The following is a 57,671-nucleotide window of genomic DNA, read 5'->3' as shown; positions in this document are numbered from 1 at the left end:
AGGGTCACGTTTACGATCAGATTGCTGATAAAATCCGTGACGGTCTTGCCCGCCCAGCCCTTTCGCGCAACGAAATAGCCGATGGCAATGATGACCACCACCATAAGTACCGCCTGCACCGCTTCAAAAATCAATGAAATCCTACCTTATCCGCCCTGTCGTCGGAACGCGGCCTCGTCACTCCGTTTCCCGCTTCGTCCTATTTTGCCCCCTGCGTAAATTCCGCATAGCAGCAGTAGGCCGTTTCCGTTCAAACTTCGCTATGCTCGTTTTCACGGACGTCCCTTGCCCGGGTGCTGTTCGCCGAACCATAGGTTCGGACAGCACTCCGTCTGCCCCAAACGACTCGCATACGCTCAAGTCGTTCGGGGACCCCGGTTTATCATGAGCAAAGTCGGCTCTGTTCCGTTTCCTGCGTCGTCCTATTCTGCCTCTTGCGTATTTTCCGCACGGCAGTAGGCCGCGTCGTCGCACGCCCTTTTGCTTCGCGCTTACGCCTCGCGTCAGGGCATGTCCTTTTACTCGTTTTCGTCCTGCGTCCGAAAGCCTCGCTCACGGACCGCCCTTTCTCTACCCCACGCAACCCGCGCTGCTGGGCTTGCGCGGGGACCCCTTTTGTCTCACGCTTCGCTTGCGCTCTTGGGCATCCCTTGCCCGGGCGCTCCCGTCACTCCCCGCCCTTTTGTTCGTTTCCTGATTCCTTATTCTCTATTCTTTATCCCCTGTCATTTCAAAGCGCCGCAGCCGGAGCATCGGCAGCCTGTTACCACGGTTTCGTCCCATGCGTCCTTGACCAGTACCTTTTCATCGTATGCCTCTTGAACAGTAATATCTTTAACTGTATATCCAGCATTTCTGCAAGTTTCATTATTATTCAGCATAGCTTCTTTTTTATGAGCACTAAAGTCTGCAACTGCCTGATGACATCCGGTGCAAATAGTTTGCTCCTTTGTCACCGCGTCATGATGCACCGTCTCATATTCCGCCTCATGGTGCACGGTCTTGGTCTGCTCCACCCAGTTGTGGGTATGAACCTCCGGCTCTCCGCTGCTTCCGCTATTGCCTGTTCCGCCGTTCTCAGGCGTTTTCGGATTCGAAGCCGTCTTTTCGGTTCCGCTGGCCGGGCTTCTGGAGCCGGAACCGCCCGCTCCCGTTCTGCCCGCTTTCTCCCCTGCTTCTGCCGCCGCTCCGCTCCGTTACACCAGCGCGTTATAGATGGCTTTTACCGCCTTTTCAAAATCGTCGTTTTCCACACCCACGATGATGTTGATCTCGCTCGAGCCTTGATCGATCATGCGCACGTTGACATGGCTGTCCGCAAGCGCGGCGAACAGCTTCGCCGAAACGCCCACCTGACGGATCATGCCGCGGCCCACCGTCGCGATGATCGCCATGTTGGAGGAGACCTCCACGCTGTCCGGCTGGCACACCGCGTGTATTTCGTCGATGAGTTCCTCGATGCAGTGGCGGATACGCACGTCGGCCACCACAATGGAGATCGTATCGATCGATGTGGGCATGTGCTCAAACGAAAGCCCGAATTTTTCAAGGCAGGTGAGCACCTTGCGTCCAAAGCCGATCTCCGTATTCATACCATCCTTTTCGATCGTGATGACGGTAAAATTCTTTTTCCCTGCGATGCCCGTGATGCCGTCCGCCTCGCCCCGGCCCTCCACCGCCGGAATGATCATGGTGCCGCTGTTCTCCGGGTCGTTGGTGTTTTTCACATTGATGGGTATCGCCGCCTCGAGCACGGGGAAAATGCTGTCCTCGTGCAGAACGGTCGCGCCCATATACGCAAGCTCGCGCAGCTCGCGGTAGGTGACGACGTCTATCTTCTTCGGGTCTTCCACGATGCGCGGGTCCGCCATCATGAAGCCGGAAACGTCCGTCCAGTTCTCATACAGGTCCGCATTCGCCGCGCGTGCCACAATAGAGCCCGTGATGTCGCTGCCCCCGCGCGAAAACGTCCTGATCTTCCCGTTCGGCAAGCTTCCGTAAAAGCCGGGCACCACGGCCCGCTCGTGCAGCTTTAAAGCCCCCGGCAGAATGGAAAGCGTTTTCTTCGCGTCGTAGCCCCCGTTTTCGTCAAAAAAGATCACGTCCGCCGCGTCGATGAAATCATAGCCCAAAAGGTCCGCGATGAGCAGGCCGTTCAGATATTCGCCCCGTGACGCCGCATAGTCCTCGTTCGCGCCCGTTTTGATATCCTCATATACCTTTTCCAGATAGTCCTCAATTTTGATGGAGAGCCCCAGCTCGTCGCGGATATCCGTATAGCGGCGCACGATCTGGCGGTAGATCTCCTCCGTCTCCTCAAAATGGGAGGCCGCGTCATGCAGGGAATACAGCAGGTCCGTGACCTTGACATCGTCCTTGAAGCGCTTGCCGGGCGCGGAGGGCACTACAAATTTCCTTGCCTCGTCCGCCTCCACGATCTTCTTCATTTTTAAGATCTGCTCCGCGGACGCAAGCGAGCTTCCGCCGAATTTCGTAACTTTGACTGCCATGTTCATTCCCCCACCGTTTTATTCTTCCGGCTCCGCCGGTCCTTCTTCCTTTGCGTAGGGCGCGAGCAGGCGCCCCTCGAGATAATAGCGCTTTTCCTCCGCTTCCCCAAGCGAGAACGTCTTTTTGGGGAGCACGCCGCATTTTACGATCAGATCGAAAAACTCCGCCTTATCGAGCGCTTCAAAATAGAAGCCGATGTTGTCGTATTCCCGGGAAAGCTCCAAAAACGCTTCGTCCCCGTGGATATAGTCGAGACGCGCGGACGGGTTCTCGCCGATATATTCCTCGAATGCCTCCTGCACCTCGCCGACCGCGAGCGGATGCTTCGGGTCCTCGATGATGATACGCCCCGCGCCGTCGTGGTATAGGAACGGGATCTGATACGTTCCGTCGTGCTCGATCTCGCTACGCCAGCGCCCGAACACCAGCTTTGCGTTCTTGCCCTTTTCGCGCAGGCGTTCGACCAGAAACTGTACGCATCCTGCCGGGTTTACGCCGAACAGTACCCGGTGGATGGGCATGAATTCCACTGCGCGGTCGCGCAGGTTGATGACCTCGCACAGCGCGTAGCGGAGCGGATGCCCCTCCCGTTCCTCCGCGGAAAGCTTTTCCTTGGCTTCGTCCCAGATCGCCTTCGCCGTTGCGAGCGAGTGGTTCCCGTCGCCCACGCAGAACATCATATTATCCCGGCGCGGCAGAGCCGTGAGCGCCTCTGTAAGGCCGCCGAGCAGCTTCGGATTATCCACGAGCCAGCCCTCGATGCGCCCGCCGTCCATCATCAGGTCAAAATCATAGAGCTTCGGGAGCGCGCTGCGCTGCGCGTGCAGCGGGCCGATGACGCTGTCCTTTTCATCGTCCATGAGCAGCATAACGTGCGGCAGCTCCACCGCCGCGCCCCGGCGTATCTGCACACGGGGTGGGATACGCGAAAGGACCGTTTGCTCCGTTGCCCGCAGCATCGGCTTGTTTTCTATTCTATAGTCGTATTGCTCAAGGTCCATCGCAAGCAGGATGCCCTTGCGCACCTTTCCGCCGATGTGCCGCTCCGTCAGGACCACCCCCTCGGGCAGCTCGCGCAGCACGCCGGTCTCCAGATATTCGCGCATGGTCTCCTTCATATCCGCGATATGTTCCTCTACCCGTTCATCCTCCAGATAGATCTCCGGGAGCGTGATGTGCAGGGTAGACGGGACGTTCCCTACGAACCGTTCCACAGCCCTCCAGTAATCCGGCTGAGACGTGAACTGGTCGCAGGCGATGCACGCCCATTTTGCAAGGTTCACGTTTTCCGCGGGCAAAAGCACGCGGGGAATGCGGAACCCCTGCTCGTTGTTTTCTTTCATGGTTACCTCCGTTTTTCTTTTCCCCACCGGAAACGAATAAAAGATACCGATATAATAGTATAATATTTCAGGACCGTTTTTTCAAGCGCAACGCACGAAAAAAGCGTTCGGGAAGGCTTCCCGAACGCTTTTTTGCGTACTGCTTTTTCCGTCAGTCGGCAAGCGGCTTTCCCTCCGCGTCCGCAGGGATGCCGCCCGTGAGAGCCAATATGCCCTCCACAAAGCCCCAGATGCCGGATATCCACGTCGTGACGCCGAACGTCACGATGCCGAGAATGCCGAGTATAAGCTGCGTGACGGCCTTGCTGGTAAAGCCGAGATAAAAATTATGGATGCCCAGCCACCCGAGAAAGATACCAAGCAGCCCCGCCGCCACTTTGGACTTTGCGCCCGGCTGCGCCGCCGCCCTTTCCGGCGGCCGTCCGCTCTTCGGCACGAGCCCCACGCCGCACGCGACGCACACGACGGCCTCCTCGTCCGTTCCGCTGCCGCAGTTCCAGCAATAACGGTGCCCCGTTCCTACCGGAACGCCGCAGCCCATGCACACCCTTGCGCCCGGCTCGAGCTGCTTCCCGCAATTCCTGCAATATTTGAATTCCGCCATTTTAAAACCTCCAAAGCGCGGCCTGTCCGCGTTTTCTTGGCTTTAGTATAGGAGCATGCGGCGGGCAAGTCAACGAACTTCATGGTATCTTCATAAACTGTTAAGGGGTTTTGCTGTTTTCGTCCTGCAATATCCGAAAAAAAACTATAATCTTTGGAATTGCGGCGTTTTCCTGTGCGCCCTATAATCGGTTTTAGGATAGAGTCCTATTTTTCATTCCCGGAGGAATATCATGATCAAGCCCGGATATTTTGGAAAGACGGTCTGTGCGGACAACCGCCGCATGGATTTTGACTTCGGCAACGAACAGCTTTTATACCTCGGCACAAAGATCGACCTGCTGTTCATCGGAGACAGCATCACCCAGCTCTGGGATATCCCCGCCTATATCGGCCGTGAAAAATGCATCGTCAACCGCGCCATCGGCGGAGACGATTCCACCTATCTGCTGCGGCGCTTCGACGCGGACTGCATTCAGCTTGTGCCCGCCCGCTGCGTGCTGATGATCGGCACGAACGACATCTCCCGCACCCATTACGACCATTGGTGGCGTACGGAGGGCGAACCGCAGCAGCTCGTGCTGGAGGAATATAAGGCCAACCTGCGGGAGCTCGTACGGAAATGCAAAACCGCGGGCGTTGCCCTTTCGCTTTGCTCGGTGATCCCGTCGGATATCGCCCCGCCTTTCAATAAAGAGCTCCGCTTTTCCATGACCGCGGAGATGAACGGATTTTTGCGCGGCCTGTGTGCGGAAAACTGCCTCCAATACATCGATTACTTTCCCGCCCTGTGCCTCCCTGACGGAAAAACCATTCGCCCGGACTATACGCCGGACGGTATCCATCCGAATGCAAAGGGCTATGCAGCCATGGCCCGCATCCTGACAAATCGCCTGCGAAACGCAGGCTGCCTTTGAGCCGAATGTCTGTATATAAAGAACAAATATCCCGTCTTTTTTCTTTTTTAATCCGCCTCTGTAAGCAGCACACATGTTCCAAACGCAGGAACCGATGGCAGTGAAAACCGTCCGTAGCCCCCTGAATCCACTGCACACAGGGACAGTTGCGCGCCGCCCGGCAAGAGAAGCATGCCTTTCCGCGCGCCGCGCACGCCGAGTTCAAGAACATCTACCTCATCGAGAGACAAATTGATGAACGCCACCAGCGTCCGGCGGCCATCCATACTCGACCGAACAAACTGTGCTCCTTTCCCGTCATTGAAAATGACCGCAGGCATCGTCTCTCTTGTCAGATAGTCGCACACCCGTAGCATCTGTGTACGGCGTGCACGCGATACGATCCTGTCGAACGGCGAATAGCCAAGCGCGCAGACGCGGCCGCCAAGCTCGTTTTCAAACAGCGTTCCTGCCGCGCCGAGGTGCTCTCCCCTGTAGTCCTCCAAAAAGCTGATTTCTCGCACACCTGTTACCTCCGGGAAAAGCGGAGCTGCCGCACCGTGGAAAAAGGCTGTACGCACGTCTCTGTATACATCCCGCAGCCCGTCGTTCACCGCATCGTCCAAATTGTAGCGTTCCCGTACCGAATCAGTCGTATCTTCACCCGCACGTACGCCTGTAAGGTTTCCCATGCCCCGCCGTTCCAGCGTCCGCACTGCTTCCGCGTCGAGAATCACTGCGCCCGCAAGAAATTTTTTCAGTTCGCTGTCAGTAAAGCCCTCTGCTAGCCTGCCCGTGAGTATCGTACCGTCCGCATGCTCCGGCTGCATGGAAAGCGGTATACCGATCTGCGCAAGCGAATAGGTTTTCATCACATTGTGGCGCGGATTGTTCTCATACGTTGTAAAAAAACTCTCGTCCCCGTGTACCGGCCGCCGTTGATCGTATTTCCGGGATATGGCCGGATAAAATCCCCGGCACTCAAAGCCTTCTGCAAACGCCTGCATCGCGTTCCACACCGGACGCATTGTTCGAATATCCTCATACAGCAGGTCGCACCCGTCATACCGTGTGCCCGGATCTATCTTCATCGTGTTAAGCAACACCCCGTTCATGCCCGCTGCCAGCGCGAGCGTGCATTCGTCAAGCGTGATGCGCCGGGATTTCTGGAAATCATGATAGGGAAAATTCTCTACCTCATACTGCACATCTGTGACCATGGCCGGATATTCCGCCGCCTGCCGCGCGGTGGAAAGCACCTTGACATATACGCCCTGCGGCTCCGTATCGTCGTAAAAACCCTCGCCCGGCCGCCCTTTTTCCGCATCGAGCGCTGTAAACCAGTCATCAAACGACATCCCGTTGAAGGTGCTCCAACCCTGATGCTGTGTCATAAAGCCGAGTGGAAGGCCCGGGCACACCGTACGCACCGCGTTCTTGATATGTGCGAGCAACTCCGTTATTTTATTACTGTTGTCCTGCACAAACGCCGCCCGCAGCGCATTCCCGTCTGGCTGCTCCATTGCCTGCACGAGCGTCTCGCGGGTATAGCTGCTCCTCATTTTTTTGTTGAACCGTTCTATACATGCCGGGCAGAAGCAGCCAAATTTTACGCCGTTCCAGAACAATTTGATGTCGTCGTCCACCCAGATATAATCCGGCCTCGTCTCAGCGACCAGCCTGTATTTTTCTTCAATATATTGCAGAAAGCCCATGTTGACCGGACAAAAGCAGCCTGCCGATTCCTCTCCATCATAGCCCATTACGGGTACATACGGGCTTTTCTCGCTGGCGCTTCCCTCATCGATATGCCCGATGGTACATAAAACATTCACGCCCACGCTGAAACCAAGGCTGCGCAGCGTTTCGATGCGCTCCCGCAGGACCGCCATATCTTTCTTGATCTCAGGGAGCGGACGATAGCCGTAATGCGAATATTCTGTAAAAAGGGTAAGCTCATCGAGTAAATCTCCGTACCGCTTCAGAAAAGCAAGCAAAGATGCAAATTCCGTTTCGTCCTTCCATGCATTATAGTGGACCCGTTGCGCAAGCTTCATAATGGTATCTCCTTTAAAAATATGATTTGAATACGGGGATGTCTCCCCCTTTTCCTTTATATTGGATTATCTGCGTGCGTCCGCACAATTCAAAAGATTATAGGTTTTGTTTGAATATTACAGGCTTTTTCCTCCCATCCACATCAAAAATTTTGTTTTGTATAATTATTGAAATTGCAATCCTCCTTCCAGACTGCTATGATAAATCAATCATGATGGAAGCGCCGAACGGCACGGCGCAGGTGACGAATATGGATAAAGGTCTTTCCATACATCCGGATTTTTTTCCGGTTTTCCGCTTTACGCTCCCCACCATTATTATGATGGTCTTTATGGCACTCTATACGGTCGTAGACGGTATTTTCCTTTCTCAGTGGGTGAATACCGATGCGCTGGCCGCGGTAAATATCGTCGGCCCGTTTCTTTATACGGTCATCGCATTCGGAAATATGTTCGGTGCGGGCGGCAGCGCTGTCGTCGCGCACAAGCTTGGCGCCGGAGCGCCGGAGACCGCCCGGCGCTATTTTACGGCCCTGCTGATCCTCTCAGGAAGCACCGGGGCCATTCTGTCTGTCCTTGCCTTCGTTTTTCAGGGCGGCCTGCTACAGCTTCTCGGCGCTTCTCCTCTGCTACTGCCCTACTGCAGGGCCTACTTTACCGCCCTGCTGCCTTTTATTCCCTTCGGCCTCATTCAGACCTTTTTCCACTATTTTTTCGTCACGGCGGGAAAACCGCAGATCGGTATGGCTGTGGCTCTTGCCGCCGGCTTTACAAAGATCGCGCTGGAATACCTTTTTATCGCCATACTCGGCTGGGGCGTTTTCGGCGCGGCTCTTGCAACGGGGATAGGCTATACCGTTCCGTCTGTCTTTGCCATTTCCTATTTTACGCTGCAGAAAAAAACGGATCTGCGTATCGCCCCGCCTCTTTTTCGGGCTCGGATCATCGGCAGGAGCATGGCGAACGGAGCTTCAGAAATGATCAGCGTGATGGCGGGAAGCCTTGCCGTATTCGTCTTTAATCTAACGATGATAGAGCGAGTTGGCGAGGACGGTGTGGCTGCCATTTCCATTCTGCTCTATTCGCAAAATTTGTGGACAGCGCTTTATATCGGTTTTTCGAACGGCGTGGCCCCGCTTTTGAGCTATACTCTCGGCACGCAGGATGGAAAACGCCTACGACGCCTTTTCGTGCAGTGTATCCGCTCTATCACCCTGTTCTCAGTAGCGACCTATGTGATCTCTCTGCTTTCGGCAAACAACTTTTTCACGATTTTCGCTCCGCCTGGCTCACCTGTGTTCAGGCTCGCGTCGGAGGGCTTTCCCTTTTTTGCAATATCTTATATCTTTATTGGATTCAATATATTTTCCTCCGCCTTTTTCACCTCCCTTGGAAATGCGCGGGTATCCGCAACGATTTCTTTTCTGCGTACCTTTGTATTCCTACTTGGCGCGCTTCTTCTGCTCCCATCCTTTCTCGGTATGAACGGGATATGGTTCGCCGTTTCCGCAGCAGAGCTCCTCACCTTTCCCTTTTCACTTTTCTTTTTTTTCAAATATAGAAGTATTTATCACTATTCTTTGTACAGCAAAGCAACACAGCGGCAACATACGAAAGTATAATTTTTGAAACCGTTTATAATATTTGGAAAGACTCCTGCAATCTTTGAAATTGCATCGATAGTAGCGGCATCTTATCATTGAATCAAACGAATGGTCCACTCTTTTCACGCAGCTAAACAACATCAAAATAAAAACGAGGAAAGAAAAATGAAAAAAATTATTTCGTTAGTCCTGACTATACTGTTTACGACCGCGCTGTTTGTCGGCTGCGCAGCCGCTCCCGCCGCAGACAGTATTTCTGAAAGTGCCGGCGCAAAGACCACGTCCGGGGAACCGGTGACCATAACATGGGCAGTCTATGAGACAGCCAATTTTTCGGCTGATTTTTATCAGCACATTATCGACTCTTTTGAAGCCGATAACCCGGATATCAGAATTGAAAAAATATTGATGACAGGCGACGACCGCGGCCAATTCCTGAAAACGCAGCTCGCCGCTGGAACATTTCCGGATGTCGTAATGGAAGCGAATTCTGTTGCCGACATCGAGGGCCTTTTTGCGGAGGTCCCGGATGAGCTTCTGTCCCGTTATGAGGATGCGACCATCATCGAAACGTTCGGCAAAAAAACGCTGATCCCCGCAAGCATGCAGTATCGGATGCAGATGTATTATCACAAAGACCAATTCGAGGAGGCAGGCATCACAGAGCTTCCCGAAACGTGGGATGAATTCGTGCAGGTATGCGAAAAACTGAAAGTGGCAGGCAAGATTCCGCTTATGGGCAGCGGCGCAAAAGATATCTGGGCCTGCGGCTCTGGCTACCTCATCACCGGCTTCAACAGCGATTTGCTAGCAGCTTATCCGAATCTGAACCGCGATCTGCTGGACGGAAAAGTCAAATGGTCAAATGAAACAGCCTCCGAAAGCATGGAAAGCACTGATCGATGCCGGCTATTACCACGAAGGCTCTATGTCATTCAGCTATACCCAGTCCGCGGAGGAATTCAAAAAGGGCGCAACCGCTATGATGTGGGACGGTTCTTGGACAGCCGCTACACTGGACGCGGAGGGCGATACCAGTATTGGCACGTTTCTGACGCCTAACATCTCTGGCTCCAAAACCTATTGCGCGACCCCCGTTTACTGGGGTGTGAGCAACGAATCCCAAAATAAAGAAGCGGCATTCCGCTTTGTAGACTATGTGCTCGGCGGAAATGAAGATATTTACCGCTACTATCTCGAGGCGGACGGCCTCGTCTCTGTGACCAAGGTGCCTGTGACCTATGAACAGGGTCCGGTCATGGAAGAGTTTATCAGCAACTATGAGGGCTGCACTCTCATCCCTGAATTCTTCAAGGTAGTAGGCGACGATGGTCTGCCGGTCGGCATGGAAAACTTCGCGCTGAAATCGATGCAGAGCATCTTCACCGGCGCTGATGTAGATACCGAACTCGCCAAGTGGGACGAGGAACTCGCACGCCTGCTGGCAAACGCAGAAACCAACGGCTGATATAAAACAGAGATTGCGTGAACAGAATGGTTTCCTCCCACAGCTCCGCAGACTGCAGTCTGCGGAGCTGCCCGATTGGATCATCCATACAAAAAAAGCAGGTAATGCCTGCTTTTTTTGATTGCTCTTTACGGCTTTATATAGGCATAGCCCTCTTTTTGCCGGCGGATCAGCTCCACCGCTCCCGACGGAACGACTTCAATAAAGGGGATCAGGCTTCCCTCCCGTATCCCTGCGGCGGCAAGGGCGTTTCTGCACGCCGCAAATTTGACGGTATCGAGCGCAAGGTCGCGAATCGCGTCATACCGTCCGTCGGCGCGGGCGCGGTCCTCTCTGAGGTTCTCGACCGCCGCTCCGTTCGCAACGATCTCGATGCGAAAATCCGTTCCCGTCTGTTCGCCATACTTTATGATGTTTCCGGCGTTTGTGAGCGCCAGCTCCCATTTTTCCGGTTCGTCTACATGGATCACTGTCTTCATATTTTTCCCTCCTTCAGTCGTTCTGCCTATTGCTTCAGTACCACGGTGTGAACGTGTGCAGGGTCTCCCGCCGCATAAACAAAGGTAACATTGCCATGGAAAAAAACACATCCTCACCAACGCTGTGAACGGGCCTCCCGCCGGATTCCCCCGTAGTTCCGCAAGGTACCGTTCTCTAAATTCATCAAAGCGCCGGCGCCCAAGCCATTCCCGCGGGGGCGCAGCCTCTTTTCCCACGAATCCACGCCTCTTTTCCGTACGGCCACGACTCGCCCGCTGATGAAATATGGCAGCCGTCTTTTTCTGCACACCGTCGTAAATACGTTTTGATCTGACTATTCCGTTACCTCCTTGGTATTGATAATCCATTTTGACGATTTCTAACAGATTCTTCTGAAATTTAATCGGGCAGGGCATATTTTAAGCTGCCGGGCCATCCTCCTGACAGCTTTGAACTGTGCGGCAGGACGCCGCAGACACAAAAAGCCCTGCCGCACAGCGGCAGGGTATTGAAGCGGGCGGCGCCCGCACAGGAATGCGGAATATTTGTTTTGAGCGGTATGGACGCTCTTTCCGTCAAAACAAGCTCAGTTGTCCGGCGCGGTCCGATTTCGCTTCCCTTTCAGTCACCTTGTCTTCCGGAAGCAGGCGGCTGCACAGCAGAGGCGCGCGCGGGTCGTAGGCCGCACGGTTCCTCCGCACGGCTTCATCCGACACATTCGCATAGCAATACCGGCATCCGTTGCCGCATGTATCGTAAGCGCCGATATCCACACTTTTCACGCACGCGCACGACGCGCGCTGTCCGGCGTCCTTTTTCAGATTGTAGCGCAGGCCGGTGATGCGCGTGATGAGCGCGCCGTCTACGCATTTTGCCTGTGGAAGCCCTGCCGCGGCAAGAGACGGACTCCCACAGGCCGAGACCTCGATACCGTTCCGCCGCCCCTCCTCCGCGAGCCGGAGGGCGAGCGCCTCTCCCCCGCTTTGCCCTGCCGCGGTCACGTCGCACGCCGCCATGCGCTTCCTGATTTTAGGATAGAGATCGAGCAGGCTCATTTTACATTGCTTCGTATATCCCCGCAGAGCCCGCGCGGTCTCGCCGAAAAATTCGAGATGCCGCTCCGCCATATAGTCTGCGCTGATCAGAATGGGGCTGTACCGCCATACCATACGTTCCGGCCCGATACGCTCCGCAAGCCTCCGAAACGTATCGAGAAGCGTCTTTTTCGGCGGCAGCGCACGTTCTGTTTCCCCGCCGTAGGGGTTGACCGTAAATTGTATATAATAGGGATACGGCTCCAGTCTGTATAGCTGTGCGAGCATGGGGGCGGGGTCTTTCGTCCAGAATACGATGCAGTCTACCGTCTCCGGCGAGAGGGGCACGCGGCTCACCTGATGAAAATTCATCGGATTGCGCACCAAAACGAAGCCGTCTGCAAGACGGTTTAAAAACCATTCAAAATAAAAGCGCGGAATATCCGTCCGCCTGCTCGCGCTGACGATCATATCGTGCCTCCTTTGTTCTATTATACACTATGCATCTTTAATCTTTACACAATTTATAATTCGGTTTCATTTGTTTTTTTATCAACAAACAAACAAATTTTGTTTGTTTACTTTTTATACTTTCTATGTTATACTTGTTTCAAAATCGTTTATATGAGGTGTCCAATGAACCTATCAAGCATCGAAATTAAAAATCAGATTCGAAAAATCACTTCTGATTTTCGTAATCATTCCGTTTCAGAAATCAAAAACTCTATTGTTGGATCTTTTACCTCTGGTCAATTGTCGGGTGCTCTTGCATATTTAGTAAAATCCGGGGATTTGCTCAATACAGGTCGCGGAATCTATAAAGCAGCGAAATCAGAAAATGTGCATCCTGCTTCAAACAATAATAAAAGTTCCGTCATTGAAGAGACCAAACAGAAAACACAATCTGAGATCGATCGATTCTGCCGCACTATAACAAAACTTGCCTATGACCTTCCATTTTTTGAGATGGAAAAAGAAGATGTCTTATCATTTATGGAATTAAAAGAACTATGTAGGAATTTAAAAATAATAAGAAACAAATTAAAATAAATTTTATAACAAAAGCAGACCACCCATGAGAGTGATCTGCCCCTTGTAACCAACGCGGCAACGTTGGCCAATAGATAATCCGTATTGCCGGGATATCCTTTATTACTATATCATACGGATCGTCTATCTTCAAGGGGAAAGGAAGGGAGGATCGCTTATGGTAAAACAATACAAAACCATTTTCAGTCCGTATATTACTAAAAACGGTAAGAAGATATGGGCAAAAAATTATGGTCTCAAAGCATTTTGTTTTAAAGTTCCTAAAAACAGGGAGCTTTAGAAATTTGTAGAAAAAAGGAAGCCCTTTCCGGCACGGGCTTCCTTTTTTATGGCCACAGCATGACGGAAGCGCCCTTGTTTTTTTCACGCCGGGTCCGCAAGGCCCAGCCGGAGCAGGGCGTGCCATATCCCGTCGTGGTCGTTGTCCAGTGTGACGCGGGCCGCCTGCCGCTTCACTTCCTCCGGTGCGTTTTCCATCGCAACGCCGCATCCTGCATGCCGCAGCATTTCCACATCGTTGTAGTTATCCCCGAACGCAACGGCATGCGCCGCATCTGTTCCGAGCATCCCGCACAGCACGTCCATCGCCGCCGCCTTGTTGACGCCCGGTGCCATGATCTCAAGCAGGGTGTCCGCCGACCGCACGACGGACAGGGCGGAAAACCGTTCTTTGATCCGCTCTTCTGCCTCTTTTATTTTTTCTTCGGCGCACATGCAGAGTATTTTGCTGACCTCCGCTCCATTCGGCAGGTCCGCAAGGCTCCCCTCCCGCGACTGCGCGCCCACAAAGCGTTCTTCGCGGCGCGCACGGGGATCCCGTTTATCCTTTACAAGCCATTCCTCCGGTGTGAACAGGTTCCAGCAAAGGCCGCACCGCAGCCCCTCCAGATATTGCAGCACTTCTTCCGCACACTGCCTGCTCATACCGCGGGAATACAGCGTTTTTCCGCATTCGTCTAAAATAAGCCCGCCGCTGTACGCGACAAGGGGGCATTTCAGGCCGTACTCCGTGAGCACCGTGCGTATTCCCGCCGGGCTGCGCGCGGAAATGACCACAAAGGAGACCCCGCGCGCAGGAAGCGCGCGCACCGCAGCCAGCGTCCGCCGTGTGATGTGGTTGTCCGTATCCAGCAGCGTTCCGTCTATATCGCTGAATACCATCTGATAATTCCGCATGACGCCTCCCCGCGGCATTGCCGCGGACAAAAAGCGGCCCCCCGCATGAAGAGGCCGCTTCCCTGTATCCCGTTCCGTTCTTATACGAACGGATTCACAAAATAATGCCCTGCGGTCATGGATTCGACCAGCACGACCGTGCCGATGACCGCCGTATAGATCGCAAAGCCGTAAAGCTTATATTTGCTGATGAGCCTGAGCATGAATTTGATGGCGATAAAGCCGCACACCGCCGCAACGATCGCGCCCACGATGACCGCCGGAACGGAAACATCGCCCATGCCGTTCTCCGCGACGTCCTTTGCGCCGAACACCACCCCGCCGAGGATGGCCGGGATAGACATCAAAAACGCGAACTTCGCGGCTTTTTCGCGTCCCACGCCCGAAAACAGGCCGCCCGCAATGGTAGAGCCGGAGCGGGAAAGCCCGGGCAGGATGGCCGCCGCCTGCATGAGGCCCATTGCCATCGCCTGCGGAAGCTCGATGCCGCGCTTGCGCTCGATGCGCTGTGCGACCAGCTCGCACGCCACGAGCACACCCGTCGTGGCGTAAAACCCGAACGCAAGATATTTTCCGTCGAGCACGCTGGCAAACGTTTCCGGCGCGGCCTTTTCCGCGACCAGCGTGACCACGACCGCCGGTATGGTCGCAAGAATGAGCATTCCCAGCTTATTTTTGATCGGGTGCGACAGGATCGCCACGATCTCCGGCCAAAGCACGATAAACACCGCCACGAGCGTGCCTACGTGCAGCATCACGTCGTAAAAGATCGGCACCTCGCCCACCCCGAGCAGCGCCTGCAGCAGGTTCAGGTGTCCCGAGCTTGAAACGGGCAGGAATTCCGTAAATCCCTGAACCGCCCCTAAAATGATCGTATCCAGAAAGTCCATAATAAAAATACTCCTTACGCTCAGCCCGTCCGGGCAGGAATGAGCTCCTCCAGTCATTCTATTATAACAGGACGGCGCGTTTTCCACAACCACAGCTTGCGAAAGATCGGCCTACCGCTTATAATAAAGGAGTTATCAAAACGGCCGCGGCGCGCGGCTGCAAAGCTTACTTCGAGGTGTTTTATGAAATTAGGAGTCGAGGGAACTTGGCCTGTTTTCATAACTCCATATAAATCCATAAATTGCCCATAAAGCTTGATACCAAGCCACTTTTAGGAAAACCTAAAACTATATAACTTCATATTCTTCTATGTATCTCAATGCGGAAATGGCGTAAAAATAGCGTAGAGGAAAATTTGCAAACACAAACTTAAGGGCATACTACTACATAAAAATTAACCACCATCAACTGGCCAAAATTCAGCTATGTTGATGGTGGTTGTTTCGTTTTTGGATGCTATAAATTTTTACGCCAAAATTTACGCCATATGCTCACCAAGCCAGTTTTCTACTGCTGTGTTTCGGGGTGATTTTAGGTATAAAATGTCATTGGGAACGCTTTTGAGGGACGAACGACAAGAGGAGTCTATATTACAAGTTGCAAAGCCCGTGTGCACTTCAGGTTTCTCATTGAATAGGCAAGGGTATGTCTTAAATGACATCCATATAGCATTACAACCATATCTATCACATGTCAGTCTACCTCAAACCCAATTTCCATTTACAGTCTCATTAGTTCTGTCTACCGTAAAATGCAGAATCCTATGATCTGTCAGTTCACTATGTAGTGCATCAAATGTATCCCCGCCAACAATGATTGCCTGAAAATTCGGGATGCTGGAACAATCTATGCCTAATCGAGAAATATTTGATAATATCATCTCTCGCAATTGTTTCTGTGCACTTTCATTATTAAGAAAATACTGCAAAGATTGATAGTCTGATTTCCGCTCATTATTCCCTTTAAAAAGCTCTCGGCTTTTCACTTTCGCTTCACCTACAAGAATGGTGTCGTGGCGAAAGGCAATAATATCTGGAGCTTTGCGGTAATCTCCTATTTGAAACCAATAGCGGCCTTGTTGATTTCCGCTTAAAGCAAGAATCAGAAAGTCGTGCTTTGATAAATACTTACCGAAAGATGACAGCAAATCGTCTTCTCTGTAAGGTTCCGTTGTCATGAAAAATAAACCAATCCTTCCTTAAAGACAATTAGGTCTGCTGTAAAGGCATAAACTCTGAGAAAGTTTTTCATTACTTGCGCACACCCTTCTGTTAAGAACATAGTGTACTCGGGGATATTTCTGATTTCAGATAAATCATTATGCTGTAGTGGGCATCCATTCCACACCTTACTATGGTAACAAGAAAAATCTTCAAAGCTTAACATAGATAAATCAATAATTAGATTTGAATCTCGTTCATAAGGTGTTTTTCCCAATCTACAAAAGATGTAGTCAAATGCAAGCGGTTGTCCGAGGTAAGGATCCGCACCTTTGTCTTTAATGCGTTTATTGAGACTATCTCGAAGTTGATCTGGTGTTTTCCCCCGCTCTTCAGCAATTGGTGTAAAAATAAGATTTCTAGTTCGTTTGACAATTCTGTCGGGAATGTTTCCGGGTAATGTGATTCCTTTCCCGCCCAACCATGTTTGAATTTCTGTCCAAGACAAAAAATCTCCCGATGTCATATTTTTGGTTAACCTGGCAAAATCATTAATTTGCGGAATGGGAGAATATGCTCTTCTGCGCATGTCATCTCGTAATTCAACAATCATTCGTTCTTGGAATAGTAGACTGATGGGTGTTCCATTAATTGCCGAAATTAACACTTTATTTAAAAAGAACATCGTTTTCTTCATGGGTTCGGAATCATGAACAGGCAGGTCTGCATATGTTGTGTCAATATTCAATGTGCTTTGGTCTGAAGATTCCCATTCAGCAATATAGAACGGTGTTCTGTGGATTTCCATTACCCTATCATATGCGTAGAAAAATGCAGAATCTAATTTACTTGGAAAACTGGGATGTTGTGACAAATCAAACGGCAAGACATAAGCGCCGGGGACACCAATCTGTGCGCATCCCACAAGATTGTTGAAGCGTTGCAACCAATGATCCCTTGCAGGAACATGGTTAGTTAACTCGAAAGCAAAAACAGGGTGGATAGGCAGGATGCCATTATCATAACAGATAACTACATCTGGTTTAGCAAAGAACAGCAGCCTCCGGAGCTCATCTGGCAATTCTGCAAAACTAACGGTGTGATTGTCAGGAAGGTTCCGTATTTCGCTGGTTGCTCTTCCATCATTAACCATATCTTCGATGTTAGAATAATGGTTAATATATTCGGCAAAGCGCTTTGTCTTGTGGTGGTAAATAATAAAATGGTTCATTTGGCAGCCTCCTTTCTAAGTACAGCAACGCCATCGTATTTAATGATATCAGATGTTTTGTGGCGAGTAATCTTTAGAACATTTTTTACAATTTCGTAGTGGAATGTCCTTTCGTAAATAAGGCCGATATCTTCGAGAAGTTCTACAAGAATACCAAAGGTATCAATCGGTACACCTGTAATGGTATTTGTTCCTGCAACTAAAACAAACTTGCCGCCATCTTTTAAGGTATTTGCTGCCTGAGAAAAAACATCCCTCATCTCGGAAAAATATTTAAACACAATATAACTCCGCTTTGGCTCGTTGTTGAAGATTTCCTTCAGTGCAGAATTTAGTGCTTTTCCTAGTACAGATTCACCATCAAATTGATGCAGCGAAGAATAATCTTTTGCATATACACGCTCTGTTCCAATAAATTTCGTTTGGAACTCGATGCTCTCTTTCGGATCAACAAGCGATAGTAGGAATGTTTCATAGCGGTTATTCATTGCATAATTCATTGCGTTGATATACGGGGGTGAGGTAACAATTAAATCTACTTCTTCTTGCAGAAGGTGAGTAGTTAAGTTCAACGCGCTATCATTAATAATGATCGCTTCGGGAGTTGATGTGCCAATAGTTTTCCCTGAGGACATGATCTCCTTGTATTTCACCAATGCTTTTTTCATTTCTGTATAAGGCAAAGAAACTCCTTTTAAAACCTTTCTCTGATCGCGTTTAACCTTAATCTGGCTTTCATCTAAAAAGCTACAGGGCTTAATGATTGTAGATAATACAGCCATGTAATAGTCTCGGAGTGCGTCATTGAAGTTTTGCAATATATAGTCTCGTATGGTTTCAATTTCTAACAGAGCTTCTTCGCTAAACCAAAACTGATCATTTTCAAAGAACAAGTCTCTCTTGGCTTTTATTGAATCGTCACTGGATAAAAAACGCAAAAATTCTTTTGTTGTATCAGAAATCTGCACTACATCCAGGTATGAGGACTTTGCTCTGGCAAGGAGGCATGCGTAGGGAGAGATATCAAAACCGATACTACGCCTACCATTTAATCGAGCTTCAGTCGTTGTTGTTCCGCAACCATTAAAAGGGTCTAAAATGATGTCATTGGGAGCACTGTATTGTTGAATAGCCCATGCAGGCAAGTCTGGAATATACTTAGCTGGATATTTTCCCAAACCATGAAGCTTACTATATTCGTTTCCGCTTTTCAGAGAAACAATGGATTTGTCTTTGGGTGTTGAACAAGATAAATCGACCTCATGGCAAGTAGAGGTTGGCTTCGCAATTACTGCAGCCTCACAGGAAATCATGGTTTTGGGTTTTACAGGCTCAAAAACAAGAATATGTTGCATCTTCTTTTCGTCTGCACTGTACTTTTTCTCACGGAAACTTCTAGAAATGCTTTCCATTGTGTACTTTGAACTATCGACAAAAGCAAAACCAGATTTTTCAGCCATTTCTCTAAAACATGTTTCCATATCGAAAAACTCACCGGAAATAATAGAATCACCAACAAAAAAGTACGCGAGTTTATTAGGCTTTAGCATGCGGGAAACGTTCTGCATTACAGGGATCATTCTTTGTTCAAAAATAGAAATCGGAGCCTTCTTGCTAGAATGTTCATGCCGAGAGCCAATTTCATCATCCTGAACCTTTTTTATATCATATCCTAGCCATGCCATGCGCCACTTATGATAAAGATAATAATCATAAGAGTTTGCGTAAGGGGGGGAGGTAATCACAATATCCACACTGCTATCCGGAACAAGAGCGCTTGAAATCTTGTCTGTACTGCCATGATATACGATGGGGGTATTTTTAATAACAGTTCGCATTTCTGATAGTTGCACAATTCGCTTGGCTTCTTGGCGAAGCTTCCTGAGAAAAGTGGTAATTACCGATCCAGCTTCAAAGTTTTTTTCAATTGCTGCATACCTGGTATTACTTTCTTGGTTGCTTACATTAACAATGATGCTGCTAAAGATACAAAGCAAGAAATTCTGCAAATTCCCTTGAGAATTATCAAGCAGAAATTGTTTGAGCCACGATAGTTCATTGATTACACTTGCTTGGAACCAATGATTGAGATTTTGAATTTTAGGAATCCATGTTGCTTGGAAACGGAATGTAGCACAATCTATTATTTCTAATTGATCAATAACAATTATCAGCTGCTGTATTTCCTCTGTTGTTAAGGCAGTAGTTTTTGCTCTAGATATCAATGTTGCAATTGGATTAGAATCGATGCCAATACTTTTCCTGCCAGCAACACATGCTTCGAGCAAAGTGGTGCCACTTCCGCAGAATGGATCTAGAACAATGTTGCGTTCTTTTGTGCACTCACGAATAATTTCTCTAGGAAGTTTAGGAATAAATTTTGCAGGGTATGGATGGATTCCATGAGTATAAGCCGTAGAATCTGTACTGTCTATACTAGTAAACTGAGTGAGTTTTTCAATTAATTTCATTTTATCACCTATGTGTTTTATATATGTTAATGATTGTTGCATGAATCAGCTGTAATTCTCAGCGGTTTTCGGCTATTATCCACTCATAAAGCCTATGCCTCTGAAATAACTATCCAACCAAAGTCCTCACTGCATTCATAATTTGCTCGTAGGTAATATCCTGCGCGTAAGCAAATTGCTTGCGGTACTTATCCCACATAGTGCGCAGCTCCGGGCTTACCTCTATGTTGTGCAATATCCCCGGTACATCGGCGATCTGCTCGACAGTGCCACGGTGCTCGGCAGTTGCTTTCAGCGCATCGGCAAATACCGCTTTGTCAAATTTCTGCGTAGTCGCCAGTATGTAGGCATCGTAGAAATCTCTAGGGCGGGTATTGAACACGCCGCGGCGCAGGATGGTTTCCACCTTTTCGGCCATGACGGTTTCGATATTATAAGCCCAAAGTTCGTAGGATTCATCGTCGAAAATCTCGGTGAAGTTGTACTGCACTGCATGAGGGGTAATTGCATCACCGGTAGATACATCAATGCTCAAGGGCGTAACCATTGTATCGAATTTAGCAGTCAGTGCAACACGGTAGCCGCCGTAAATGTCATCCTCCCGAATGGGAGAAATATTGCCGATTGCAAAGGTCACATCATCCTCAAAAGGAATGGCACACACCTGCTCCAAGGCACCGCGAATTGCTTTCGGTGTGAGGGGAAGATTTTTTAGTGTGGTGTCCAAATCCATGGTAGCGCGGTTGTCGAGGCCTACAATAGCGGCTACTAGCATACCGCCTTTCAGCACGAATTTGTCCTTGTATTCCGATGCGGCAAGCCGCACCAGCAATCTTTCAAACATATAGTTCTGCAAAATCACCTGGGCAGGGATGTTTTTCTGCTTGGCGATATTTCGGATTTTTGCCTTCAGGCTCATTGCCTTGCTCATAAAAGCACCTCCAAATACTGCCGCAATACATTGGCCACACGCAGTTGTTTTGCGTAAGAGTTTAGCTTGTTTAAGTCCTTTTTGGGACTTGCGGCATACAATTTTAGAGCCATCAGGAAGGTCTCTGTGCCCAGCTTGTTGCGGCTGCGGATACAATCGCATACAGTGCGCTCCAGGTCGTAACAGGGCACAAGATTGCCTGCAGGGGTTTTCAACTTGGTTTTACCAAGCTCGAATAGTTCGGGTTTAATGTAATAAATTTTACATTCCTCTTGTATGGCTTTTGACGGTACTTTTCCAGATGGTGCAGTAATGGTATGCTCAAACGGCGTGCGGTCTGAAATTCCATGCAAAAAAAGTGCTGTTTCATGGGAAAAAACAAACAATTTTGAGCGCATACTTATGGATAACAATTCGTCTTGCATATCATCGCTCAAAATGTATTGACCTCGAGTAATCCGCTGAAGCTTATCGTCTATGCATAGTTTTGATAATATTGCTCTGGAAATACCATATTTTTCTGCTTCTTTATTATTTATAATTCCGCCATTTTTTTTGGCAATCAATTTAAGTGTATCTAAGCAATTCATTCAAACACCACCCAAGACTTTTGTGAAAACATTATATCCCAAATTACGATTTTTGTCAACGTACAGAGTACAAATCTTCTAACTACAAATTTGATATTATGACCTTTGTATTGAATGCACTTTGTTGTTTATTTGGGTCTTCGTTGGCCATATTGGCGGAGCACATTTGAAACGCAATAAGTTTTACTTAAGTTGCGGCACATTTTAAAAGGTACATTTTAGTAGTTGGGAGGCAATTTTGGTGTTAATGTTGGAGTACAAATTGGGGTCGATAACGGTGTCAATATTGGTGTCACTCGTCTATGTGGAATAAAGACAAAAGAAAAACAATTTGTACTTCTTAAAGACTGAAAACCGTGTCTTTTTAAGGTAACCCCAATTTTGCAACTTCATTTCTAAAAACACGCTTCCCCTTTAGGATTTATGATAGGAAAATTATAATAAAATACCTGTTCGCAAGGGGTTAAAGAGGGGTTCGCTCCATATAAAACCAAAATAAACGCCGAAAAAACGTAGTTCACCTATGATTTACCCTTTTTTATGGCTTTCTATCATCAAATCATAAAAGATGAACCTCTAATCGAAATGATAAGATTTCGGGAGGTTTTTTGATATGTTCTTCGCTTTCGGAAATGCCCTTCTTTCAAAAAATCAAGCTATGATTTTCCATTATCAATGACCCCAATTTTTAGTCTGAAATCTTCGCTTTAAAATGACAAAGAAAATGATATTCTTTTTCGTTATGATAAGAGGCAAATCCCCCCTGCTTTCGAAATGAGAAAGCAGGGCTTGTCATACCGAAAATGTTTTTTCGCATCATTCCGAAAAGAGGGTTCGGCAGTATTTGAGAATGAACACCATAAATCTTTGATAAATCTAAAATAAATCTATATGACTTTTTCAAATGACAGTCATAATCATCATTTCAAAATGATGGGCATATTGTTCCCATTAGCAAATGATACCCGTCACAAGCCGTAGGCGTGCCCACGGCCGAATATCTCCGCACGCAAGCGTAACAATTGTCCTTCAAAGTAAATCGTCACACAATGCAATCTGCACCGCAAATCTAACCTGAACCGAAACGGTGAGGGACTGGACAGCGGTGCGGATTTGCTTTTTTCTTGCCAAAATATTCTCCCGTACACATATTCCCTTCATCATAAGCAAAGGAGGGCGAATATGTCTGAAAAATATGAATCTGTACCAATCCACGAAAAAGTTACTTTGACAATCAAAGAGGCGGCAGAGTACAGCAATATTGGCATTAACAAAATTGATTCTATGCTGCGATCGCCGAATTGTTCGTTTGTACTTTTCGTCGGCACAAAGAAATTGGTTAAGCGAAAAGAGTTTGAGCAGTTCATCAGTCAAGCTCTGATTATCTAACCGAAACTTCAAGAAATTTATAAAATTAACAATTATCACTTGAGAAAGAGCGTACTATGTGATATAATTATAGTGTAGTAGTATACTCTTTTCTTAAGCAGGAAAAGAGCATATCATTGGGAAAAAATCTCAAAGGCAAAGAAATAGGTAAAGGCATTTACCAAAGAAAGGACGGTTTATACCACGCCCGGTTTGTTGACAAAGCGGGCAAACGACATGAAAAGTATTTCAATACGATTCCCGAAGCACGCAACTGGATTGAAGAATCCAAATACGCTGATAAGCACGATGGCGTTTTTGTTCCAACCGAAACGACGGTTGATGAATGGTTTGAATTTTGGATTGAAAATATTGTTGGGGACTTAGCTCCCAACACGCTTCGCAACTACCGTGAGCGATATAAGTTCAATATCCAGCCAATCATCGGTAAAATGGCGATTGCGAATGTGAAACCTATGCACTGCAAAAAGGTGTTACTGAAAATGGATGAAGAATACGCAGGCTCTACCATCCGTCAGACCTACATCACAATGGGTACAATGCTCAAAGCGGCTTTAATGAATTATTTGATACCCAAGCACCCAATGAACGGTGTGCGGTACACCAAGCCCGTTAGAGCAAAGGATGACATTCACTTCCTTACCCGTGAGGAACAACGGATTTTTCTTCAGGTAGCCGAACGCTCTCATAATTACAATCAATACGCCCTCATCCTTGAAGCAGGCTTACGAACAGGCGAATTGATAGGACTTACTTGGGGTGCGATTGATTTTGAAAAGCGAACGCTGACGGTAAACAAAACATTAGAATACAGACACAGGCAAGTATATTGGCGAGCAGGGCCGCCGAAAACAGAACACAGCTATCGCACCATACCTCTTATAGACCGTGCATACGAAATCTTGAAAGAGCTTTGGGATAACCGTGGTAATAGGAAAGAGTCCCCTCTTCTGTCGCAAACTCTGGAATACATCGACAGGTGAACAGGTGCAACCTCACAGCTTGTTATGAAAGACCTTGTGTTCATAAATTGGCGTACAGGGCTACCTGCGAAAAACAGTTCCTATGACACACACCTTTACAAGCTGTGTGATGAGGCAGGCATTAAGCATTTTTGTATGCATGCTTTACGCCATACCTACGCCACAAGAGCAATCGAGGCAGATATGCAACCAAAGGTATTGCAAAAGCTGTTAGGCCATGCCAGTATCAAAACCACAATGGATCGGTATGTCCATGTAACAACCGATTCGATGGATCAAGCAATAAAGCAATTTGAAAACAATCGGGTTTTGGATGTATCTTAATAAAAATCAATGCGAAAATGGCGTAAAAATGGCGTAAAGCCAAAAGCGCCAAGTCTGAAAAAGCCTGTAAAATAAGGATTTTTAAAGGAGATTTGAAATATATGAAATTAGGAGTCGTCGGATTGCCGAATGTCGGCAAAAGCACATTGTTCAATGCTCTCACGCAGGCGGGCGCGCAGAGCGCAAATTATCCGTTTTGTACCATAGAGCCGAATTTCGGCATCGTATCCGTGCCGGACGCACGTATGGATTATCTCGCGGAAATCTACCACCCGCAGAAATTCACGCCCGCGACCATCGAGTTCGTGGATATCGCCGGGCTCGTGAAGGGTGCGAGCAAGGGCGAGGGCCTCGGCAATAAATTTTTATCCCACATCCGTGAGGTGGACGCCATCATCGAGGTGGTGCGCTGCTTCGAGGACGACAACATCACCCATGTGGACGGCAGCATTGACCCTCTGCGCGACGTGACGACCATCAACTATGAGCTGATCTTTGCGGATATGGACGCCGTGCAGAAGCGTCTCGACAAGGCGGTCAAAATGCAGAAAACGGGCGATAAAAAATGGAAGCTCGAGGCCGGCGTCTGCGAAACGGTCCTTGCGGAGCTCGAAAAGGGCAATTTTGCGCGCAACATCGAATTTGACGAGGAACAGGCGGAGATCATGCGCTCCATGTTCCTGCTGACGGACAAGCCTATTATTTATGTAGGCAACATCGCGGAAGATCAGGTGGGCAGGAACGATCTGCCTCTTTTGCAGCCGCTGCTCCGGTATGCGGACGAGCACAAAAGCGAGGTCGTGACCATTTCCGCAAAGATAGAAGAAGACCTCTCCGAAATGGACGAGGAGGAAAAGGCCCTGTTCATCGAGGAGCTTGGCATCGGGGAATCCGGTCTTTCCAAGCTGATCAAAAAATCCTATTCGCTTCTCGGCCTCATCAGCTACCTGACAGCCGGGGAAAAGGAAGTACGCGCGTGGACGATCACCAAGGGAACCAAGGCGCCGCAGGCCGCTGGCAAGATCCACAGCGATTTTGAGCGCGGCTTCATCAAAGCGGAGGTCATCGCCTTCGATACGCTGAAAGACGAATGCGGCGGAGATATGCAGGCCGCCAAGGAAAAGGGCCTCATCCGGCAGGAGGGCAAGGAATACGTCATACAGGACGGCGACGTGGTGCTGTTCCGGTTCAATGTCTGAGGAATGAGCGAAACGCCGGAACACGTCTTTTGGCTTCGTTTCCTTTCCAAAATCCCAAGCGTTTCGGGAATCTTTTTTCGTGTCCGCAGGACTTCGGCGGGGACTGTTTTAAATTGCCCTCGCCCGCCCATTTCCCGCTTCGCGGAAAACTCCTCCCTGCGGCCGGTTCCTCTTTTTCCGTACGCCTTGTTGTTCCCCGCCCTTTTATCGATATGCTAAAATAGAACTGCCAATCAGTCCTTAGGACAGGATAGAATGGGAGAGCGTTTATGACAGACTCTGTTTTCCGGCCCGAACGGGAGATCATTTTAAATAAGCCGCTGCGCATACGCGGACAGGAGGCTGTGCTTGCGGCGCTGGCCTCATACGGCGGAAAAAGCTGCCTTTGGCTCTTTTATCACCGCCCGCTCCCCGAATGGCTCCTGCGGGGCGAGCCCGAGGCGTCCACACACCGCGAGGAACGGGAACACGCCATGCTGGATGCACGGCTCAACCGCTTCTGGCCGCAGTCTCTTTGCATTCAGGGCCATCTTCTTTCGTTTACATCCGCTGGCGCTCTTCCCCTGTCCGGCAACCCGGAGGCCCGCGCACCGTTCGAATATTTTACGGGCAAGGGTGTTTCACCCGGGGCGCTCGCGCATATCCCGAAGCGGGATATCTCCGTCATGCACTGTTCGTTTGAGGACGAAAGCATCTTTTCCGTGTTCGAGCCGTCCCTGCCGCCCGGCCTCGCCCTTACCGTCGGCTCGGAGCATGAAGAGCTTCCCGTCCATGCCCGCCATAGCCTGACGCCCGGTGCGCCGCCTGAGGAAAAACGCTTCACATTTACCCGTCCGGACGGAACGGAATGCGGCTATTACCTGAACGGCCTTTCCCTGCACGATTTTCCCGCGCCCACGCCGGAGCAGCGGCGCGAAGCTGCAAAACAGATGCGCGCGCAGGGCCTTTCGGACGCGCAGATCGCCAGAATACAAAAAAGCGAGCGGAACGCCTGCCCCGAGGGGCATAAGCTTCTTGCGCTCGCGTATGAATCGGAAGGGGATATCCAGCTCTCCTTTTATACAGAAGCGTATCTCGACGCCGCGCCCGAATATACGGGCGGCGCGGCGTCCATCGGATTTTTGGTTTCAGAAAACGAAAAAGGCCCGCATGGGCACAGGGAACAATGCTGCTGCCTCGGACCTGTACCCGAAACGCTCACGGGGCAGGTGGAGCTGGAGCTGTTCTCTTTTTACCGCCGTCTGCCCGAAGAAACGATACGCATAGACGGCTGACGCGCGCTATTCTCCGCGCAGGAATGCCGCAAGCCGTTCGCCGTCGGCATAACCCTTTTCGTACAGCCGCAGAAACGCGCCGCGGTCTTTGGTGAGCGTGTTCACACCGCAGTCGTCCTCCGGCGCGACGAGCAGCGCTTTTCCCTGCTTCTCAAGCTCCTTTACCTCGGCGATCGCCGCATTATAGGCCTCGTGCCGCTTTTCGAGAAGCCGGACGATATTGGGATATTTGCGCAGCATCCAGCCTAAAAAGCGCATATTTTTCTGTTTCTCTTTCACATAGTCCGCCGACCGCGTGATAAGCACGGCTACCTTTTCGCAGCCGTCTTCAAACGCTTTGCGGTAGGGAACGGGCGCTGATACGCCGCCGTCAAAATAATAGCGCCCCTCCACGGTCTGCGGCCTGCACGCCGCCGGAAGCGCACACGACGCTTTTAAGATATCATAGCTGTCCTGTGCCACGCTCTCCCGCCCGAAATACCGCGGCTCGCCCGTCTGCGCGTCCGTCGCCACCGCGAAATACGGGCATTTCGTTTTGGAAAACGCTTCGTAATCCAAGGGATTTTCGCCGCCCCGGTTGGTGAGCGTCGAATAAATATATTCAAGGTTCAGGTAATTCCGGTCGCGGAGCCAGTTCGAAAGCCCCATATATTCCTTCCGGAACGTATATTCGGCAAAAAAGGTGAGCGTCCGTCCGCGCTGGCCCGCCAGATAGGAGATCATGTTCGCCGCTCCTGCGGATACGCCGATGCCATAATCTATCACGAGACCCTTATCGATGAGATGGTCGTATACCCCCGCGGTATATACGCCGCGCATTCCTCCGCCGCAGTCTATTACGCCGATCATTTTTTCGCCTCCTGCTGAATACCGGGCCGTTTTTCATTTTTGCCCGCAAATCGTATTATACCACAAAATATGTGTTTCCGGTTCGCTTTTTATAGGTCCTTATGTGCGGCGGCCAAAAAATATCACAATCTTCTTGTTCCTTTTTTCTTCCTGTGTTATATTGTAAAAAAGGGGTGGTTTATATGCCGTTTTGTCCGAATTGCCGGGACGAATACGATGCGGGTTACGCCGTCTGTGCGGATTGCGGCGCTTCTCTTGTGCCGGCATTGCCGGAGGAGCCGGAAGATGAGGCTCCCCCGTGGGATTCTGTGATGCAGCCCGTCTTTCTCACTTCTGCGTCCACTTCGGCGGAAAGCGCCATGCTTTCCGATCTGCTGAAGCAAAACGGCATCTCTGTGCTCGTCCGTGAAAAAGAGGCGGGCAATTACCTCAAGCTTTATGCCGGATATTCGGTATACGGCGAAGACATCTATGTAGACCGCGCGGACTATGCGGCTGCTTCCGAAATCGCGGACAGCTTTTTGGCGTGTCCTTTCGTTCCGCAAAAAGGCGGAACGTATTCCGGCAAGCGAATGCGCACGCTGTTGGCTGCGGGAATGGCCGCGTTTCTTATCTTTCTTTTTATTGTAATGGGTATGCAGCTTTCCCATTGACCACACTTAGAAAATACGGCGGACCGGCAATTGTTCCGTGCGCGGAACGTGCCTGTGCCTTTGTTTTCAATTCAGTTGAAAGGATGACAGCTCATGGAAAAAAATGTTTTGCTCGTTTCGACGGCAAGCGCCGTTGAGACTTCGATGATCGTGGACGTGCTCTCTCAAAACAAGATCCGTTCCTTCACCCGGCCCCGCCGTCCGGAAGAGGTGATCAGCACCTACACCGGAACGTCCGTTTACGGCGACGATATTTTTGTCGCTGAGGAAGAGCTTTCCGCCGCGCGGGACGCAGTGGAGGGCATGATCCCGGACAGGGACAACAGGGACTGACCGCCTCTCTTTTTCCTTGAATAAGCAGAGCCTTTTCCGGAACGCACAGGGCCTGTTTCAGCCCTTGACGCCGCCTCGGCAGGCGCGCGGCGGTTTTGTATGCAAAAAAAGACGGCGCATGCGCGCCGTTTTCCGGTCATTCCTTCGGCGGCAGCTCCCGCTTTCCGCGGTAGGCCCGCCATTCCTTTTGAAATGCGAACGTTCCGAGCATCCCGCATACGAGCGCATAGCCGAACACCACGATCATGATCCATTCCACGACGCCGAGCGGAACAAAATATGCGCTTACGCCGTTTGAAACGACGAACAGGCCAAGCAGGACAAGCGCGCATACGCGGCTCTGCTTGAAATACATACCCAGTGTAAGGCCGCCCACGAGCGCTACGTCGATCAGCGCCAGCGCGCCGTAGACCGTCATGGAAATCAGTGCGTTCAAGCATAAAAACGCCCCGCCGATCACGCCCCACATCACATATGATCTTGTTTTCTGCGGGGTCTGCACCCGCCAAAAGGTTTTCTGGTCCATATTTTTATTCTATCACATATCCTGCCTTATCTCAAAGATTTTTGCCTGAAAAGTCAGGCGCAGAGCCTATCCGTCCGGCGCACCATGCCATAGTCCCGCCGTTCCGCCCCTCGGCTGAGAGCCGGACAACCGCGTCCTGCTTCCCGGTATCCGTTTTATCGTATGTCCTTATTCTCCCCTATAGAGACCGCATTCCCGCGTATGTGCGTTCAGTATCCCCACCGCCTGCAAATAAGCGTATATGACGGTGGAGCCCACAAACTTCATGCCCCGTTTTTTCAGGTCCTTTGAGATTTGGTCGGACAGCGGCGACGTCGTCCGCATATCACAGCTTTCAAAAATGACGTTTCCCTCCGTAAATCCCCAAAGATAGGCGTCAAAGGAGCCGTATTCCTTCTGTATCTGCAGGAATACCCTGCTGTTGGTCACGCAGGCCTGTATTTTCAGCTTATTGCGGACGATATTCGGGTCAGACAGCAGCCGCGTACACCTTTCTTCGTCATACCGGCTTATTTTTTCCGCATCAAAGCCATCGAAGGCCTGCCGGAAGCCATCCCGCTTATTTAAAATACACTCCCACGATAAGCCTGCCTGAAAGCACTCCAAGATCAGCATTTCAAACAGTTTTTTGTCCGTATGCTCGGGCACCCCCCATTCGGTATCATGATACCGGATAGAAAGCGGATTTTTCATGTTTACCCAAGCGCAGCGTTCAACCCGTTCCTGCATATCCCTTTTCTCCTGCCTTCCCGCCTGTTTTCTTATTTTATCATAACATACTTCGCCCCGGTGTGCCCGTCCGCAACGGCCCGCCGCCGCTATATCCGAACACAAAAGCAAGGCGCCCGCTAAGCGCCTTGCTTTTCCCGCACTGTTATACGTGCTTGATATTCGTATAGCCCGCTATCTCCGCGCTTACCGTCTCAAGATCGTCCACAGAAAGCGCGTGGATATCCCCGTGCCCTGTGCACCGCGCAAACACCCGCAGCTCCTCTGCCGATGCCTCGAGGAAATTCGCCACCCGCCGCGCGCCCTTATCGACAGCAAGCCGCGCCCGCAGCTCCGGGTCCTGCGTGGCGATGCCCATCGGGCAGTTGCCCTTGTGGCACACGCGGTAGCGCTGGCACCCGAGCGCGATCAGCGCCGCGGAAGCAATGGCGACCGCATCCGCGCCCATTGCGAGCGCTTTCACGAAATCCCGGCTGGTGCGCAGGCCCCCGGTGATCACAAGGCTCACGCCGTCCATACCATTTTCCCGCAGGAACTTTTTCGCGCGGTATAACGCATAAACGGTGGGCACGCTGCTCGCATCCTTTAAAAACCGGGGCGAGGAGCCCGTCGCCCCGCCGCGTCCGTCCACCGTGACAAAATCCGGCATAGCGGGCGCAAGAAACGCAAGGTCCTGCTCAATATGCCCCGCCGCGAGCTTCACGCCGATAGGGCGGCCGCCGCTGCGCTCCCGCAGTTCGTCCACCAGCTTTTTCAAGTCGTCCGGACACGCGATACAGTCGAACCGGGAGGGGCTTATGACATCCTGCCCCTCCGGCTTGCCGCGCAGCGCCGCGATCTCCGGCGTCACCTTGTCGCCGGGCAAATGGCCCCCCATTCCCGGCTTGGTCCCCTGACCGATCTTGATCTCGATCGCGTCTGCGGCGCGCAGGTTTTCGTCCGTCACGCAATAGCGGTTCGGCACATACTCAAAAATATACTTGTAGGCTTCCGCCTTTTCCTCCGGCAGGATGCCGCCCTCTCCGCTGCACACGGCAGTCTTTGCCATCGCGCTCCCCTTTGCAAGGGCGATCTTCGTCTCCCGAGAGAGAGCGCCGAAGCTCATGTGCGACACATAGACCGGACTTTCCAGCACCATCGGCTGCTTCGCGTTTTTCCCGATCACGGTGCGCAGGCTGACCGGTGCGCCGTCCTCGAGGGGCAGGCGGGCGAGCTGGGCGCCCAACACCACGATGTCGTCAAAGCCCGGAACGGGCATTTGCGTTTCCATCGGCTCCGTGACCGACTTTCCCGTCTCTGCCAGCGCATGTATCTCGTCCATCAGGCCGCCGTCGTGATGCACGAATTCCTCCGGCCACGCGAGCGTATCCTCTGCCTGCTCTGCCGCTGGGGCAGGCGCAGGCGCAGCCGCTTCACCGTCCGCTCCCTTATACATCGCTTTCGGCCCCATACACACGGGGCATATCCAGTCCGCGGGCAGCGCGGAGAACGCTGTGCTCTCGGCGTCCTCGTCGTAGGTGTTGCCGCAAAGCGCGCATACAAATTTTGCCATTTCAGTTCCCCTTCCCTTTTGCACCCGATCAGTAATTTTCCGCTTTGATCTGGAAATAGGCCTGCGGGTGCGCGCACACCGGGCATACCTGCGGCGCTTTCGGGCCGATCACGATGTGGCCGCAGTTCGCGCACTGCCAGATCATGTCTCCGTCGCGCGAGAACACAAGCCCGTTCTCCACATTTTCGAGCAGCCTGCGGTAGCGCTCCTCGTGCTCTTTTTCGATCTTGCCTACCATTTCAAACAGATAGGCGATGCGGTCGAACCCCTCTTCCTTTGCTTCCTTGGCAAATGTTGCATACATATCCGTCCATTCGTAATTCTCGCCGTCCGCCGCGTCTTTCAGGTTGGCGGCCGTTTCCGGGATATCGCCCTCGTGCAGGAGCTTGAACCAGATCTTCGCGTGTTCCTTTTCATTGCCCGCCGTTTCCTCGAAAATGGCGGCTATCTGATTATAGCCCTCCTTGCGCGCCTTGGACGCGTAATAGGTATATTTGTTCCGCGCCTGAGATTCCCCCGCGAACGCAGCCTGCAGATTCGCTTCCGTCTTTGTTCCCTTTAAATTTTCCATTCTTTATTGCCCTCTTTTCTTTTTTATTTTACAGTCGGGGCACAGCCCGACGAATGTGATATCGTGCCCGTTCACGTCGAAGCCGTGCTTATCCGCGATCTTGTCCTCAAGCCCGGAAAAATACGGCATATCCACATCGAACACCCTGCCGCACTCCGTGCAGCGGATGTGATAGTGCTTTTGCGTCATGGAATCGAAGCGGTCCGCGCCGTCCGGCAGGCGTACGTGGGAAATGGCCCCCTCCTCCGACAATCTTTTCAGATTCCGGTAGACCGTCGCCCGGCTGATGGACGGGTGGACCTGAAAGACCGCCTCATATACCTCCTCCGCCGTAGGGTGATGCAGCCTCCTCGCCTGCTCCAATATGATATTTTTCTGCAGCGTGTTGCGTGTTTTCATCCCGCCATCCTTATTGATATTAATTCTTATTTAAGAATATATATCATTATTTGGGCTTTGTCAACAGAAAGTGCGTATTTTATGTGTAAAAAACAGATTTTTCCATCATATATGTTATAATATAGGTGATTTTCACCAAAAGGAGGTCGTATTTTATGGTGATCGACGGAAACGAAAAAGAGACGCAGGCAATGCTCGCGTTTAATGCGGGCGACAAGAAGCTGGCCCGTGAGCTCGAACAGGAATTTTTGGACGAACTGAAAGAGATGAAAGCCGCAGGCGGGGACCATTGCTCCTGCAAAGAGCCGTGCAGGCACCACGGCGACTGTGTATCCTGCGTTGCGATGCACCGGGCGCACCGGGACCATCTGCCGAACTGTTTTCATGATATGGTCAACGAAAGGCTGCTTTCCCTCTCTTCCCTGACCGAGCATTCGATCGCCGGCAAGCTGAAATAAGCGGCTTTATCCGGTTTTCCTGAAGGAGAGGCTTGCGCGCCTCTTCTTTTTTTGCGGCGGCCGTTCCGTGCGGATGCTTTTCTGTTTTCTGCACGGAACGGCGCGTTTTATTCCCCGTCCTCCATGTGCATGGCATCGCAGAACGGCTTATTGGAGGAATGCCCGCACCGGCACAGGGTCACGCGGTTTCTGACCTCATATACGCTCCCGTCCTCTCCCTCGATCTCGATGCCGCCGCGCACCCAAAGCGGGCCGCGCTTCCCTTCCGGCTCGTCCTCCACCACCGCGATCTCTTTTGGCAGCTCTTGTTCGAGCTTTTTTCCGTCCTTTACCACCGTGAGCCGTCCGGAAGGGCAGTTGCACGCCTGCCGAACGGCAAGCTCTTCGTTGTCCGCGCTGCCGATGAGCCTCCATGTGCTTCCCGCCGCGTCGCAGAAGCGCGCCACTGCACAAAGGCTCTCGCTGTCCATCAGTTCCATGCCGTCCCCATGATAAATGATCGCCGCATCGTCGTAGCTCAAGCCGTCCGCCGTTTCCGTTCCGTCAAAGCCGCATGTGTGGCTTCCGTCGCAAAAAGGCTTATTTTTCGATTTTCCGCAGCGGCACAAATGATAGGTCTCCCCCGTTTCAAACGTCCTGCCCTCTTCCCAGCAGACGGATTCACCCGCCCGGTTCGCGCCGATCTTCATTTCTTTCAGCGGCACATTTCCCGTGACCTCATACGGTCCGTTTTTTCTGATCTTGATACGCATCGTTTTCCTCCCCATTGCTTTCCTTTACAATACCCGCCGAACGCATACCGGAAACAAACGGCAGTATTTTTTCCAGCGCCTTTCCCTCCTTTGCCGAACGCCATGCCCTGCGTGTTCTGCTCCGCGTTTTTCCACACAAAAAAGGGAGCATAGCGCTATGCTCCCTTTTTATGGTTTTTACCTATCCTATCTTTTCCCCATTAGAATTTATTATTTCTACCGGATAATTCTGAAAAGTGATTTCTATCATTTCACCTTTCTTATATTTAGCAAATATACTATTATGTATTATATCTGTAATTTGCATTAAACAAGCAAACATTTCCTCATAGTCTTCCTCACCTTCTTCTCTTTCATTGTCTGTCTCATAGCATGTATTTACTCTCGCTTTTACTATCGCCCCATCTTTTAGCTTTAAACGATATATTTCATAAGGGTTTTTTTCAATTTCAGTAAACAACGGAGCCATCATTTTTGCTTCATTTTCTGAAAAAAACATACATAACACCTCTCTTTATTTTGTATCAGGTTTTGCCGGTACAATATGTGCCCCTGTTTTTGAATAGTGAATTATTCCAATTGTAGTTTCTATAATTTCACCTGTTATAGGGTTAACATATTGTCCGATAGGATATCCAAAATCTACCCTTTCTTTATTACTCCCTATCTTTTCTCCAGTTCCTTTAAATCGAATAATTAATTTCTCTGCATCTCTATTATTTCCATAAAAAATACTGCGACCTTTCTGATAATTATTATGCTCCGCAATATGTTTTCCTTGTTTTCCTTCATGGACCTTTATTGGATAATCATCAAATGTCTCCAGTTCGTTTTTATCTTCGCTTATTATATCATTATCAAAATCATTGTCAAAAGTTATTCCTCCCCCCCTTTCCATCTCTCCTCTCACCTGCCCGGCCTGTACGTCTTCTATCAGCCGCGCGATCGTTCCGTCCTGCGCCCATGTCCGCAATAGCCCTGCTGCCACGCGCTCGTTCCCCGGAAGCCCCAACTTCTCCCGCAGCTCCGCCGTCACCCGGCCGCTCTCCACCGCCTCCTGCACCTCCCGGCACAGCGCCTGCTCCTGCGGTGCGTTTTTTCCACACAAAAAAGGGAGCATAGCGCTATGCTCCCTTTTTCTCTTTTATCCCTATTTAATTGTTGTAATAGATGCTGTCATAAACCCGCTGCGCTTCCCGTCCGAAATCATTCAAATCATAGTTCGCATCGAAGCCTTTGTATATCATAATCCTTTGAACTGCTTCTAATATATCGTTTATATCAGCACTATTTAGTAATTCTTCCCAATTTTCAAAATTTTCTTTAATAAAGCTAATCTGCTCTTGATTTAATCTTATCATTTGTTCCTCCTCTTAGATGGATTACATTGAATCAACATTCCCGTATCCGGATTCATCGTTACATCGCAAACTTCTCCATGATATATCATACTTTTTAATCCGCTTGTGCTCTCAACAAGTTCAATCTTAACAGGATTCCTTAACGCCTCCAGCGCGTCTTCTATCGCGACGCCACGGCGCATGCCGGGCATTGGAATATCATTTGCCGCCTGCTGACCTATGATCCTGTCCACAAAGTGCGGTACAAAGCCTTTGATCTCTGTTCCGTCCTGCGTCCGCTGCCCCACAAGCTGCTCGTCTATTTGCTCCCCTACAGCTTGGTATTGCTCATAGCCTACCAGAACCGATATATCTCCCTTGTCCACTGCCCGTATATATTTGTCCAGCAGATACGCTTCTTTTGGGTCAGTATACCGCAATTCGTTGTATTCAGCAAGGCTTTCCGGCGCGCCCTCCATATTATACTCTCGTATAACGGCCTCATACTCCGCTTCATCTCCAAACTGTTTATAGGGCTGGTAGGTTTCCGACAGCACGATTTCCCTGTAAACAGTATCGTCCGAAGCTTTCCTTTCGATGTCAATCGGCTCCAATCTATCTGTATGCGCCTCTCCGTTGCTCCACTCTCCCCTCCTTTCCAGCTCTCCTCTCGCCTGCCCGGCCTGTACGTCTTCTATCAGCCGCGCGATCGTTCCATCCTGCGCCCATGTCCGCAATAGCCCTGCTGCCACGCGCTCGTTCCCCGGAAGCCCCAGCTTCTCCCGCAGCTCCGCCGTCACCCGGCCGCTTTCCACTGCCTCCTGCACCTCCCGGCACAGCGCCTGCTCCTCCGCCGCAAGCGTTCCAATGTCCTGTTCCAGACCGATCGTCTCGTTCAGCCTCCCGTTTTCCGCCCAGATCCGCACCTGTGCCGCCGCAATGCTGTCGTTTTCCGAAACAGGCAGCGCCTCCCGTACCTCCGGCCTTATTTTGCCTGTCTCCACTGCCTCCAGAAGCCCGCTGCGCAGCGTCTGCTCCTGCGGCGTAAGCGTCCCCTGTTCGCTCCCCATGATCCGCTGCGCATCGGCTATCGCAAGCGCCGCCTCTCCGTCTCCGGCGCCCCGCCGCCCCGCCACATACGGCACGTTCATCACCATAGAGGTCAGATACCCCACCATACCGTCATACAGCGCGTCCTCGCTCACGGCCTGTATATCGTTGTGCTCTCCAAATGCCACATTGCGCAGAAAAGGCGTCATCACGCTTTGCAGGTATTCCTCTGCAAACTCCCCGCCGTTCTGCCCGATGTTTTTCAGCGCCATTCCTGCAAACCGCTGCCCCAGATTTCCCGACGCCAGCTTCCCCAGCGCTCCATTGAGCTTCTTTCCGAGCGTGCGCGAAAGCGCGCTCCCGCCTATCGCTTTCACACCCGAAAGCCCATATTGCAGCGCCGCTTCGCTTGCCGCCGTCAGAAGAGCGTAAGAGGCCGCTTCCCCCGCCTCCTTCCCCTCCCGCCGGGCCTGTGAATAGGTCGAGCCGAAGGAGGTGCCCGCCGTCATAAGCGACGAGACCGCGCTGCTCACCGCTGCCGGAGCTCCCGCTCCTCCCGTTGCAACGCCTACCGCAACGGCAGGCAGCATTTCGCCGATCCCATAAAGAATATCGTTCACCACGGCCTCCGCGCCCTCCATATCCTCGCGGAATAATTGCTGCGCTTTCTGAAGATAGCTCTGCGGAAGCGGCGCTTCTTCCCCCAGGAATGCCATCCGCGCGGTTTGTCCAAGCCCCTGCACAGCCTCCGTTCCCCCCGCGAGGAACGACGTCGCCCCTTTTGCTGTCTGTACGATACTTTGCTGGACCGGCTTCATAAATTCCGGCAGCCCCGTTTTCTCAAACGCTTCGTCCGAGCCGATCTTCTCCAGCATATCCTCTCCGAACGCAGCGGTGCGGCCGCTCAGCCGCTCCCGGATCGACTCAAAATATGCGTTCGCCTCCTGCTCCCCTCCGCGCGCGAGATGCGCATGATAAATATCCTGCTCCTCCTGCGTCATCGCTCCGTAAAGCGCGGCGTCCGCCGAAAGAAGCGCGCTCCCCACCGGGTTTTCTCTGACCGCCTCCAGCTTCCCGCCCTTTGCCGCGCCCGCCGCGGCAAGCTCCGCAAAATCCGCGTCCTGGGCGATCTGCTCATATTCTCCGGCGACCCGTTCCTGCGCATACTGCGTCAGCTGCGCACGGCGCATATCCAGCTGTCCGCTCACCTCGTCCTTCTCTTCCTCGAGCCGCTCCTTTGTGCCGGCGGGCGCTTCCCTGATCTGCGCTTCGAGCGCCTCAAGCTCCGCTTCAAGGTCTTTCACCCTCTGATCCTGCCTGATATAGCTCTGCGCACGCGTATATGCATCCTCCGGCTGCCCGTTTTTCCAGTATTTGTATGCCGTCCTCGTGGGCAGCGCAAAATATTCCCACCACTCCGGCTCTTCATTTTTTCGCTCCTCTCGTTCCTGTGCGGCGACTCTGTCATATTCGTCGAGCTTTGCCCAGTCTTCTTTCAGGCTGTTTGCCTGTGCCGCATAGTCGAGGTATCCCTCATCGGAATAATCCGGCATTCCCGCGGCCAGATAATCCTCCAGCCCCGCTTCTTCCATTGCCTCCCGGAACCATTGCTCCCGTTCCTCCTCCGTCGGCCTGTAAACCGTATAGCCCGGCTTAAGTTCTTTCTCCTGCGCGGCGATCTGTTCGTCAAGCTGCTCGTTGAACGCCCGATAATTCTGTTCCGCAACATACCATTTTTCATAAAGCCCCGGCTCCTGCGCTTGCCCGCCGGACTGTTTCCCCCTCTTTTCCGCATTGCCCGGCATCCGCCGGCTTTTCTCCGCGTTCCCGATGTTCCCCGCGGTCACCCATACGCTCCCCGCGGGCTGCTTTCCACTATTCTGTGGTTTATTTCCGCTTTGCCCCGCCGGGATTCCCTCCGTCATATTTTTCATCGCTGCCGTCTGGTCCCGCGCCGCTCCCGGAAGATAGCTCCCCGGCGCGGCCGGAAGCTGTGCGGCCGCGCTCCATGATTTTTGGCTGGGCTGTTCCGCATCCTTTGTTGTCTTTTCTTTTTCCCGCCACGAAGTCATGACCTCTAACGGGCTATATACAAAAATGCCCGCGCTTCGCGGTTCGTTTTTCCCGCTCTCCTGCTCTGTCCTTGCCGCTTCGGCTTGCCTGCCTCCGTTTTCCGTGCGCCATGTGCTCCCCGCCGTTACCCATGCTCCGCCGCTCTCCGGTTCCTTTTTCGGTCTGCTTCCCGCCTGTCTTTGGCTGCTTCCCCCGTTCCGGATATTCCCTGCCGTCACCCGTATCTTCTTCTTTTTCCCGCTCCTGCTTTTTACCGCCATGTTTCTCTCCCTCCGTTCTTTTTTCATCAGTGCTGTTTCCGCGCCTGTTTCTCCCTCCTTTTTCGGCGCAACAAAAAAGAGCCCTGAAAAGGCTCTTCGTTCTTATTTTTTCTATTTTTCCGACGATACTATTTTACCACAAAACACAGACCATATACAGGACAACTGTGCGACATTACCCGACATGTTACCGCTGCAGGCGCAGGTCCTCCCCGTCGAGCAGAAGCACCGCGCATTCGCGCGATTCAAGCCGCGATGAAATGCGCTCGCCGTACCGCCCCTGCAGGTCTTCCAAATTCGTGGCGACCGCCGTGTGCAGGCCCGCTTCCATTCTGCGGTTCAAAAGGTCGAAGAGGTATTCCGTCGTCACGTTCTGCGTCATGGGCTCCGTTCCGAGGTCGTCGATCAGCAAAAGCTGCGCATTCTGCAAAAACGAAAGAGGCATCTCCTCGCCCATGCGGTGCCTGAAAAACGCGCCGAACAATTCGCCCGCGCGGATGAGGCATACGTCGAAGCCGCGCGCGCGCACCGCCGCCGCCACGCACCGCAGAAGATAGGTCTTGCCAAGCCCCGCCTTGCCGCGCAAAAGCAGGTTCAGGCGGGCCGTATCCGGAAACGCGTCCGCATATTTTTGACAGATGCCATACGCGAGCTCCGCAAGCTCCCGCTGGGTTTTGCCCATGGCGAGCTTCTTTTCCCCGTCGAACAGGGACATATCTGCATATTCAAACCGTTCGCGGAGCGTGGAAACGTCCGCCGCGCCGTAAATTTTGGCATATACCTCCGACAGGAAGCAGCCGCAGTAATGACCGCCCGCGAGCCCCGTATCCTGACAGGCCGCGCACCGGTAGGAAAGCAGAAGCTTTTTTTCTTCCGCGATCTCCCGCTGCTTTGCCTCGATGGAGGCGATCTCTTCATCAAAAACCGAAACGTCCTCCGCCAAAAAAGCGCGCTTCAGCTTTTCCGCAAGCAGCGCGCGCCTTTTCTCCTCCAGTTTTTCAATATCCGCGTCGTTTCTTCTCCGGCGGTCGTTTTCCTGCTCGATCTTCGCATGCCGCAGGGAAAAATCCTCCAGCAGGTCAAGTACCGTTTTATTCGCCATACAGCCGCTCCATATCCGCATAGGCGTCCTGCCTGCGCTTTTTCTTTTCTTCCTCGGAATATTCGCGCTCCATTGCGGACGGCGCCTTGGCAAACAGGTTGCTGAGATTCTGCTTCTGCGCCTTTTCGAGCGTATCCACGCCCTCCTCCGCCCAGCGGTTCAAAACCTTCATCATATATTCGAACGGACGGTCCTTCAGAGAGCTGTACTCCGCCGCATACAGCAACACGTCGTGCGCGAGCCCCTTTTCCTGCGTCAGCCGCAGATAGGTGCGGCGGTCGTTTTCGCCAATCGTCCGCGTGACGCCCGCGCTTTCATAAACCTGCGCGATCTTGCGGTCGATGGTGTTCTGCTTGCGCAGATATTTTTTGATCTCCTCCTCCGTTCCGAGGCCCTGCTGCTTCCATTCCTTCAAAAAGCCGTCCACCGACTCGAACCGGCGGCTGCCGAGCTTCACAGACTGCGCGCACGCAAGCAGGATGATCTCCTGCGAAAAACCTGCGGCCCGCCATTCGTCGTAGAACTGCTCGTGCTTGGGCGCGACCACGATGCGGGAATATTTCAGCGCGGTGAGGATCGCCTTGATGTTCGCCCTGCGCTCCTTCTGCGCGGTATAGAATTCGTTTATCTTGCGCGAGGACGTGATGCCCCTGTCGTAAAGGGAGCGCAGGATGGCGTCGAGATATTTGAACGGCTGGTCTTTGGAGAATTCCTTGCCCTTCATCACAAACTCGATAGCCTCATGCGTGAAGCCCCATTTTTCCGTCCACTTGTTGTAAAGGTCCATTTCGGTCTTGCCCGGATATTTTCCGTGCAGACCCATCAGCCGCATCAGCCGGTTCGCCCCGCCCGACACCGCCTTATAGCTTTCGATCTTCTGCTCGGCCTTTTCAAGGGTGTTGATCCCCTCCTCTGCCCAGCCCTCGGCCACCTTGTCGAGATACGCCACGCTGATGCGGTTGCCGCGCTCTGCCACGCAGTATTCCACCAGCGCAAGCACAACGTCCTGCGGCAGGCCGAACACGTCGGTATAGTCGTAGATCTTATTCAGCTCCGCGGGCGAAAGGTCGCGCGCGAGCACTGTGCGCAGCATATTGTTGAAGTTCTGCATTTCATAAAGGGGAGCGCGCCGCCGCTTCGGTTCTTCCTCCTTTACGCCGCCGTCCGGCATGATGAACGCATATTTCGTGCCGCTCCGCTTCATCTGGCCCTTGAGGCACCAGTAATTGAGCGCCGCTTCGATCTGCGAAGCCGTCATGTGCAGCTCCGCCTCCAGCTCTACATCCGAAAGCTGCGTGCCCGCGTTTGCGAGGCACAGGCCATACAAATAGACCTTCACATAATCCGCCGGTGCGTCACACATATATTTTTTTAAAAATACAGTCGGAACAGGCGTTGTGGCCTGTTCATCCAACGCAAATTTGATCATTTCCCCTGTTTCCCCGGCTTACAGAATTCCACGACCGCCTCGTTCACCTTATCCGGCTTTTCCTCGTTCACAAAGAAGCCGCAGTTGCGCACCGTGAGCGAGCTTGCCGCTGCGAACGGATATTGTAGGAACTCGCTCTTCTGCCCGCCTGTGATCTTATCCTCCGCGCCGACGATGATAAGCATCGGATTTTTCACGGAATGGATATTCTGCTTGATCTCGTCGTCGATGAAATTCCCCACGCACATTTTCGCGATCACCTTGAAATCGCGCTCCATAAGGCCCATCGCATATTCCTTGGCTACCTCGTCCGTGACCAGCGTACGGTCGAAATAGCAGTCCTCGAGCACCCCGCGCACCGTATTTTCAGACAGCATCATCTTTCCGGCGGTCATGCCGAGTATGGACGGAAGCCCTTTCGCCTTGATCGCGCCGTTTCCGCTGCCCGTGAGCATCGGCGAGATAAAGACGAGCCGTCCCGCGCGGTTCACGTTGTGCATCACAAAATCCAGCACATAGGCCGCCGCTTCGCCGAACGCGCAGAAGTGCGCCGCCGGGAGCTCCTTTACATTCATAAAGGATTCAAGCGCCAGCGCAAATTCCTCGATGCTGTAGCTCATCTGCGGCTTACCGGAAAAGCCGTGCCCCGGAAGGTCCACCGCATAAACATGAAAGGACTTCGCAAGCTCCTCAAAATTATTGCGCCACGCATACAGGGACTGCCCGATGCCGTGCACGAGGATGAGCGGCTCGCCCTCCCCCGCTTCAAAATAGTGCATGGGCAGGCGGATATCCTCCACATCCTCTTTCCCGTGGTTGTCCACATAGGTATCAAATTCCACGTCGGCATATTCGCCCACATGCTCCCTGTTCAAAAATTTCGTGATGCTGATCGGTTCAAACACTGCCGCTTCCTCCCAATATCGGTACGGGCCTTGCCGCCCGCTTATCTGTTTTCATAAGTATTTATTATTTTAGCATATCTGATCAGATTTTTGTAGCTATTTTGCGCGGGTTTTTTCAGCGCATACGCATGCAGCGCGGAAAGAAGCTCTCCCACCTGCCTGCCCGGTTCAAGGCCAAGCTCGCGCATGATGTCGTTCCCGTCCACCGCGAGCTGCGCGCGCGTGATGGGCGCCCCCTTTTCTTTCAGCTCCCGCAGCGTTTTCCGCCATTTTTCCGCTGAAAGCGCAGGGTTTCCCTTGCCCGAGCCGCGGAAATCCGCCTCGCGCAAATCCGCAAGGCGCAGGAACTGCCTCTCCCCCAGCCGCATGAGCTGCCGTACTACCGCCTTTTTCTTCGCGCCGTTATCGAGGTCGAACATGTGCGCCCCGACGAGCGCGCACACCGCGTCCGTCGTGTCCGCATCGAAGCGCAGCTCCCGCAGGGCTGCGCGCGCGATTTCCGCACCCGCTTTATCGTGCCCATACATCTTCCCGTATTCCCGGAATACGCCCGGCTTCCCCACATCGTGCAGGAGCGCCGCCAGCCGCGTTATGAGGTCGGGCGGCGCGCACGCGCACGTCCGCAGAGAATGCTCCAGTACGTCGTACGCGTGATACTGCGCATTCTGCTCCATGCCGTCTCCCTCGGCGAGCGCCGGAACGATATCGGAAAGCGCGCCCAGCTCTTTCAGCATGTGCAGGCCGCGGAGCACGCCGTCCTTTTTTCCGTATTTCACATCCGCCATGAGGATCTTGACAAGCTCGTCGCGGATACGCTCCCGCGAGATATCCGCAAGGCCATCCACATGCGCCCGCGCGCATTCCCATGTCGCCTGCTCTACCGTGAAGCCAAGCTCGGCCGCGAAGCGCGCCATACGCAGGATACGCAGCGCGTCCTCGGAAAGCGTGCCGTCCGTCACCTGCCCGATCACGCCCTCTCCCGCCGCGCGAAGCCCCCGGCCCGTAGGGTCGAGCACGCTTCCGTCCGCGCCCATGTAAAGTGCGTTCACCGTGAAATCCCGGCGCTGTGCGTCCTCCTCCATGCTGTCCGTGAAGCGCACGCTCCGCGGCGCGTGCGCGCCGCCCCGTCCATAGCTGTCGCAGCGGAACGCAGTATATTCATACGTGTAGAGCCGCCCCTCAAAACGCTGCTTCACGACCACCGTTCCAAGGCCAAAGGCACGTTCCTCCACCAAGAATTCTGGGGCCGGAAGCGCGCAGAGCGCCTGCGGCGGGGCAGAGGAGGCAATATCAAGGTCCGTTCCCGCAAGCTTCAAAACGCAGTTGCGAACATAGCCGCCCACAAGATAACAGGGGGGCAGGCCCGCTTCGCTCCATATTTTAAAAAAACGTTCGATGTGTGCTTCCATCTCTTTTTCTCTTCTTCCTCTTGTGGGCGGAACAGAAAGACGTTCTGTTTTGCTCTGCAAAAGCAGCCGCCGGAGTATCTCGAGGTTCCATGCGCCCCCAGCCCGGTAAAATCGGATATCCCATGCGCCGCAGGATAACAGGGGCGGCAGGCCCGCTTCGCTCCGCCGCCCGATATATGGCTCCTGCCCCTTGCCTGTATGCCGAAGAAGCGTCCGGATCCCGGGAAGCCCTGCGCACGGCTCCGCAGAAGCGGCTCGTTTTCCGCGTGTCCGGCGCTTAAAGCGTCTCTCCCTCGAACACATACGCCGCCGCGCCCGTCATGAACGCGCGGCCGTCCTCCGCAAGCTCGATGTGCAGGACTCCGGCCTGCACGTGCATATCGACCGCGCTGTCCGCAAGCCCCTTTTTGTGCAGCAGCGCCGCGCAGCCCGTCGCGCCCGTTCCGCAGGCAAGTGTCCTTCCCGCGCCGCGCTCCCAAGTGCGCATATACGCGGTGCTTCTGTCCGCAAGCTCCACAAAATTCACGTTCGTCCCGCGCGGGAACAGCGGGTCTTTTTCAATGCGCGGGCCGAGGCCGTCCACGTCCGTATCCGCGAGGCTGTCCACCAAAACCATCGTGTGCGGCACGCCGCACAGCACGCTTGCCGCGCGCACCCCGCATACCTCGAAGCCGAGCGCGTTTTCCGCAAGCACGGGAACGTCCTCCGCCGCAAAGGAGGGCACGCCCATATCCACGCGCACCGCCGCCACGCCGCCGTTTTCCACAATGAGCCGCGGGCGCACGACGCCCGAAAGCGTTTCGATCTCCATTTCCTCTTTTTTCACGATGCCCCTGTCGTACACATAGCGCGCAAAGCAGCGCACGCCGTTGCCGCACATCTCCGCTTCAGAGCCGTCCGCGTTGATGATGCGCATCCGAACGTCCGCACGCTTGCTCGGCTCGACGAGCAGCAGGCCGTCCGCGCCGACCGCGAGCCGCCGCGGGCACAGCGCCCGCGCGAGTGCGGACGCATCGTCCACACGCCCCTCGATCACAATGAAATCATTCCCCAGTCCATGCATTTTTGTGATATGCATCGTATCCTCGCTTTCGTTCCCGCACGCAGGGTTCCCCCTGCGCGGGGTGTTTTCCAGATCTGTTCATTGTATTTTAACATATTATATCACATTCCTTTCCCATTTTATGGTACAATAGATTAAAATCGGTTTATCGCCGATCGTTTGGTTGGAGTAACGGCTATGTATCTGAAACCCTCGCGCCGGAAAAAACGGCGCAGACTCATCACGCTGATCGTCTGGATCGCCGCCGCCTTGGGTATTGCGGCAGGCGTCTTGTTCCTGCTTTCCGTTTTTACGGATTTTTCTCCGTTCAGCCCCCTTCTGCGGGAAACGGAGACCGTCCTGCCCGAAAATGTGCAGATGACGGAGCAGGGTATTTTATATGAAGAAAACGGCACGCTGCACCTGAGGGATGAAAAGGGCGCGGCAGTGTGGGAGATGAATCTCGATCCCGAAAATTCGAAGTATGCCCTGTCGGATTCCCTCATCTGCACATGGTTTCAGGCAGACATCAAGGCGTATTCCTACGAACGGGAGCAGCTGTTTACCACGGCTGTAGCCTCGAGCGTGATGGACGTGCGCTGCGGCAACAGCACCATCGCTGTCCTTACGGGCGCAGCGGACGAATCCGGCCGGACGCTTTATTACCTCACCTTGCTCAACACGAAAGGCGAGCAGATCGGGCAGGTCGAGGCGGGCACGCGGCAGGTGCTCGATTTTGGGTTCACCGGGGACAGCGACATGCTTTGGTCTCTTTCGCTCGATACGTCGGGCGTCGTTCCCATTTCCTATATCTCCACCTATAAAAACGACGGCTCGCCCACCAGCAGCATCGAAAACAATACGCAGGTGCTCGAGCGCGTGTTTATCACGTCCGATACCATCTTTGCTTCGGGCACGAACGACCTCTTCTCCTACAACTACTTCGGTGAAAAACAGGGGGAGACGCTCATTTATGGCTGGAAACCGGAGTACGCGAGCATCGACGGCGCTTCCATCGCGCTCGCCTATGCGCCGCGCGGCGCGCAGGGCTCCATAGAATCTGTCAAGCTGTTTTCGGGCGGCCTTTCCGAAACGATCTTCTATCTGCCGCAGGGAACGCTCGCCATCGCCGTCACACAGGATACGCTCTTTGCCTATACGGAAAGTGCGGTCGTGGAATACCGTCTTTCGGGCGAGCTTGTGAAGCAGACAAAATTGGATTATACTTTAACGGGGGCAAAGCAGCTTTCCGATACGCTTGCCGTTTGCTGGGACAAGGACGGGAAAAGCTATCTGATGCAGCTGAAATGACCCGGCAAACGAACATAGAGAGGTTTTATGGATACGATAAGCGATACGCTCAGCATCATCAATCTCAACTGGATCGTGTTGTTCCTGATTGCGATCTATATTTTGCAAGGGTTCCACAAGGGCTTTTTGATCTCCGTCACCAACACGGTGGGAATGGCCGTTTCGTGGCTGGTAGGGTTTCTGTTTTCGCCTCTTTTGTCGCAGGCGATCGCCAAGGGGTCTTTCTATAATTTCCTGTTCTATTTTACCAACGGGGTCGATCAGCTGAAGGAATCCGGCAATCTTGCCGTATCCACGCTGTCGCAGGCGCAGATCAGCGACATCGTGACGCAGGCGAATATGCCCTTCCCCTTTGATAAGCTCATTACGGAGAATATGACGAATCAGGTGTTCGAGCCGCAGGGCTTCCATACCGTCTCGGAATATTTCGGGTATACGACCACCAATATCGTCGTCAATATTTTTTCGTTTCTCGTGATCTACCTTGTCGCGCGCATCGTGATCGCGCTCCTTGTGAACGCGGTCAACTATGCGTCTCCGCTTCCCGTTCTCCGGCGCTTCGATTCTGCGCTGGGCGGCGCGGTCGGCGTACTGCGCGGGTTCCTCGGCATGTTTGCCGTATTCATGCTCGTGCCCGTCGTCATGATCTCCCTGCCCGCAGATTTTGTCACGCCCATCTTGGAGGCATCCCCCATGGCGACGTTCTTCTATGAATCGAATTTCCTGCTCGGCGGGATATCCGGGCTGATATAGCGCCGCGGCGAAAAACAGTGTAAACAAACAGCGCAATGATTTTTACGACAGGTTTGACGAGACGCTTCGCGCCGCACAGTGCCGAGACCTAACTCTCTATGCCTGCCGCCATACAACGGCAACGGCCCTTGCCCTCGGAAATAAGGTCGCGCCAGCCGTCATAAAAAAGGTAATGCGGCACGCAAATATTTCTACAGCACAACGCTATATCCACCCTGACATTAAATGCCGTAAACACTTTTAAATGTTCCTAAAACGTGTGTAATAGGACGATTTTTTACGCCACGTACTGCCATTTTCAAACGGAGGTATTCCCAAGAGGACAACAAAAAACCCGCTTATACAGCGGGTTTGGCGGAGAAGGAGGGATTTGAACCCTCGCGCCGGTTACCCCAGCCTACTCCCTTAGCAGGGGAGCCCCTTCAGCCGTACTTGGGTACTTCTCCAACTGAATTTGATTCCCTATTCACTTGTGTTTCAGTCCGCATTCCGCTTTCTGCCGCTAATATGGCGGAGAGAGTGGGATAGCGCAAACTTCGCCTCCGGCTCGTTTTTGCATGAACCCACGTGGGTTCGAATCCAAAAAACAAATATGCCGGTTTTTTGCTTAGGCCCGCATTCCACTTCTGCCGCTAATATGGCGGAGAGAGTGGGATTCGAACCCACGGATGGGGTAAACCATCGCCGGTTTTCAAGACCGGTGCCTTAAACCAACTCGACCATCTCTCCATCCAAATATGCTTTAATAGTATAGCAAACTGAGACCCGCATTGTCAAGCAAAAAACGTCGGTTCGGCCATATCAATAACCCGAATATCCAATATATTCTTCAACATTTTCTTTTGTGATCACCGGGCACTCCAGCTCAATATAAGTTGGAACAGCCTCTCCTACCATTACTTTTGCGCCCGCAAAAATTCCAGCCGGCATCGGGATCGGATAAGCTATCACTGCATCGATGTCTCCCGCCCTCACCGCGTCAAGCGCCGATTCCTGCCCATCGATACTCACGATAGGGATATCTCTCCCTGCGGCTTTCAGCGCCTGTATGATCCCCATTGTCATTACATCCGATTGGCTGAAGATCGCATCGATATCATTATCGTCCGGAAAGCGCTGCAGAAGGTCCTCCATCTCTCCAAGGCCGCGCGTCTGCAAAAAATCCGCGTATGGCTCGGCAATCACCTCGATCTCCGAATTTTCGATCCCTTGTATAAAGCCAATATGTCTGTCGTTCGTATTAGATGCTGCCGGAGCGCCTTGTATTTCTACCACTTTTCCTTTTCCGCCCAAAAGTTTTACCATTGCTTCTCCTGCTTTTTGGCCGATTTTTACATCGTCCGCTTTTACTACGGTTTCATAATCTGCCGGCACATAACGGTCTATACATACTACGGGTATTCCCGCTTCCTTCAGCCGTTCGAAAGCCGGTACCATCGCCTCTTTTTCTACCGGATCGATCACGAGAACGTCAATGCCTGCTGCAATATAATCATCGATCAGGGCGCTTTGCGCAACAGGGTCTCCGTCTCCGTTTCCGATCACATAGTCCATGTTTGGAAAATATTTCTTCAATGTTTCTTCCGCCATAACTTTCGTTCCACCGCCGTATGGAAAACGCATAGAAGAAACGATCACGCCCATCGTTCCCTTATATTCATCAAGCGGTCTTTCCGGCATGAGTGCCTCTGCCGCATCCGTACTGCAATAGATACCAAAATCGACTGCTTTCCCATCCGCAGTATAGAGCACAGTCTCCCCTCCTTCCGCAGAGCGGCTAACAGGCGATTGTACCGTATGTACACATGATAGAAAAAACAATGCCGCCAATACTGCTGCGGCTATGATCACAGCTCTCTTCACAGACCCCTCCACGCTTCCTTCATGCGTTGTTTCAATCCCTTAGTGGAAAGCAGGATCGCAAGGATAATAATGATGCCTTTGACGATTTGTTGGATATAGGTCGGCACACCCGTCAGGTTCAGCAGATTTGCGACCGCTGTCATCAGCAGTACTCCCACTACAGTTCCGATCACACTTCCTTTGCCGCCTGAAAGACTGGTGCCTCCGATCACAATAGCGGCAATGCTGTCAAGCGCGGCGGTACTTCCCGCTACCGGATGTCCGACATACAGCCGGCACGCTGTCACGATACCGGCCAAGGCCGCGCATATGCCGCATATAATATAGGCGATCATAATAATTCGTGTCGTACGTACCCCCGCAAGCCGCGCTCCCTCAAAGCTGCTGCCTACGCTGTAAACATATCTTCCGAAAGGAACATATCTTAACACCAGCGCCGAAAGCACAGCCAGCACGGCAAAAAGTACAAATGGTCCGGGAACAGGACCTACGTTTCCGTTCCCGAAGAAATCGATCACCGGACTTTCCACAGTAGTAAATTCCACAGGGATCCCATCGCACAAAAGCAGCGCGAGCCCTCCGGTCACCGAAGATGTGGCGAGCGTCATAATAAAAGGCTGTATCCCCCAAAATATGGATCCGAAACCATTGATGATCCCTACGGCTGCTCCAAGGAGCACTGCGCACAGTACTGCAGCCCATAATCCATAGCCGGATTTTGTAAGAACAGAAAAAACGATTCCCGCTACCGCAAGTACGCCGCCGACAGACAGGTCGATCCCTCCGGTGATGATAACAAACGTCATGCCGATCGCAATGATCCCTGTTGTGGATGCCTGCCGGGCAACATTTGTAATATTCTGTATCCTGAAAAACTGTGGTGCGAAAAAAACGATCAGCAGCAGCACGGCAGCAAGAAGCGCGATCATTGCGGCATTGTCTTTCAAAAAAGCAGTTTTATTCTTTTGTCCTCCTGTTCCCCTTGCACTTAATATGTCACGCCCGTTCATAGCATGGTTACCTCTTTATTTACGCTCCTTTTTTGTCATTGTAGCAAATAAGGCTTTTCAAAAAAACTAACATTCTTGCGGATTTGTCTTTTCTAAAAAAAAACAGCCGCCTCTTTTGAGACGGCTGTTTTTAGCAAGGAACTGTTTACGGTTTATAGCTGAACCGCGGGAAATTCGTCAGAGGTTCCATACCGTCTTTATGTACGACGATCGGGTCTTCCGTGCGTACGCCCGTCAGGTTTTCGTCAATCGCAGACAATTCATATGCGAACGTCTGTCCTTCTACAAGCACATCGTCCGAATCCGGTCCGATGATCGGCATCGCTTCTTCAGGATCCATGCCTGTTCCATGCGGTCCCAGACGTCCTTCGCTCGGTGATACGATAAATTGTGTAATTCCTTCTTTATCTGCCGCTGCACGAATAACTGCATCTGCTTCGCGCCCCGTCATTCCTGCGCAAATCTGTTCAAGTCCCGTTTCAAATACGCGGTTCAGTTTCTCGAGCAGCTCTATCTTTTCTTTCGCTGCATCGCCGAATACATAGGTTCTGGCAGAATCGGAGCAATAGTCGTTGATCCTGCACCCATGATCCATCATAACGAGATCGCCGCGCATGATCGGCTTATCTGTTGGCCGTTTGAAAAGGGACAGCAGGTTATCGCCTGTCTGCACCATAATATCAAATGCGATGCTATGAGCGCCTGACGCAAACATCGCGGCATAAACCAAGCTTTGCGCTTCTTTTTCCGTAATACCGTCTTCCATGACATCATAGAGCATCTGTGCGCCGATATCCGCCACACGGCCCGCCCGGCGCATCGTGCGCAGTTCCTTTTCCGTCTTGATAGATTTGTAATATTCGATCATCTGGCTCTGCTTGATTTCCGCGTCCGGAATGCCTTTTCTGATCTCGTCCCATATTTCAAGGTCGCAATAGGTGTAACCGCACAGCGCAACCTTCTTGAGCGGCTTCTTCGTATTGTAATCCGCGAGGAATTTGCTCAGCTCGCCGCGGATCTCCCGGATGTCGTCGCCCATATATTTCATGGCGGATTCCTCATGCGCCGAACGGATCTGGCTGTCAGGCAGGAAGAATACCGGGTCCGCTCCCGGGGCGAGGAATACGATCTCCGGCTGCGGATATACGCCGTCTATGGTACGGTAGTTGACCAGCCAGCGAATATTGCTCATGCGGTAGCAGTCGCCGAACACGAGCATTGCATCCCATCCTTCCTCCTCGATCTTTCCCTTTACCATTTCGACGCGCGCTTTATATTCTGCGCCCGTGATCGTTTCCGCAAATCCGTCCCAAATGCTCTCATTGATCAGCTGCTCGAATTTCCCCGGCAGCATATCTCTTGTCTTTTTTGAAATCATGTTGTATCTCCTTTGACTTTTTATTGTTTTTGCCGTTTCCGGCAAATCGTCTTCTTTCAGGCCCGGAGCAGCGTCCGGCGCTTCCGTTCTGCCGGACGCGCTCCCCGCCTATCCCTGTGAGCCTTTAGTTATATGCTTCTTGCGCTGAAAGCGCCCAATCTACATACGCTTCGGGAACCGCAACATTTTCGCTGTCCACGAGGATCGTCGGAACATTGATGACCTTATCGATGCTGTAACCCAGCAGCTCATGCATAAAGATCGCTTTGATCGCCTCGCGGCCCTGATCTACACTGCCTACATCCACCGTTGCGGTAAGCCCGCCGTTCCTGATCTGTTCAAATCCTGATTTCAGGCCGTCCGCACCTACGACGATAATGCCTTCGTTGCCGTCCCACAGCTTGAGGCCCATCGCCTCTACCGCCTGTACCGCGCCCTGTGCCATCTCTTCATTTTCCCCATAGATAAAATCTACATCCGGATTTGCCTGAAGCAGATTCTCGGCCGCAGCCATTCCTTCGTCGCGTACATATTCTCCTCTCTGCTCTCCTACGATCTCCAGACCCGGATATTCCGCCACCGCTTCCATGAAGCCTTCACGGCGCGAGGTCGTCCAGTGCCCGTCGTTTCCGGAAATAAAGAGTACCTTTCCTTCTCCGTTCAGTTTCTCCGCCGCATACTGTCCTACCAGATAACCGGACTGCCGTGCGTTGTCATAGCTGATAACAGACGTTGCCTTGATGGTATCCGTATCCCACAGCTCCGCCGGCATATTGAACAGGTACACCGCCGTTCCCGCCGCCGTTGCTTTTTCATAAACGGCGTTCATCGAATCAAAATCGCCCGCCGTACATACAAGGACCGCATCAAATTCCTTTGTCGCCCAGTTTTCTATCGTAGCGACCTGAGATTCCACGGCGTCATGCTCGCTCGGCGCTACAAATTCAAACTCAAAGTTTACACCGAAACGGTCATGAAGCTCATTCATCATCGTATATGCGCCGTGCATGATAATGTCATAAAACTCGGATGCCGCCGGAGGGGTAAAGCCGATTTTAAATGTCTTTCCCTCTACCTGCTCACGCACTGCCGCCTCCCATGCCGGGTCGCCCCACTGCCATGTTCCCGCTGCCGAAGATACGGCTGCCGTCCCGTCGCCGCCATCAGATGTGCCGCCGCCATCAGACACGGGCTGATCTACGTTTCCGCATCCGGCGAGGACTGCCGTCATGGCGAGAAGCACCGCGAGGGTGAGCCCCAATACCTTGAAATACCTTTTTTTCATTGTTTCTTCCTCCTGTTGTTTTCTAAATGCATAATGGATATGCAAACCCTACTCTTTCTTCCCTCTGTGACTTAGGAATTCCACTCCGACCACGATCAAAATAATGATGCCTTTTACGATCGTTTCCCAATCCGGGTCAATATTAAGAAGGTTTAATGCGTTACTGATCAGATAGATGATAAACGCTCCCAAAACCGTTCCGACAAGACTGCCTTTTCCTCCCGAAAGGCTCGTGCCTCCTATGATCGCCGCGGCGATCGCATCAAGCTCATAGCCTTTTCCCATTTCCGGATGAACCGTTTCCAGCCGGGATGCAAGCGTTATGCCCGCTATCGCCGCCATAAGGCCGGATAAGGCATATACTTTGATCAAAAGCTTATCCGTATGGATCCCGGAAACCTTCGCCGCTTCCTCATTGCTTCCGTAGGCGGTCACATGCCGTCCAAACGGTGTGCACCGATATACGAACTGCAAAATAATGAAAGCCACGATTGCAATGATAATGGGAAACTGGAGGCCCAAGATATCCCCCTGCCCAATGAACCGGAATCCGCCCACCATATAATTCCGGAATGGAATGGAGTTTGTCCACACATACATCACGCCCCGGCCGATACTCATCGTGGCAAGTGTCGCGATGAACGGCGTGATGTGCAATTTTGTGATCATCAGGCCGTTTCCTGCGCCTACCAGTACCCCGATCAGAAGACCGGCGGCGATGGCGGGAACTATATTAACGTTCATCGAAAGAAGCCAGCCCGTCATGCCGCCCGAAAGCGCGAGCATAACGCCTACGGAAAGGTCGATACCTCCGGTGGTGAGAACGAAGGTCATTCCGAAGCCGAGCAGCATGATGAACACGGACTGCCGAAATACATTCGTAAGGTTTGATACGGTGAGAAAGCTTTCAGACAGGCATGTCATGACCACCATCATAGCGGCGACAAAGATCAGAAGCCCGATAAGCTGACGGTCTATTTTCTTTTTTATCTTACCTGTCCCGAGTTCCGTTGCGGCATTGAGTTTCATGTTTATTCCCCCTTCAAACCCGTTCTTTTTTGAGCGATGTGAACCGTTCAAGCGCTACGGCGATAATGATGATCGCGCCTACGATGATCTGACGGTAAAACTGGTTGACCGACAGGAGGTCAAGGCCGTTGGAGATCATCCCCAGTATGACCGCACCGATGATCGCGCCAATGATGCTGCCTTTTCCGCCTGCCATGCTGGTGCCTCCGATCACGGCGGCAGCGATCGCGTCCATCTCATATCCGCTTCCCATTTCCGATTGGACCGCAGTAAGCCGTGCCGCGAGCAGAATTCCGGAAAGTGCCGCGAGCAGGCCGGACAGCATATATACGCCGATCGTAATTTTGTCGCACGATACGCCTGACAGGAACGATGCTTCCCGGTTCGACCCAATGGCTGTCACATTACGTCCGAAGCTCGTAAATTTGAATAAAAACAGTAATATCACAAATACTATGACCGTAATAACGACCGGAATAGGCAGGCCAAGAAAATAACCTTGCGCGAGATATGTAAATTCCTCCGCAGCAAATCCGCTGACAGCGCCGTTTGTCGTAGACAGAAGCAGTATGCCCCGCACGACGCTTTGCATTGCGAACGTTACTAAAAAGGGCGCTATTTTTAGTTTCGTGATCAGCAGGCCGTTCGCGAGTCCAAACGCAGCGCCGGTCCCAAGCCCGGCCAGTATCCCCAGAAAAATATTGCCTCCCGACGCGATGATCATTCCCGTGACTGCTCCTGAATATCCGAGGATCGAGCCAACGGAAAGGTCTATTCCTCCTATCGTGAGGACAAACATCATCCCAAAGCCTACCAGCATAACGAATACCGACTGCAGCAGCAGGTTTTGGATATTTTCGATCTTAAGGAAGAACGGAGAGGCAATGGACAGAAAGATGAATAACGCGATCATAACGATCAGGATGCCAAGTTCGTCAAACTTTTTCACCGTATTTTTTTCTATGATATGTTTCTTTATCATGATTCATGTCCTCCCGATGCATACAGTGTAATATTTTCTTCCGTAGCTTCCGCACGGGCGAACTCGTGCACGATTTTTCCCTGGTGCATCACATAGATACGGTCCGCAAGGCCCATGAGTTCCGGCAGCTCGGAAGACACGAGCAATATTCCGCCTCCCTCTTTTACAAAATCCGCGATCAAATTATATATTTCATGTTTAGCGCCTATATCGATGCCTTGCGTCGGTTCATCGAAGATGAGCACCTGCGGCTTGGTGAAGAGCCATTTTGCAAGGATGACCTTCTGCTGGTTCCCGCCGGATAACGATTTTACTTTTTGATAGATCGTCGGAGTTTTCACCCCAAGGCGCTGAACATAGTCTTCCGCCGTTTTGATCTCTTTATTTTTTTCAAGAATAAAGTTTCCCGCCAATACTTCGCGAAGATTGGCCATAGTGATATTATCCTTTACATCCATTTCGATATGGGCGCCCTGCAGCTTCCTGTTCTCAGGCAGCATACCGATCCCATTGAGGATCGCTTCTTTCGGCGAGGCAATACGGCATTCCTTTCCATCCACCAAAACCGTGCCCGAAGCGCGGTCGGCTCCTACGATCGCGCGCACCGTTTCCGTGCGTCCCGCGCCTGCAAGTCCGGCCAGCCCTACGATCTCCCCCCTGTTAACATGCAGACAAACGTCTTCGATCACGCCTTTACGCGTAAGATGCTCTACCCGGAGTATTTCGTCTCCAACAGGAACTGTTTCCTTTACGATGTAATTCGTAATCGTCCGGCCGACCATCCTTGCCACAAGGTCGTCCACATCCGTATCCTGCGGTTCGACTTCGGATACCTTTTTTCCGTCGCGCATGACCACAATACGGTCCACAAGCCCAAACAGCTCCCTCAGATGGTGCGTAATATAGATAACGGCAATGCCCTGCGCTTTCAGCATATGCACAAAGTCGAACAGGACCTGCCGTTCATGCTCTGCAAGAGCTGCCGTCGGTTCGTCCATAATGACGAGAGAGCATTGGATCGAAAGGGCTTTCACGATTTCTATTACGCGGTTCTTCAGCGCTCCCAGCTGACTGACTGGTATTTGTACATCCTCTACAGTCGGAAAGAATTTTCCATATAGCTTTTGCGTCTCTTCCAGCATCTTCTTTTCATTCAGCCGCTTGATCCCTTTTCCTTTTGTTTCTTCCCGCCCAAGATAGATATTTTGCACCGCAGTCAGGTGTGGGGCTAAAGACGGCTCCTGAAAGATCGTACTGATCCCCAGTTCCTGCGCGCGTTTTGGGTCCGTAATGCTGACCGGTTCGCCGTTTACCCGGATCTCCCCATCGTCAGGATGATAAAGACCCGACAGCATTTTCATCAGCGTCGATTTCCCCGCGCCGTTTTCCCCTACAAGTGCAACAGCCTCTCCCCTTTTTACGGTGAGTGAAACATCATCGAGTGCGACGACACCGGGAAAACGTTTTGTAATTCCTGTCATTTCAATAAAGGCACGATTTTCGTTTTCCATGTCTTTTCCTCCCTTTTTATCCTCCGCTCCATCTGTCGATTTCCGGTTTCGGTAGATGTTTCTATCTTATCCGTCCTCTTTTCCTGAAACAAGAAACAGACTTGCTTGCCTTTCTTCTGATTCTTGCGGTGAAAATATTCCCGTCTTATATAAAAAAACAGCGGTCCGAAAAGCATTTCCGCTGTTTTTGCAAAGTCTTTTTCCCGCTGCTTTTTATTCGTATTCTTGCGCATGGCCGCAAAAATATGTATTTTTCAGAAACAAAGCTGTTCCCTTTCCGCCGGACGGCGCAAAGGCATTATGCCAGCATATCCGCCAGACAGGAAAACTCTTTTTCCTGCAATTCCGCCGTGATCCGTCCGTTTTTTAAAACAAGGACGCGGTCGCACAGGCCTGCCAGCTCATCCATATCCGCCGAAACGAGAATGATCCCTTTTCCGGCTGCGGCAAGCTCGTTCATCACGATATAGATCTCGCTGCGCGAGACAATGTCGATCCCCTTTGTCGGCTCGTCGAGCAGCAGGATGCTTGCGTTCGAAATAAGAGAACGTCCCACCATCACCTTTTGCTGGTTCCCGCCGCTCAGAAAACGGATCTCCTGATGCAGGCTGTCCATTTTAAGATTGAGCTCAATAGACTGGTCCACAACCTCTTCCATCTCCTGCCGAAGATCAAGGAATATTCCCCTGCGGATATCCTCAAGTGCGGAGATCGTAAGATTGGCGGCTACTCCCATATCGAGGAACAGGCCCGCGTCCATACGGTTCTCATTCACATACCCAAATCCATGATTTACCGCGTCCGTCGCATTTTTCAGCTCGAGTTCTTCGCCGCGCAGCTTAAGGCACCCTGAATCCTTTTCAAATTCACCAAATATCGTTTTGATGAGCGCTGTCCGTCCCGAGCCTGTCAGCCCTGTGATGCCAAGGATCTCTCCGGCGTATAGACGAAAACTGATATCATGCAGCACTGGTTCAAGGCTGAGATGGCTGATCTCCAGCAATATCTTGTCCTCCCGCGCCGTCTTGGGCGGATACAGGCGAAGGGATTCATTTCCGGAAATAAGATAACTGAGCCTGTTTTCAGAAAGGCTTTCCGTACTGCATACCGCCACATTTTTTCCGTCGCGCAGCACTGTCACCCGGTCGCACAGCGAAAGCACCTCGCCTATATTATGTGTGATATAGATGATAGACCTCCCCTGCGCGCGCATTTCTTTCATAAAGCGTACGAATATTTCCTTTTCCGCCGCCGCAAGATTGATCATGGGCTCGTCTAAAATAAAAATCCGGGCATTGGAAAGATAGGCCCGGGCAGTAGAAACCATATAGCGCTCACTGATGCTAAGCTCCTTGATTTTCTTAGCTGCCTCAAGCTTATAGCCCATCCTTTCAAATTGAGCGCGCGCATCTTCCTCCATTTTTTTATGGTCGATCAGTCCGTGCTTTTTTTGCATGCCGTTTAAAAAAATATTCTCTGCAACTGTAAGATCGGGAAGCAGGTTCGTGGCTTGATATACCGTAAAGATCCCTGCCGCAAGAGCCTCCCGCGGGCTTTCAAACGCTATCCGGCGCCCATCGAGGATAATGATTCCGCTATCCGCCGGAAATACGCCCGAAAGGATGTTGACCAATGTGGATTTCCCTGCGCCGTTAAGACCCACAAGCGCGTGTATTTCGGCATTCTCCAGCTCAAACACTACATTTTTCAGTACCGGATTTCCGGAAAATGATTTGTTGATATGATTCATGGCGAGCAGCATCTTTGATCTCCCCCTTGTATACCGTAATTTTGATCCATTCTCTCATCTCATTTATATATACCGCAGCATATCCTCCCACGCTCAAGTCTAACGGGGCGCCGGGCTTTCATATATGAATAAACTTGTGGAATCTATGCAAGATTATTGCGCAAATACCCCCAATTACTGTTTTTCATTATTTTTGCATGCTAAATTAAGTGTGGTGCAACAAACAAGAGGTGCAAGTAATGAATTTAAACCACCCAGTTTTGGTAAAACCGCCTCAGGTCCTTTCAAACCAGGTCACCCTGAAAAACAATTTCGATATAGAACGCAGAGATCTCTCTGAAACAGAGATTGTTTTAGTGCAGCAAGGGAATGTCAATGCATGGTTTGACGGTATTTCCTATTCTCTTGAGAGCGGCGATATTGTTTTGATACCCGGACTTTCGTACCGTCTGTCTTTCTCAGGCGAAAATTCGTGTACGCTGATCACACTTTATTTGTCCTCTTTTCAATACGCCGGGTGGGAGGAAGGCCGCCTGCCTTATATTTCCAATGAAACACTTTTGCCTCGCAGCAATTCCACCGTCACCATGACCGGGATCATTACTCAGGTCCATGGAGAATTATCGGAAAAACGTCCTGACTATAAGACTGCCGCCGGAAAACTGATCGAATATTTGCTGATCCTTTTACAGCGCAAGCTGA

At 51.8% G+C, this 57,671-nt stretch carries 53 protein-coding genes, 2 tRNA genes and 3 pseudogenes (2 of these 58 only partly in view); 16 read left to right on the top strand and 42 right to left on the bottom strand.

The features are described 5' to 3' along the window. The 5 genes from PUP29_RS08615 to PUP29_RS08595 all read right to left on the bottom strand — a co-directional run. Positions 1-134: the beginning of an AEC family transporter gene (locus PUP29_RS08615; protein ID WP_079546258.1), read on the bottom strand. 826 nt of this gene lie to the left of the window's left edge; the window shows 134 of its 960 coding nt (coding positions 1-134); it begins with the start codon at positions 132-134; its stop codon lies off the left edge, out of view. A 591-nt stretch (positions 135-725) separates the two neighbouring features. Next, complete coding sequence (locus PUP29_RS08610) at positions 726-998, bottom strand: hypothetical protein (RefSeq protein ID WP_353422990.1); 273 nt, start codon at positions 996-998, stop codon at positions 726-728. Between the two features lie 198 nt (positions 999-1,196). Beyond that, the gene (locus PUP29_RS08605) at positions 1,197-2,510 is read right to left on the bottom strand and encodes an aspartate kinase (protein WP_079546260.1); all 1,314 of its coding nucleotides are present in this window, start codon (positions 2,508-2,510) and stop codon (positions 1,197-1,199) included. A gap of 18 nt (positions 2,511-2,528) precedes the next feature. After that, positions 2,529-3,854: a DUF1015 domain-containing protein gene (locus PUP29_RS08600; protein ID WP_079546261.1), complete on the bottom strand. Its 1,326-nt coding sequence runs from the start codon at positions 3,852-3,854 to the stop codon at positions 2,529-2,531. 151 nt (positions 3,855-4,005) lie between these two features. Next, positions 4,006-4,458 (bottom strand): NINE protein, encoded by a 453-nt coding sequence (locus PUP29_RS08595; RefSeq protein WP_079546262.1) that lies wholly within the window; start codon positions 4,456-4,458, stop codon positions 4,006-4,008. Between the two features lie 232 nt (positions 4,459-4,690). Here PUP29_RS08595 and PUP29_RS08590 point away from each other — a divergent pair, with 232 nt between their 5' ends. Further along, positions 4,691-5,374 (top strand): SGNH/GDSL hydrolase family protein, encoded by a 684-nt coding sequence (locus tag PUP29_RS08590; protein ID WP_353422988.1) that lies wholly within the window; start codon positions 4,691-4,693, stop codon positions 5,372-5,374. A 47-nt stretch (positions 5,375-5,421) separates the two neighbouring features. Here the strand turns inward: PUP29_RS08590 and PUP29_RS08585 are convergent, their stop codons facing one another. Beyond that, the gene (locus PUP29_RS08585) at positions 5,422-7,410 is read right to left on the bottom strand and encodes a hypothetical protein (protein ID WP_079546264.1); all 1,989 of its coding nucleotides are present in this window, start codon (positions 7,408-7,410) and stop codon (positions 5,422-5,424) included. A 212-nt stretch (positions 7,411-7,622) separates the two neighbouring features. On the opposite strand from PUP29_RS08585, the gene PUP29_RS08580 reads away from it, so the two are divergent. The 3 genes and pseudogenes from PUP29_RS08580 to PUP29_RS08570 all read left to right on the top strand — a co-directional run bounded on the left by PUP29_RS08580 (position 7,623) and on the right by PUP29_RS08570 (position 10,482). Beyond that, positions 7,623-9,032, top strand: coding sequence for an MATE family efflux transporter (locus PUP29_RS08580; protein WP_353422987.1), 1,410 nt, complete (start codon positions 7,623-7,625; stop codon positions 9,030-9,032). A gap of 90 nt (positions 9,033-9,122) precedes the next feature. After that, a pseudogene (locus PUP29_RS08575) lies at positions 9,123-9,764 on the top strand (ABC transporter substrate-binding protein); the annotation flags it as partial. Positions 9,765-9,879: 115 nt separating this feature from the next. After that, complete coding sequence (locus tag PUP29_RS08570) at positions 9,880-10,482, top strand: extracellular solute-binding protein (protein WP_353422986.1); 603 nt, start codon at positions 9,880-9,882, stop codon at positions 10,480-10,482. A gap of 128 nt (positions 10,483-10,610) precedes the next feature. On the opposite strand, the gene PUP29_RS08565 is transcribed toward PUP29_RS08570, so the two are convergent. Continuing rightward, on the bottom strand, positions 10,611-10,961 hold the full coding sequence (locus PUP29_RS08565; protein ID WP_353422985.1) for a DsrE family protein: 351 nt from the start codon (positions 10,959-10,961) through the stop codon (positions 10,611-10,613). Between the two features lie 576 nt (positions 10,962-11,537). Further along, positions 11,538-12,467 (bottom strand): DUF1848 domain-containing protein, encoded by a 930-nt coding sequence (locus PUP29_RS08560; protein ID WP_353422984.1) that lies wholly within the window; start codon positions 12,465-12,467, stop codon positions 11,538-11,540. A 165-nt stretch (positions 12,468-12,632) separates the two neighbouring features. Here PUP29_RS08560 and PUP29_RS08555 point away from each other — a divergent pair, with 165 nt between their 5' ends. After that, entirely contained in the window at positions 12,633-13,046 is a 414-nt protein-coding gene (locus PUP29_RS08555; protein WP_079546270.1) for a hypothetical protein, read from the top strand. Between the two features lie 363 nt (positions 13,047-13,409). On the opposite strand, the gene PUP29_RS08550 is transcribed toward PUP29_RS08555, so the two are convergent. The 7 genes from PUP29_RS08550 to PUP29_RS08520 form a co-directional block, all read right to left on the bottom strand. Continuing rightward, on the bottom strand, positions 13,410-14,222 hold the full coding sequence (locus PUP29_RS08550; RefSeq protein WP_353422983.1) for a Cof-type HAD-IIB family hydrolase: 813 nt from the start codon (positions 14,220-14,222) through the stop codon (positions 13,410-13,412). An 80-nt stretch (positions 14,223-14,302) separates the two neighbouring features. Next, positions 14,303-15,112 carry an undecaprenyl-diphosphate phosphatase gene (locus PUP29_RS08545; protein ID WP_353422982.1) on the bottom strand — a complete coding sequence of 270 codons (810 nt, stop codon included), beginning with the start codon at positions 15,110-15,112 and terminating at the stop codon, positions 14,303-14,305. 704 nt (positions 15,113-15,816) lie between these two features. After that, on the bottom strand, positions 15,817-16,290 hold the full coding sequence (locus tag PUP29_RS08540) for a hypothetical protein (RefSeq protein ID WP_079546273.1): 474 nt from the start codon (positions 16,288-16,290) through the stop codon (positions 15,817-15,819). Further along, positions 16,287-17,504, bottom strand: coding sequence for a hypothetical protein (locus PUP29_RS08535; protein ID WP_079546274.1), 1,218 nt, complete (start codon positions 17,502-17,504; stop codon positions 16,287-16,289). The genes PUP29_RS08540 and PUP29_RS08535 overlap by 4 nt, the downstream gene beginning before the upstream one ends. Next, positions 17,501-19,975: a site-specific DNA-methyltransferase gene (locus PUP29_RS08530; protein ID WP_353422981.1), complete on the bottom strand. Its 2,475-nt coding sequence runs from the start codon at positions 19,973-19,975 to the stop codon at positions 17,501-17,503. The genes PUP29_RS08535 and PUP29_RS08530 overlap by 4 nt, the downstream gene beginning before the upstream one ends. 109 nt (positions 19,976-20,084) lie before the next feature. Next, the gene (locus PUP29_RS08525) at positions 20,085-20,906 is read right to left on the bottom strand and encodes a nucleotidyl transferase AbiEii/AbiGii toxin family protein (RefSeq protein WP_353422980.1); all 822 of its coding nucleotides are present in this window, start codon (positions 20,904-20,906) and stop codon (positions 20,085-20,087) included. Further along, the gene (locus PUP29_RS08520) at positions 20,903-21,496 is read right to left on the bottom strand and encodes a type IV toxin-antitoxin system AbiEi family antitoxin domain-containing protein (RefSeq protein WP_079546276.1); all 594 of its coding nucleotides are present in this window, start codon (positions 21,494-21,496) and stop codon (positions 20,903-20,905) included. Before PUP29_RS08520 ends, PUP29_RS08525 begins: the two co-directional genes overlap by 4 nt. Before the next feature lie 1,182 nt (positions 21,497-22,678). On the opposite strand from PUP29_RS08520, the gene PUP29_RS08515 reads away from it, so the two are divergent. The 4 genes and pseudogenes from PUP29_RS08515 (at position 22,679) to PUP29_RS08500 (ending at position 26,665) form a co-directional block, all read left to right on the top strand. Next, complete coding sequence (locus PUP29_RS08515; RefSeq protein ID WP_079546277.1) at positions 22,679-22,885, top strand: excisionase; 207 nt, start codon at positions 22,679-22,681, stop codon at positions 22,883-22,885. 116 nt (positions 22,886-23,001) lie between these two features. Next, positions 23,002-24,192 (top strand): annotated as a pseudogene (locus PUP29_RS08510) (tyrosine-type recombinase/integrase). 101 nt (positions 24,193-24,293) lie between these two features. Further along, positions 24,294-25,391 carry a redox-regulated ATPase YchF gene (ychF, locus tag PUP29_RS08505; protein ID WP_079546278.1) on the top strand — a complete coding sequence of 366 codons (1,098 nt, stop codon included), beginning with the start codon at positions 24,294-24,296 and terminating at the stop codon, positions 25,389-25,391. 269 nt (positions 25,392-25,660) lie between these two features. Beyond that, positions 25,661-26,665, top strand: a complete 1,005-nt coding sequence (locus PUP29_RS08500; RefSeq protein WP_079546279.1) for a hypothetical protein — start codon at positions 25,661-25,663, stop codon at positions 26,663-26,665. A gap of 6 nt (positions 26,666-26,671) precedes the next feature. On the opposite strand, the gene PUP29_RS08495 is transcribed toward PUP29_RS08500, so the two are convergent. After that, complete coding sequence (locus PUP29_RS08495) at positions 26,672-27,514, bottom strand: patatin-like phospholipase family protein (protein ID WP_079546280.1); 843 nt, start codon at positions 27,512-27,514, stop codon at positions 26,672-26,674. Positions 27,515-27,696: 182 nt separating this feature from the next. Between PUP29_RS08495 and PUP29_RS08490 the strand changes: the two genes are divergently transcribed. Then, on the top strand, positions 27,697-28,167 hold the full coding sequence (locus PUP29_RS08490; RefSeq protein ID WP_353422979.1) for a putative signal transducing protein: 471 nt from the start codon (positions 27,697-27,699) through the stop codon (positions 28,165-28,167). 93 nt (positions 28,168-28,260) lie between these two features. Then, the gene (locus tag PUP29_RS08485; RefSeq protein WP_079546282.1) at positions 28,261-28,500 is read left to right on the top strand and encodes a putative signal transducing protein; all 240 of its coding nucleotides are present in this window, start codon (positions 28,261-28,263) and stop codon (positions 28,498-28,500) included. Positions 28,501-28,636: 136 nt separating this feature from the next. On the opposite strand, the gene PUP29_RS08480 is transcribed toward PUP29_RS08485, so the two are convergent. From PUP29_RS08480 to PUP29_RS08460, 5 genes are all read right to left on the bottom strand, one after another. Then, positions 28,637-29,026: a hypothetical protein gene (locus PUP29_RS08480; RefSeq protein WP_079546283.1), complete on the bottom strand. Its 390-nt coding sequence runs from the start codon at positions 29,024-29,026 to the stop codon at positions 28,637-28,639. Between the two features lie 168 nt (positions 29,027-29,194). Next, entirely contained in the window at positions 29,195-29,755 is a 561-nt protein-coding gene (locus PUP29_RS08475; protein WP_079547804.1) for a DNA-3-methyladenine glycosylase I, read from the bottom strand. 145 nt (positions 29,756-29,900) lie between these two features. Next, positions 29,901-31,307: a glutamate synthase-related protein gene (locus PUP29_RS08470; protein WP_079546284.1), complete on the bottom strand. Its 1,407-nt coding sequence runs from the start codon at positions 31,305-31,307 to the stop codon at positions 29,901-29,903. 28 nt (positions 31,308-31,335) lie between these two features. Next, on the bottom strand, positions 31,336-31,878 hold the full coding sequence (gene rbr / locus PUP29_RS08465; RefSeq protein WP_079546285.1) for a rubrerythrin: 543 nt from the start codon (positions 31,876-31,878) through the stop codon (positions 31,336-31,338). A gap of 3 nt (positions 31,879-31,881) precedes the next feature. Beyond that, complete coding sequence (locus PUP29_RS08460) at positions 31,882-32,277, bottom strand: Fur family transcriptional regulator (protein ID WP_079546286.1); 396 nt, start codon at positions 32,275-32,277, stop codon at positions 31,882-31,884. Positions 32,278-32,432: 155 nt separating this feature from the next. On the opposite strand from PUP29_RS08460, the gene PUP29_RS08455 reads away from it, so the two are divergent. Beyond that, positions 32,433-32,735, top strand: a complete 303-nt coding sequence (locus PUP29_RS08455) for a hypothetical protein (RefSeq protein WP_079546287.1) — start codon at positions 32,433-32,435, stop codon at positions 32,733-32,735. Between the two features lie 107 nt (positions 32,736-32,842). On the opposite strand, the gene PUP29_RS08450 is transcribed toward PUP29_RS08455, so the two are convergent. From PUP29_RS08450 to dapF, 11 genes are all read right to left on the bottom strand, one after another. Continuing rightward, positions 32,843-33,487, bottom strand: coding sequence for a CDGSH iron-sulfur domain-containing protein (locus PUP29_RS08450; protein ID WP_353422978.1), 645 nt, complete (start codon positions 33,485-33,487; stop codon positions 32,843-32,845). Beyond that, positions 33,453-33,638 carry a hypothetical protein gene (locus PUP29_RS08445; RefSeq protein ID WP_079546289.1) on the bottom strand — a complete coding sequence of 62 codons (186 nt, stop codon included), beginning with the start codon at positions 33,636-33,638 and terminating at the stop codon, positions 33,453-33,455. The genes PUP29_RS08450 and PUP29_RS08445 overlap by 35 nt, the downstream gene beginning before the upstream one ends. A gap of 30 nt (positions 33,639-33,668) precedes the next feature. Continuing rightward, positions 33,669-33,986 (bottom strand): hypothetical protein, encoded by a 318-nt coding sequence (locus PUP29_RS08440; protein ID WP_079546290.1) that lies wholly within the window; start codon positions 33,984-33,986, stop codon positions 33,669-33,671. 15 nt (positions 33,987-34,001) lie between these two features. Next, entirely contained in the window at positions 34,002-34,607 is a 606-nt protein-coding gene (locus PUP29_RS08435) for a polymorphic toxin type 50 domain-containing protein (RefSeq protein WP_079546291.1), read from the bottom strand. Positions 34,608-34,641: 34 nt separating this feature from the next. Then, the gene (locus PUP29_RS08430; RefSeq protein ID WP_079546292.1) at positions 34,642-34,848 is read right to left on the bottom strand and encodes a hypothetical protein; all 207 of its coding nucleotides are present in this window, start codon (positions 34,846-34,848) and stop codon (positions 34,642-34,644) included. Further along, positions 34,845-38,210, bottom strand: a complete 3,366-nt coding sequence (locus tag PUP29_RS08425; RefSeq protein ID WP_353422977.1) for a hypothetical protein — start codon at positions 38,208-38,210, stop codon at positions 34,845-34,847. The genes PUP29_RS08430 and PUP29_RS08425 overlap by 4 nt, the downstream gene beginning before the upstream one ends. Positions 38,211-38,397: 187 nt before the next feature. Further along, a complete protein-coding gene (locus PUP29_RS08420; RefSeq protein WP_353422976.1) occupies positions 38,398-39,312 on the bottom strand; it encodes an ATP-binding protein in 915 nt (304 codons plus the stop codon). Then, a complete protein-coding gene (locus tag PUP29_RS08415) occupies positions 39,302-40,741 on the bottom strand; it encodes a DnaD domain protein (protein ID WP_079546295.1) in 1,440 nt (479 codons plus the stop codon). The genes PUP29_RS08420 and PUP29_RS08415 overlap by 11 nt, the downstream gene beginning before the upstream one ends. Then, entirely contained in the window at positions 40,738-41,646 is a 909-nt protein-coding gene (locus tag PUP29_RS08410) for an alpha/beta fold hydrolase (protein ID WP_079546296.1), read from the bottom strand. The genes PUP29_RS08415 and PUP29_RS08410 overlap by 4 nt, the downstream gene beginning before the upstream one ends. A gap of 41 nt (positions 41,647-41,687) precedes the next feature. Next, complete coding sequence (locus tag PUP29_RS08405) at positions 41,688-43,358, bottom strand: CCA tRNA nucleotidyltransferase (protein ID WP_079546297.1); 1,671 nt, start codon at positions 43,356-43,358, stop codon at positions 41,688-41,690. Beyond that, positions 43,333-44,133 carry a diaminopimelate epimerase gene (dapF, locus tag PUP29_RS08400; protein ID WP_079546298.1) on the bottom strand — a complete coding sequence of 267 codons (801 nt, stop codon included), beginning with the start codon at positions 44,131-44,133 and terminating at the stop codon, positions 43,333-43,335. The genes PUP29_RS08405 and dapF overlap by 26 nt, the downstream gene beginning before the upstream one ends. A gap of 162 nt (positions 44,134-44,295) precedes the next feature. On the opposite strand from dapF, the gene PUP29_RS08395 reads away from it, so the two are divergent. The 3 genes and pseudogenes from PUP29_RS08395 to PUP29_RS08385 all read left to right on the top strand — a co-directional run. Continuing rightward, positions 44,296-45,408, top strand: a complete 1,113-nt coding sequence (locus PUP29_RS08395) for a hypothetical protein (RefSeq protein WP_079546299.1) — start codon at positions 44,296-44,298, stop codon at positions 45,406-45,408. 27 nt (positions 45,409-45,435) lie between these two features. Next, complete coding sequence (locus tag PUP29_RS08390; RefSeq protein WP_079546300.1) at positions 45,436-46,161, top strand: CvpA family protein; 726 nt, start codon at positions 45,436-45,438, stop codon at positions 46,159-46,161. A gap of 31 nt (positions 46,162-46,192) precedes the next feature. Beyond that, positions 46,193-46,405: pseudogene (locus PUP29_RS08385) on the top strand (tyrosine-type recombinase/integrase); the annotation flags it as partial. 108 nt (positions 46,406-46,513) lie between these two features. On the opposite strand, the gene PUP29_RS08380 reads toward PUP29_RS08385, so the two are convergent. The 10 genes from PUP29_RS08380 to PUP29_RS08335 form a co-directional block, all read right to left on the bottom strand. Then, a tRNA-Ser gene (locus PUP29_RS08380) sits at positions 46,514-46,607 on the bottom strand. A 192-nt stretch (positions 46,608-46,799) separates the two neighbouring features. Continuing rightward, a tRNA-Ser gene (locus PUP29_RS08375) sits at positions 46,800-46,890 on the bottom strand. Between the two features lie 72 nt (positions 46,891-46,962). Beyond that, positions 46,963-48,024, bottom strand: coding sequence for a substrate-binding domain-containing protein (locus tag PUP29_RS08370; protein WP_353422974.1), 1,062 nt, complete (start codon positions 48,022-48,024; stop codon positions 46,963-46,965). Then, on the bottom strand, positions 48,021-49,034 hold the full coding sequence (locus tag PUP29_RS08365) for an ABC transporter permease (RefSeq protein ID WP_353422973.1): 1,014 nt from the start codon (positions 49,032-49,034) through the stop codon (positions 48,021-48,023). Before PUP29_RS08365 ends, PUP29_RS08370 begins: the two co-directional genes overlap by 4 nt. 145 nt (positions 49,035-49,179) lie before the next feature. Beyond that, positions 49,180-50,412, bottom strand: a complete 1,233-nt coding sequence (locus PUP29_RS08360) for a M24 family metallopeptidase (RefSeq protein WP_079546303.1) — start codon at positions 50,410-50,412, stop codon at positions 49,180-49,182. 124 nt (positions 50,413-50,536) lie between these two features. After that, positions 50,537-51,697, bottom strand: coding sequence for a sugar ABC transporter substrate-binding protein (locus PUP29_RS08355; RefSeq protein ID WP_353422971.1), 1,161 nt, complete (start codon positions 51,695-51,697; stop codon positions 50,537-50,539). 48 nt (positions 51,698-51,745) lie between these two features. Then, positions 51,746-52,726 carry an ABC transporter permease gene (locus PUP29_RS08350; RefSeq protein WP_079546305.1) on the bottom strand — a complete coding sequence of 327 codons (981 nt, stop codon included), beginning with the start codon at positions 52,724-52,726 and terminating at the stop codon, positions 51,746-51,748. A 13-nt stretch (positions 52,727-52,739) separates the two neighbouring features. Then, positions 52,740-53,708: an ABC transporter permease gene (locus tag PUP29_RS08345; RefSeq protein ID WP_079546306.1), complete on the bottom strand. Its 969-nt coding sequence runs from the start codon at positions 53,706-53,708 to the stop codon at positions 52,740-52,742. After that, on the bottom strand, positions 53,705-55,219 hold the full coding sequence (locus tag PUP29_RS08340) for a sugar ABC transporter ATP-binding protein (RefSeq protein WP_353422970.1): 1,515 nt from the start codon (positions 55,217-55,219) through the stop codon (positions 53,705-53,707). Before PUP29_RS08340 ends, PUP29_RS08345 begins: the two co-directional genes overlap by 4 nt. A 298-nt stretch (positions 55,220-55,517) precedes the next feature. Next, on the bottom strand, positions 55,518-56,981 hold the full coding sequence (locus PUP29_RS08335; protein ID WP_079546309.1) for a sugar ABC transporter ATP-binding protein: 1,464 nt from the start codon (positions 56,979-56,981) through the stop codon (positions 55,518-55,520). Between the two features lie 227 nt (positions 56,982-57,208). On the opposite strand from PUP29_RS08335, the gene PUP29_RS08330 reads away from it, so the two are divergent. Continuing rightward, positions 57,209-57,671 carry the 5' portion of an AraC family transcriptional regulator gene (locus PUP29_RS08330; RefSeq protein WP_079546310.1) on the top strand. It continues 353 nt past the right edge of the window, so 463 of the gene's 816 nt are visible here — the first part of the coding sequence; its start codon is at positions 57,209-57,211; the stop codon falls past the right edge of the window.

Origin of the sequence: Christensenella massiliensis (assembly GCF_040409835.1) — a bacterium.
Classification (GTDB): Bacteria; Bacillota; Clostridia; order Christensenellales; family Christensenellaceae; genus Christensenella; species Christensenella massiliensis.
Note: the sequence above shows the minus strand (reverse complement) of the source record. Positions and strands in the feature narration are given on the sequence as shown.

Coding starts and splice junctions, on each gene's coding strand:
- PUP29_RS08605 (WP_079546260.1), bottom strand. CDS start 2,510: ATGGCAGTCAAAGTTACGAAATTCGGCGGAAGCTCGCTTGCGTCCGCG.
- PUP29_RS08600 (WP_079546261.1), bottom strand. CDS start 3,854: ATGAAAGAAAACAACGAGCAGGGGTTCCGCATTCCCCGCGTGCTTTTG.
- PUP29_RS08595 (WP_079546262.1), bottom strand. CDS start 4,458: ATGGCGGAATTCAAATATTGCAGGAATTGCGGGAAGCAGCTCGAGCCG.
- PUP29_RS08590 (WP_353422988.1), top strand. CDS start 4,691: ATGATCAAGCCCGGATATTTTGGAAAGACGGTCTGTGCGGACAACCGC.
- PUP29_RS08585 (WP_079546264.1), bottom strand. CDS start 7,410: ATGAAGCTTGCGCAACGGGTCCACTATAATGCATGGAAGGACGAAACG.
- PUP29_RS08580 (WP_353422987.1), top strand. CDS start 7,623: ATGATGGAAGCGCCGAACGGCACGGCGCAGGTGACGAATATGGATAAA.
- PUP29_RS08570 (WP_353422986.1), top strand. CDS start 9,880: ATGAAACAGCCTCCGAAAGCATGGAAAGCACTGATCGATGCCGGCTAT.
- PUP29_RS08565 (WP_353422985.1), bottom strand. CDS start 10,961: ATGAAGACAGTGATCCATGTAGACGAACCGGAAAAATGGGAGCTGGCG.
- PUP29_RS08560 (WP_353422984.1), bottom strand. CDS start 12,467: ATGATCGTCAGCGCGAGCAGGCGGACGGATATTCCGCGCTTTTATTTT.
- PUP29_RS08555 (WP_079546270.1), top strand. CDS start 12,633: ATGAACCTATCAAGCATCGAAATTAAAAATCAGATTCGAAAAATCACT.
- PUP29_RS08550 (WP_353422983.1), bottom strand. CDS start 14,222: ATGCGGAATTATCAGATGGTATTCAGCGATATAGACGGAACGCTGCTG.
- PUP29_RS08545 (WP_353422982.1), bottom strand. CDS start 15,112: ATGGACTTTCTGGATACGATCATTTTAGGGGCGGTTCAGGGATTTACG.
- PUP29_RS08540 (WP_079546273.1), bottom strand. CDS start 16,290: ATGACAACGGAACCTTACAGAGAAGACGATTTGCTGTCATCTTTCGGT.
- PUP29_RS08535 (WP_079546274.1), bottom strand. CDS start 17,504: ATGAACCATTTTATTATTTACCACCACAAGACAAAGCGCTTTGCCGAA.
- PUP29_RS08530 (WP_353422981.1), bottom strand. CDS start 19,975: ATGAAATTAATTGAAAAACTCACTCAGTTTACTAGTATAGACAGTACA.
- PUP29_RS08525 (WP_353422980.1), bottom strand. CDS start 20,906: ATGAGCAAGGCAATGAGCCTGAAGGCAAAAATCCGAAATATCGCCAAG.
- PUP29_RS08520 (WP_079546276.1), bottom strand. CDS start 21,496: ATGAATTGCTTAGATACACTTAAATTGATTGCCAAAAAAAATGGCGGA.
- PUP29_RS08515 (WP_079546277.1), top strand. CDS start 22,679: ATGTCTGAAAAATATGAATCTGTACCAATCCACGAAAAAGTTACTTTG.
- ychF (WP_079546278.1), top strand. CDS start 24,294: ATGAAATTAGGAGTCGTCGGATTGCCGAATGTCGGCAAAAGCACATTG.
- PUP29_RS08500 (WP_079546279.1), top strand. CDS start 25,661: ATGACAGACTCTGTTTTCCGGCCCGAACGGGAGATCATTTTAAATAAG.
- PUP29_RS08495 (WP_079546280.1), bottom strand. CDS start 27,514: ATGATCGGCGTAATAGACTGCGGCGGAGGAATGCGCGGCGTATATACC.
- PUP29_RS08490 (WP_353422979.1), top strand. CDS start 27,697: ATGCCGTTTTGTCCGAATTGCCGGGACGAATACGATGCGGGTTACGCC.
- PUP29_RS08485 (WP_079546282.1), top strand. CDS start 28,261: ATGGAAAAAAATGTTTTGCTCGTTTCGACGGCAAGCGCCGTTGAGACT.
- PUP29_RS08480 (WP_079546283.1), bottom strand. CDS start 29,026: ATGGACCAGAAAACCTTTTGGCGGGTGCAGACCCCGCAGAAAACAAGA.
- PUP29_RS08475 (WP_079547804.1), bottom strand. CDS start 29,755: ATGCAGGAACGGGTTGAACGCTGCGCTTGGGTAAACATGAAAAATCCG.
- PUP29_RS08470 (WP_079546284.1), bottom strand. CDS start 31,307: ATGGCAAAATTTGTATGCGCGCTTTGCGGCAACACCTACGACGAGGAC.
- rbr (WP_079546285.1), bottom strand. CDS start 31,878: ATGGAAAATTTAAAGGGAACAAAGACGGAAGCGAATCTGCAGGCTGCG.
- PUP29_RS08460 (WP_079546286.1), bottom strand. CDS start 32,277: ATGAAAACACGCAACACGCTGCAGAAAAATATCATATTGGAGCAGGCG.
- PUP29_RS08455 (WP_079546287.1), top strand. CDS start 32,433: ATGGTGATCGACGGAAACGAAAAAGAGACGCAGGCAATGCTCGCGTTT.
- PUP29_RS08450 (WP_353422978.1), bottom strand. CDS start 33,487: ATGCGTATCAAGATCAGAAAAAACGGACCGTATGAGGTCACGGGAAAT.
- PUP29_RS08445 (WP_079546289.1), bottom strand. CDS start 33,638: ATGCTCCCTTTTTTGTGTGGAAAAACGCGGAGCAGAACACGCAGGGCA.
- PUP29_RS08440 (WP_079546290.1), bottom strand. CDS start 33,986: ATGTTTTTTTCAGAAAATGAAGCAAAAATGATGGCTCCGTTGTTTACT.
- PUP29_RS08435 (WP_079546291.1), bottom strand. CDS start 34,607: ATGCTCCCTTTTTTGTGTGGAAAAAACGCACCGCAGGAGCAGGCGCTG.
- PUP29_RS08430 (WP_079546292.1), bottom strand. CDS start 34,848: ATGATAAGATTAAATCAAGAGCAGATTAGCTTTATTAAAGAAAATTTT.
- PUP29_RS08425 (WP_353422977.1), bottom strand. CDS start 38,210: ATGGCGGTAAAAAGCAGGAGCGGGAAAAAGAAGAAGATACGGGTGACG.
- PUP29_RS08420 (WP_353422976.1), bottom strand. CDS start 39,312: ATGGCGAATAAAACGGTACTTGACCTGCTGGAGGATTTTTCCCTGCGG.
- PUP29_RS08415 (WP_079546295.1), bottom strand. CDS start 40,741: ATGATCAAATTTGCGTTGGATGAACAGGCCACAACGCCTGTTCCGACT.
- PUP29_RS08405 (WP_079546297.1), bottom strand. CDS start 43,358: ATGTGTTCGAGGGAGAGACGCTTTAAGCGCCGGACACGCGGAAAACGA.
- dapF (WP_079546298.1), bottom strand. CDS start 44,133: ATGCATATCACAAAAATGCATGGACTGGGGAATGATTTCATTGTGATC.
- PUP29_RS08395 (WP_079546299.1), top strand. CDS start 44,296: ATGTATCTGAAACCCTCGCGCCGGAAAAAACGGCGCAGACTCATCACG.
- PUP29_RS08390 (WP_079546300.1), top strand. CDS start 45,436: ATGGATACGATAAGCGATACGCTCAGCATCATCAATCTCAACTGGATC.
- PUP29_RS08365 (WP_353422973.1), bottom strand. CDS start 49,034: ATGAACGGGCGTGACATATTAAGTGCAAGGGGAACAGGAGGACAAAAG.
- PUP29_RS08360 (WP_079546303.1), bottom strand. CDS start 50,412: ATGATTTCAAAAAAGACAAGAGATATGCTGCCGGGGAAATTCGAGCAG.
- PUP29_RS08355 (WP_353422971.1), bottom strand. CDS start 51,697: ATGAAAAAAAGGTATTTCAAGGTATTGGGGCTCACCCTCGCGGTGCTT.
- PUP29_RS08350 (WP_079546305.1), bottom strand. CDS start 52,726: ATGAAACTCAATGCCGCAACGGAACTCGGGACAGGTAAGATAAAAAAG.
- PUP29_RS08345 (WP_079546306.1), bottom strand. CDS start 53,708: ATGATAAAGAAACATATCATAGAAAAAAATACGGTGAAAAAGTTTGAC.
- PUP29_RS08340 (WP_353422970.1), bottom strand. CDS start 55,219: ATGGAAAACGAAAATCGTGCCTTTATTGAAATGACAGGAATTACAAAA.
- PUP29_RS08335 (WP_079546309.1), bottom strand. CDS start 56,981: ATGCTGCTCGCCATGAATCATATCAACAAATCATTTTCCGGAAATCCG.